Here is a 48,068-nt window from a genome sequence, read left to right as displayed (position 1 = left end):
GGGCGGGGCGGCGGGGAGTCCGGGTCATTGCAGGGCTTGATAACGCGCGGCCGGGGCAAAGGACACGGGCGACGGCGAAACGACCGCCCTACCGGGTGCGCGAGGGCCGCCGGCTGTCGGGATGCGTCCGCTCCGGAGAGTCGCGCCGCCACGGCCAGCGTCCCTCGATCTCGGTCTCGAGGGCGAAGCTGAGGAAGGTCCGGATGAGGACGACGACGGCCAGCAGGCCGACGCTCTCGAAGGTCAGGGGCGCGGTGACGGTGGCGATGATGTCGGCGCCGACGAGCAGCTCCAGTCCCAGCAGAATCCCGCGGCCAAGGTTGGCGCGCGCGCCGTCGTAGGCGTCGCTCCACGCCCTGGTCCGCAGACCCGTGCGGAAATAGATCACCGCCGCGAGCAGCACCGCGACGAGGATGATCACCACGCCGAGCATTTCGATGGCGACGGCGACGTGGTGGGCGAACTGCAGCAGCGCGCCGCCGCGCTCGATCGGCGAGGTGATGTCCAAGGCGACCTCCTGATCCACCATGTCCGGGGAGCCGGAATGGTTCCGCGAAGGCCGTGCTTGACCTGCATGGCCCCGGTCGCCAGCTTCCGCCTGCATCCGAGGAGCCCCAGATGACGCTTGCCCCCGCCCCGGTCCTGACCGGCCCCGCCGCTTCGGCCCTGGAGCTGATCGGCAAGACGCCGATGGTGGAGGTGACGCGCATCGACACCGGGCCGTGCCGGCTGTTCCTCAAGCTGGAGAGTCAGAACCCCGGCGGCTCCATCAAGGACCGCATCGCCCTGTCGATGATCGAGGCGGCGGAGCGCGAGGGCTTCCTGAAGCCGGGCGGGACCATCGTCGAGGCGACGGCGGGCAACACCGGCCTGGCGCTGACGCTGGTCGGCCAGGCCAAGGGGTACAAGGTGCTGCTGGTCATTCCCGACAAGATGTCCAAGGAAAAGATCCAGCATATCCGTGCAATGGGCGCGGATGTTCGTCTGACGCGTTCGGACGTCCCGCACGGGCATCCGGAGTACTACACCGACATGGCCGAGCGGCTGGCGCAGCAGATCCCCGGCGGTTTCTACGTCAACCAGTTCGCCAACGACGCCAATTCCGAGGCCCATTTCCGCAGCACCGGACCGGAGATCTGGGAGCAGATGGGCGGCGACATCGACGCCTTCGTCGCCGGCATCGGTTCGGGCGGCACCATCACGGGCATCGCCCGCTACCTGAAGTCGCAGGGCTCGAAGGCGGAGATCGTCCTCGCGGATCCGGTGGGGTCGACCCTCGCCGGCCTCGTGAACGAGGGCGTGCCGGGGCCGGAGGGCGGCTACACCGTCGAGGGCATCGGCCAGAACTTCGTGCCGGACACCGCGGACATGACGCTGATCGACCGGGCCTATTCGATCCCGGACGCGGAGGCGATCGCCACGGTGCGCGAACTGCTGCTGAAGGAAGGCGTTCTGGCCGGATCGTCGTCGGGCACCCTGATCGCGGCGGCGCTGCGCTGGTGCCGCGAGCAGACGGAGCCGAAGCGGGTGGTGACCTTCGTCTGCGACACGGGCGCCAAGTACCTGTCCAAGGTCTACAACGACGCCTGGCTGGCCGATCACGGCCTGACCGAGCGCGAGCTGCGCGGCGACCTGTCGGACCTGATCACGCGGAAATACGCCAGCGGCGACGTCGTCTCCGTCGGTCCCGACGACACCCTGGACACCGCCTTCAAGCGGATGAAGGGGGCGGACGTGTCCCAGCTGCCGGTGATGGAGAACGGGCGGCTGGTCGGCATCCTCGACGAGAGCGACATCGTCCACGTCATGGACACCGACGAAATCACGCGGGCGGAGCGCTTCTCGCAGCCGGTGCGCGCGGCGATGACGCGCGAGCTGGACACGGTGCAGGTCGGCGAGCCGCTGGACGCCCTGATCCCGCTGTTCGACCGCGACCGGGTGGCGATCGTGCTCGACGGGGAGACCTTCGTCGGCCTGATCACCCGCACCGACCTCATCAACCACCTGAGCCTGAACCGGTAGACCCATGGCCAATCTGAAGAACAGCCAGGGTTTCTCGACCCGCGCCATCCACGCCGGACAGCGGCCCGACCCGACCACCGGGGCGGTGATGACGCCGATCTACGCCACCTCGACCTACGCCCAGGAAAGCCCGGGCGTGAACAAGGGCTATGAGTACGCGCGCGGCAAGAACCCCACGCGGGAGGCGTTCGAGGCCTGCCTGGCCGATCTCGAGGGCGGGGTGCAGGGCTTCGCCTTCGCCTCGGGCATGGCGGCGACCGCGACGGCGCTGGAGCTGCTGGACGCCGGCTCGCACATCGTCACCGGCGACGACCTGTACGGCGGTTCGTGGCGTCTGTTCGAGCGGGTGCGGCGGCGCTCGATGGGGCTGGACTTCGCCTATGTCGACCTGAGCGACCTGGCCGCGGTCGAGGCGGCGATCACGCCGCAGACGCGGATGATCTGGGCCGAGACCCCGACCAATCCGCTGATGAAGCTGGCGGACATCGAAGGGCTGGCGCGGATCGCGAAGGCGCGCGGGCTGAAGCTGGTGGTCGACAACACCTTCGCCACGCCGTGGAGCCAGCAGCCGCTGTCGCTGGGCGCGGACATCGTCATGCACTCGGCGACCAAGTATCTCAACGGCCACTCGGACATCATCGGCGGTGCGCTGGTCACCGGCGATGCGGATATCGCGAAGGAGCTGAAGTTCCTTCAGAATTCCGTTGGCGGCGTGATGGGGCCGTTCGACGCCTTCCTCGCCAACCGCGGGCTGAAGACGCTGGGTCTCCGCATGAAGGCCCACAACGACAACGCCCTCGCGGTGGCGCGCTGGCTGGAGACCCGAGCGGGGATCGCGAAGGTCATCTATCCGGGGCTGATCAGCCATCCGCAGCATGATCTGGCGGCGCGGCAGATGAACGGCCGCTTCGGCGGCATGGTCACGGCGATCATCGACGGCGACCTGGCGCGCACCCGGCAGGTGCTGGAGCGGGTGCAGGTGTTCACCCTCGCCGAGTCGCTGGGCGGGGTGGAGAGCCTGGTCAACCACCCGGCCATCATGACCCACGCCTCGGTGCCGAAGGAGGTGCGCGAGGCGGGCGGCGTGACCGACAGCCTGATCCGGCTGTCGGTGGGGGTCGAGGATATCGACGACCTGATCGCCGATCTGGACCAGGCGCTGGCCTGAGCCCGCGCCCGGGGTCGGCGTCAGGCGGCGGCGGTCTTCGCCGGCAGGGCGGTCTGGTGGCCGGTGACCGGCACCACCTTCTTCTTCGCCGGCGCGCGCTTCTTCGGCGCGGCGACCGCCGGGGCGAGGGTCGCGCGGCGGGCGGTTTCGGCGTCGATGATCGGGATGATCTCGGCGGCGGCGGCGGACCGCACCGTGGAGGCGTCCTCCGACAGGCGCTCGGCGTTGGCGCGCAGGGCCTTGAGGTCGGCGTCGCTCATCGCGGGCACCATTTCGGCGAGGGGGGTCATGCTCGTCTCCGGGAGGGGGAGGGCGTCAGGGCCGGCGCACGAGGCGCCAGCCCTTCAGCTGGTTGAAGGCGATCTCGACGACGACCCGGTCCCCCACGAGGGGAACGTCGGACGCCCGGCCGAAGGACGGCAGGACCGTCACCACATGGCCGTTGTCGAGCCGCACCCGGCGCAGGCCGAGCGGCAGCAGGCTCACGATCTCGCCGTCGAAGGCGATGGCGCGGGAGCCGCCGGGCGGGAGCGGACCGGGATCGGGCACGAACTCAGTCGGCCGAGCGCAGCCGGCCCGCCGATTCCTTGCCCGAGCGGGCGTCGCGCTCGACTTCGTACGAGATCTTCTGGTTCTCGCTGAGCATGCCGAGATCGGACGTCTCGACGGCCGAGGCGTGGACGAACACGTCCTTGCCGCCGTCGTCAGGGGCGATGAAGCCATAGCCCTTGGTGGAATTGTACCATTTTACAGTGCCGGTAGCCATTTTCAGGACCTCCGCTTGAGTTGGCCGCCGGAAGAAGTCCGGAGCGGCCTGTCGGGTCTGAACGGATCGGCTTTGGACCTCGGTGCGCGATGCAAAGGGCAGCAGCGTTTCGCAGTGAGATCGACAGAGGGGAGATGGGGACGGCCGGGCCGGTCCGCAAGGGGCGCCCCGAAACGAAAACGGCGGCGGAGGCTTTCGCCCCCGCCGCCGCGGATCGTGGGTGCGCCGGCCCGGGGCCGGCGCCGGGCGTCAGCCCTCGACCTTGAGCTGGCCGGCCGATTCCTTGCCGGAACGGCGGTCGCGCTCGATCTCGTAGGAGACCTTCTGGTTCTCGTCCAGGCCGCGCAGGCCGGCGCCTTCGACGGCCGAGATGTGGACGAAGACGTCCTTGCCGCCGTCATCCGGCTGGATGAAGCCGTAGCCCTTGGTGGAGTTGAACCATTTCACGGTGCCGGTAGCCATTTTCAGACCTCCTTCTGGCGTTGGCCGCAGGGAACAGCCCCTGGCGGCCTGTCGGGTCTGAATGGGAGCGGCTGGACCTCGGGCGAAAGCAGAGGGGTGGCGTTTCGCAGAGAGATCGACATCCGCCTTGTGGACCGCCCGCGCGGCCAAAGCAAGGCGCGGCGTCAGTCGACCGGCTGGGGCGCCCCCGGCGGCACGTAGTGCTGCTGGCACAGCTTGCGCAGGTCCGCGGTCAGCGACGGCCCGTAGAGGGCGTCCTGGATGCGGTCGTAGCCCTCGGAAGAGAGCGCCTGCTTGATGTCGCCGACGGTGCGGCAGCGGCCTTCGCGCGCCAGTTCGTAGGCGCGCTCGAGGGTCGTGGGTCGAAGAGAGGACATTCGCCCAAGATAGGGCGGCGCGACGCCGATTGCGAGGTCAGAAGGCGAAGCTGACGCCGGCGACGAGGGCGTCCGCATACTGCTCGCCGGGGACGTCGGCGTCGGTCCCGTACCAGCGGAGGTCGGCCTCGAGGCTGCGGGTGACGGCGTAGCTTACGCCGATGTTGTAGCCGGTGTAGTCGACGCTGGTCTCCTGCTCGCGCCGGCCGATGGCGGCGGAGCCGGACAGGCGGTCGGTGAAGTCCCAGCCGACCTGGGCCTCGTACCAGGTCCAGGCGCGGCTCGAGCCGGCGCTGTCGGGCGAGTGCTGCAGGCGCAGCCGGCCGCTGGCCGGGCCGATCGAGCGGCGCAGGTCGGCGGTGAACTCCCAGGCGTCGGCGTCGGCGCCCGGCGCCGCGTCGACCAGCCACTTGTGCTCGACGTTCAGGTCGAGGTCGAAGCCGGCGACCTGCGGCCGCACGCCGGCGTTCACCGCCACCTCGAGCTCCGAGCCGGCGTTGTCGACCGTCTCGAACGAGGGGCCGGCGTAGAACAGGCCGCTGGCGCTCTCCCATTCCGCCTCGCCCCAGACGAAGGGCTCGCCGTCGGATTTCGAGATCGCCTTGGAGCGGTTGTCGGTGGCGGCGCCGAAGGCGAAGGCCCAACCGCCCCCGTCCTGGGCGGCGGCGGCCGGCGCGAACGCGAGCAGGGCGGTCGTCGCGGCGGCGACGGTCGTCAGGGTTCGGAGCATGTACGGCCTCTCGGGTGGGACGGACCCGCCCTAGAGGCGCTTTTTGTCGAATTCATCACAGGCTTGCGAATATTCGTCCCGCAGGCGGGCGACGAGGTCGGCCACCGGCACGACGTCGCGGATGGCGCCGGCGCCCTGGCCGGCGGACCAGACGGTCTTCCAGGCCTTCGCCTCCTCGCCCATGTCGAGCTTGTGTTCGGGCAGGGACTTCGGGTCGATGCCGTTCTCGACCAGCGACGGGGTCAGGAAGTTGGCCGGGATGCCCGAGACCGCCGGGGTGTAGGTGATGTCCGCCGAGCCGGCCTCGACGATCATGTCCTTGTAGTGGGGCTGGGCCGCGCTCTCGGTCGTGGCGATGAAGCGGGTGCCCATGTAGGCGAAGTCGGCGCCCATCATCAGGGCGGCGGCGACGTCGCGGCCGGTCGACAGGCAGCCCGACAGGATGAGGGTTCCGTCGAAGAAGCCGCGCACCTCCTCCACCAGGGCGAAGGGGTTGACCACCCCGGCGTGGCCGCCGGCGCCGTTGGCGACGAGGATCAGGCCGTCGACCCCGGCCTGGGCCGCCTTGCGGGCGTGGCGGACGTTGGCGATGTCGTGGAAGACCACGCCGCCGTAGCCGTGCACCGCCTCGACCACGTCGCGCACCGCGCCGAGCGAAGTGATGACCAGCGGCACCTGCTCCTCGACCGTCACCTGCATGTCGGCCAGCAGGCGCGGGTTGGTCGGATGGACGATGTGGTTGACCCCGAAGGCGGCGGCGTCGGGGTTCCGGCGCGCCTTGATCTCGCGGAGCCACTCCCGGTAGCCCTCGGTGGTGCGCTGGTTCAGCGACGGGAAGGTGCCGATGACGCCGGCGTTGCACGCCTCGACGACCAGGTCGGGCCCGGAAACGAGGAACATGGGCGCGGCGATCACCGGCAGCTTCAGTCCCGATTGCAGCGAAGCCGGAATGGCCATGGTCGTCTCCCCGCGTTGTCTTTCGCTACGGATAGCGGGGCGCCCCCGGGGAAGGCAAATGCCGCGCGGCCGCGGCCGCGACGCGAAACCTCGCCCGAGATATTTACCCGGGTAGAAACGTCGTCTATATCACCCGGGTGAAAAGGAGGGGCCGGATGACGTCCCGGGATCGGAAGGCCCTCATTGCGGCCTACAAGGAACGCAAGACCATCGCCGGCGTGTTCGCGGTGATCTGCACGGCGACAGGCGAGGCGTGGGTGGGGCAGAGCCGTCACATCGACACCGAGCAGAACGGCCTGTGGTTCGCGTTGCGGCGGGGCAGCTCGCCGTTCCGCAGCCTGCAGGCGGCGTGGAACAGGCATGAGGAGGCGGATTTCCGGTTCGAACAGCTGGACCGGCTGCCGGAGGACGCCTCCCTCCTGGCGCGGGACATGGAGTTGAAGGCGCGGGCGGCGCGGTGGATCGCCCGACTGGAAGCGCGCGCCCTCTAGCGGCGCCGGCGCCGCCCTTTGAAAACCACAGGGCATGGCGCTACTGGCTGCCATCCTTCCCGCCGGCATTCGGCAGCTTCGGGCTGACATCCCATGACCACCGACACCTCCGGCCTGCACCAGCTGGGCCAGATGACCCCCGCGCCGACCAGTCCGGAAACCGCCGTGCTGGAGCGGGTCCCGAACCCGCACGCGGACACGCTGTACCTGGCGCGCTTCACGGCGCCCGAGTTCACCAGCCTGTGCCCGGTGACGGGCCAGCCCGACTTCGCCCACATCGTCATCGACTATGCGCCGGGCGACTGGCTGGTCGAGTCCAAGAGCCTGAAGCTGTACCTGACCAGCTTCCGCAACCACGGCGCCTTCCACGAGGACTGCACCGTGGCCATCGGCAAGCGGCTGGTCGACCTGCTGCACCCCAAGTGGCTGCGCATCGGCGGCTACTGGTATCCGCGCGGCGGCATTCCGATCGACGTCTTCTGGCAGACCGGCCCGGCGCCCGAGGGGCTGTGGCTGCCGGACCAGGGCGTGCCGACGTACCGCGGGCGGGGGTAGGAGCTTCCCGCGCGGAAATTCCTCATGATCCGCTCATGAGAAGCGGCCGTCGGCGCAGCTAGCGTCGCCGCATGACCGACGCACGCCGCCTCCCCCTCGAAACCCGGGGCCGCCTTCTTCTGACCGAAGCCCAGGCGTGGGCGGACGGGGCGCGGTGGCGGGGCTATGTCTTCGAGCTCCTCTGGTTCGGACTGAAGCAGGGATGGGCCTGCCTGTTCGGCGGGGCCATGCTGGCGCTGATCGTCGCCACCTTCCTGTGGTGGCCGGAGGGAGCGCGGGTCTCGCGCTACGATTTCCTCGTAGTCGGGGCCGTGGCGATCCAGGCGGCGATGCTGGCCTTCCGGCTCGAGAGTTGGGAGGAGGCGCGGGTCATCTTCCTCTTCCACCTGGCCGGCACGGTGATGGAGCTGTTCAAGACCGCGCACGGCTCGTGGATCTATCCGGAGGAGAGCCTGCTCCGCATCGGCGCCGTGCCGCTGTTCTCGGGCTTCATGTATGCGGCCGTCGGCAGCTACATCGCGCGGGTGCAGCGCATCTTCCACATCCGGGTGACGCGCTATCCGCCCATTTGGACGACCTGGCTGCTGGCGGCGGCGATCTATGTGAACTTCTTCGCCCACCACTGGCTGCCGGATGTGCGGCTGGCGCTGTTCGCCCTTACGGCGCTGCTGTTCGGCCGCGGCTGGTTCCACTTCACGGCGGACCGGAGGCGGCGGGCCATGCCGCTGCTGGCAGGCTATTTCCTCGTCGCGCTGTTCATCTGGATCGCCGAGAACCTCGCCACCTTCGGCCGCGCCTGGGCCTACCCCGGACAGGCGGACGGCTGGCAGCCTGTCGGTCTGGAAAAGCTGGGGAGCTGGTTCCTGCTGATGATCGTGTCGGTCGTGCTGGTGTCGCTGGTGCACCGGCCCGAAGAGGAGGTTCTAGGGGATAGGGGCCAGGTGCTAGGGAGGGGTCTGCAGCGTCGCCGTTCCCCCCTGGAACCTAGCCCCTGGACCCAAGAACCTCATGACAGACGTCGTCATCCTCGGCGGGGGCCATAACGGCCTGGTCTGCGCCTTCTATCTCGCGCGGGCCGGGCTGAAGGTGACGGTGCTGGAGCGGCGGCACGTGGTCGGCGGGGCGGCGGTGACGGAGGAATTCCATCCCGGCTTCCGCAATTCCACGGCCAGCTACACCGTCAGCCTGCTCAATCCGAAGGTCATCGCCGACATGGCGCTGGCCCGGCACGGCCTGGCCGTGGTCGAGCGCCGGGTCTCCAACTTCCTGCCGCTGGAGGACGGCCGGCATCTGCTGGCGGGGGAGGGGCGCACCGCGGCGGAGGCGGCGAAATTCTCGGCCCGCGATGCGGAGCGGCTGCCGGAATACGAGCGGCGGCTGGAGGTGGTTGCGGCGATCCTGCGCGACTGGATCCTGAAGGCGCCGCCGAACATGGTGGAGGGCGGCTGGATGACCATGCTGCCGGAGCTGCTGAAGGGGGCGTCGCTGGGGCGGCAGGCGGCGGGGCTGGACGTGCAGGGCCGGCGCGACCTGCTGGACCTGTTCACCAAATCCGCCGGCGACTGGCTGGACGGCTGGTTCGAGAGCGACCCGATCAAGGCCCTGTTCGGCTTCGACAGCGTGGTGGGGAACTACGCCAGCCCGTACACGCCGGGCTCGGCCTATGTGCTGCTGCATCACGTGTTCGGCGAGGTGAACGGGCGGAAGGGGGTCTGGGGTCACGCCCTGGGCGGCATGGGGGCGATCACCCAGGCCATGGCCCGGGCCTGCGCCGAACAGGGGGTGGAGGTGCGGCTGGAGGCGCCCGTCGCCGAGGTGCTGACCGAGAAGGGCCGGGCGGTCGGGGCGGTGACGGAGGCGGGCGACGTCGTGCGGGCGCGGGCGGTGGTCTCGAACCTGCATCCGCGCCTGCTGTTCGAACGGCTGGTCGACGACGCCGTGGTCCCGGCCGACTTCCGCGAGCGGATCGGCAACCACCAGTCCGGCTCGGGGACGTTCCGGATGAACGTGGCCCTGTCGCAGCTGCCCGACTTCACCGCCCTGCCGGGGGCGGGGGACCACCTGACGGCCGGGATCATCATGGCCCCGTCGCTGGCCTATATGGACCGGGCCCACGCCGAGGCGCGGCTGAACGGCTGGTCGTCGCGGCCGATCGTGGAGATGCTGATCCCCTCGACCCTGGACGACAGCCTGGCTCCGCCGGGACAGCACGTCGCCAGCCTGTTCTGCCAGCATGTCGATCCGGCCCTGGGCGACGCGCACCGCGACACGGTGGCCGATCTGATGATCGACACGGTCGAGGCCCATGCGCCGGGGTTCAGGGCCTCGGTGCTGGGGCGGCTGGCGCTGGGGCCGCGCGATCTGGAGCGGCGCTTCGGCCTGGTCGGCGGCGACATCTTCCACGGGCGGCTGACCCTGGACCAGCTGTTCAGCGCCCGGCCGGTGCTGGGTTGCGCCGACTACCGGATGCCCGTGCCCGGCCTCTATCTGTGCGGCTCCGGCGCCCATCCCGGCGGCGGCGTCACCGGCGCCCCGGGGCACAATGCGGCGCGGGCGGTGATGAGGGATCTGGGGCGGTAGGCAGCAGGCAGCAGGCAGCAGGCGGGACCTTCGAGGCGGCGGCCGGTGACGACGGGGAGGAAGCTCCGTCGTCGATCCTGCTGCCTGCTGCCTGCCGCCTGTTGCCCTACCGCTTCAGACGTTCGCCTGACCCATCGCCTTCATCAGGGCGTCGCGGACGGCGGCCTCGGTGAAGGGCTTCTGGATGGTGGCGTGGCCGCGCCATTCGTCGGGCAGGCCGCCCTCGCCGTAGCCGGTGGAGAAGACGAAGGGCACGCCCGCGGCCTTCAGGGCGTCGGCCACCGGGAAGACCTGGCGGCCGGCCACGTTGACGTCGAGCAGGGCCGCGTCGAGGCGTTCGCCGTCGGTGGCGAAGCCCAGCCCGTCCTCGACCGTCGCGGCCGGTCCGACCGGGGTGCAGCCCATGTCCTCGAGGATCGTCTCCAGCAGCATGGCGACGAGGGACTCGTCCTCCACCACCAGGATGCGGCGTCCCGTCAGCGTCTCGCTCATTGTCGACTCCTCCCGTCCAGCGGGATCGAGAACTCCGCACTGAAACCGCTTTGTGCGTAGTCGAGTTCGACCACGCCCGCCAGATCATGATGCACGTTGCGTTCGATCAGCCGACTGCCGAATCCGCGGCGTTCCGGCGCCTGCACCGGCGGGCCGCCGACCTCGCGCCAGGCGAGGCGCAGGACCGGACTGGTCTGGTCGCTGACGCCCCAGTCGACCAGCACCCGGCCCTCGGGGACCGACAGGGCGCCGTACTTGGCCGCGTTGGTGGCCAGTTCGTGGAAGACCATGCCCAGCGACAGGGCGGCGGCGGGCTCGAGCGCCACCGGCGGGCCGACGAGGGAGATCCGGTGCGGCCCGTGGGCCTTGGTCTCGTGCTCCAGCACGTCGCGCAGGTCGGCGCCCTCCCAATGGCTGCGGGTGAGCAGGTCGTGGGTGTGCGACAGGGCGAGCAGGCGGGCCTGGAAGCTCTCGGCGAACCCCACGGGGTCGCGGTGCGTCCGCGCCGTCTGCATGGCGATCGACTGCACCGTCGCCAGGGTGTTCTTCACCCGGTGGTTCAGCTCGTCGATCATCAGCTTCTGGCGCTCGGTCGAGAGCACCGTCTCGGTGACGTCGTGGCCCTGCACGAAGATGCCGACGACGTTGCGGGAGTCGTCGCGGATCGGCTGGTAGATGAAATCCAGCCAGACGGTCTCCAGCGGCCCGTCCGGCGTGCGCTGGAGTTCGACCCGGCTGGCCCGCCCCTCGTGCGGCTCGCCAGTGGCGTAGACGGCGTCCAGCAGGCCGATGTAGGCCTGTCCCACCACCTCCGGCAGCGCCTCGCGGACCGGCTTGCCCGCCAGGTCGCGGTGGCCGATGAGCTGGGCGTAGGCCGGATTGTACATCTGGAAGACGTGGTCCGGTCCCGACAGCACGGCGACGAAGCCGGGGGCCTGCATGAACATTTCCAGCAGGCGGTTGCGCTCGGTCTCGAGCTCGCGATTGGCCTGCTGCACGTGCTCCGCCCGCTGCAGGACATTGCCGCTGAGGATGGAGTCGATGGCGCGTTTGCGGTCCGCCCCGGCGGCCCGCCGCCGGAGCTGCTCCAGCTCGGTGATGTCGGTGGTGTGCTGGAGGATGTAGATGATGCGGCCGGAGGCGTCGCGGATCGGGGTGTGGGTGGCCGACCAGAAGCGCTCCTGCAGCACCGTCTCGCCGTCGGGGCCGGCGGCGGGCATGGCGTAGCGGATCAGGGCGAGGTGGTCGCGCCGGCCCTCGCGCAGCACCCGCTCGAAGGAGGCGCGCAGCTGCCGCGCGTTGGCGCGGCCGTCCTCGGTCGGGCCGGAATCGAAGACCTCGAAGATCGGGCGGCCGAGCAGGTCCTCGCGGCGCGCGCCCACGGCGGCGAGATAGGCGGCGTTCATCCCGGCGTAGCGCAGGTCCGGGGTCAGCAGCATGTACGGGTTCGGCGACGCCTCGAAGGCGGCGGCCAGTTCGGCGTCCAGCGCCCCCGATTTCACCAGTTCTTTCAAGCGATGCCCCGCCGTACAGCCACGCTAACGCACAACGCCGCGTCGGGTTCGCGTGAAGATCGAATTGGCTCGCGCACGGAAGCGGTTATCCTCCCGGGATGTTCCTGACCAGTCTGTTCGTCGCCGCCCTGATGACCCTCACCCCCGCCGGCGCCGGAGAGGCGCAGTCCGTCGAAGCCCGGGTGGCCCAGGGGCCGGTGACCGGCGTGGCGGCGCAGGGCGTGGTCGCCTTCCGGGGCCTGCCCTACGCGGCGCCCCCGGTCGGCCCGCTGCGCTGGCGGCCGCCGCAGCCGCCGCAGGCGTGGACGGAGCCGCGGGACGCCTCGTCGTACGGGGCGATCTGCGTGCAGCCGCCGGCCAACGGCGACAACGGGGTCGGGCCGCTGCCGATGAGCGAGGACTGCCTGACGCTGAACGTCTGGACTCCGGTCGGACGGGAAGGCCCGCTGCCGGTGATGGTCTGGATCCACGGCGGCGGGCTGAACAACGGCTCGGGCACCGCAGCCCTGTACGACGGGACCCGCCTGGCCCGCCGCGGCGTGGTGGTGGTGACCCTGAACTACCGGCTGGGCCGGCTCGGCTTCTTCGACCATCCGGCGCTGGCCGCGGAGCGGGGGCCGGGGGAGCCGGCGGCCAACTGGGGGATGATGGACGTGGTGGCCGCCCTGCGCTGGGTGCAGGACAATGCGGCGGCCTTCGGCGGGGACCCCGGCAATGTGACGGTCTTCGGCGAGTCGGCGGGCGGCGCGCTGGTGACGCGGCTGATGATCTCGCCGGAGGCGCGGGGACTGTTTCACCGGGCGGTGGTGCAGTCGGGGCTCGGCCGGGAGGAGGGGACGCCGGTCGACGCGCCCCGCCGCGACGGGGGCCTGTCGATGCAGGCCCGGGGCGAGGCCTTCGCCGCGGACCTGGGCGCGACGACGGCGGACGCGCTGCGGGCCGTCCCGGCCGAGGCCTTCCTGCGCCCGGCGCCGAGTTTCTATGGCGGCGACGTGCTGGTGCGGGACGGCGTCTATGTGGCGGAGGACGTGGAGGCGGCGTTCGCGGCCGGCCGTGAGGCCGCCGTGCCCTTCATCATCGGCACGAACAGCGCCGAGTTCTGGTGGATCAAGCCGTCGGAGCTGAGCCCCTACGGCGCCATCGACGACGCCATGACGGCGGCGGAGCGGGCGGCCTTCCTGCGCGCCTACGGGGGGCAGGAGGGCTACGACGCCCAGGTGGTGAGCGATCTGGTCTTCAACGAGCCGGCGCGGCGTCTGGCGCGGCTGCATGCGCGCAACGGCCACCCGACGTGGCTGTACCGCTTCGACGTGGTCTCGGCCGCCATGCCCGAGCCGCACGCGGGAGCGACCCACGCCTCGGAGCGGCAGTACGTGTTCGACAACCTGGAGGCCTCGCCGTGGCCGACGGCGGAGATGGACCAGCGGCAGGCGGACCAGATGGCCGGGTACTGGACCACCTTCGCCTCGACGGGCGACCCGAACGGCGGGATGCGCCAGGCATGGCCGGAGTTCCGGGCCGAGCCGGACCGCCTGCTGGAATTCACCAACGACGGTCCGGTGGCGAAGGACGTCCCGTTCCGGGAGCGGCTGGACCTGATCGAGGCCTATTACGACCGGGTGCGCTGAGGCTCAGAGGGTCTCCAGCACCTCGCCGTGGGTCCGGATGACCTCGGCGTAGAGCAGGCCGGAGTCCTTGATGGTCCGCTCCTGGGTGGCGAAGTTCACGTGCACGATGCCGAAGCGCTTGGAATAGCCGAGCGACCATTCGAGATTGTCGAGCAGCGACCAGGCCATGTAGCCGCGCAGGTCGACGCCCTTGCCGATGGCGTCGTGCATCGCCTTCAGGTGGGTCTGCAGATAGTGGACGCGCATCGGGTCGGGGATGCGGCCGTCGATGGCGTGCGGCGGGTCGTACCAGGCCGAGCCGTTCTCGGTGACCATCAGCGGCAGCTTGCCGCCGGTCTGCTCGTGCAGCCAGACCAGGGTGTCGGTGAAGGCGGGGGGATAGACCTCCCAGCCGGTCTCGGTGTGGGCGTGCTGGACCTGCTTCACAGGGCGCGAGCGGGTCGGCCAGGCGTCGGGCGCGTTCTCCGGCACCGCCCGGGTGTACCAGTTCAGGCCCATCCAGTCGGTCGGCTCGGCGATGAGGTCGAAGTCCGCCTGGGGGAATTCGCGCCACGCCTTTCCGTAGACGTCCTTCAGCTCCTCGGGGTAGCCGCGGCCCATCAGCGGGTCGAGGAACCAGCGGTTCATCTGCGCCTCGGCGCGGCGGCGGGCGGCCTCGTCCTCGGGCCTGTCGGAGGCCGGGTATTTGGGCTCGATGTTGAGGACGATGCCGATCTGGCCCTCGCCCACCTCGCGGAAGCGGCGGACGGCGGCGCCGTGGGCGCGCAGCACGTTGTGGCCGGCGATCACCGCCTCGAAGGCCGAGCGGTGGCCGGGAGCCAGGGCGCCGTGGAGATAGCCGCCGTCGACGATGACCCACGGCTCGTTGATGGTGCCCCAGGTCTTCACCCGGCCCTTGAACTTCTCGAACATCACCTGGCCGTAGTCGGCGAACCAGTCGGCGATGTCGGGATTGAGCCAGCCGCCGCGGTCGTCGAGCGCCGCCGGCAGGTCCCAGTGGTAGAGGGTGCACAGGGGTTCGATGCCGGCCTCGAGCAGGCCGTCGACGAGGCGATCGTAGAAGTCGAGGCCCTTCGGGTTGATGGCGCCGCGGCCGTCGGGAATCACGCGGCTCCAGCTGACCGAGAATCGGTAGGCCTGAAGGTTCAGCCGCTTCATCAGCGCGATGTCCTCGCGCCAGCGGTTGTAATGGTCGCAGGCGACGTCGCCGGTGTCGCCATCCTTCATATTGCCGGGAGTGTGGCTGAACCGGTCCCAGATCGACTCCCCCGCGCCGTCGGCCATCGAGGAGCCCTCGATCTGGTAGGCGGCGGTGGCCGCCCCCCACAGAAAACCCTCAGGAAATCGATAACTGCGGGCGGCTTCTGAGGTCATGAGCGAAGGTCTCTGGACTGGAAATCGGGACAGGAGCGGCGGATCGGCGGGGTGGTCGGTACCTCTGTGGCGAGGCGATCACAACCGCGACGTTGGCCAAACTAGGGCACTTGCGGGGTCCATGACCAGTGTGTCATGTAATCGGTTACACGGATTTCACGGACGGACCCGCGGAAAGCAGGCCGGGACCGGGATCCCCAGGGAGCCGAATCGTTTGTCAAACGTCTGGACGCACTGGTGCGCCGCCGGGGAGCTGGCGTGAAGCCGGCCACTATCCGCGATGTCGCCCGCCGCGCGGAGGTTTCCGTCGCGTCGGTTTCGCGCGTCCTGACGGGCGCCGGCGCGGTGACCGAATCGACCCGGAAGCGGGTGCTGGAGGCCGTCGAGGCCCTGCAGTACGTGCCGCACTCGGGGGCGCGCAGCCTGTCGACCAGCCGGACCAGCACCGTCGGAGTGATCCTTCCGGACCTCTACGGCGAGTACTTCTCCGAACTGATCCGCGGCATGGACGTCGCCGCCCGGGCGCTGGGCTACCATCTGATCGTCTCGTCGTCGCATGACGACGCCGAGGAGGCCTCGGCCGCGATCCGCTCGATGCGCGGGCGGGTCGACGGGCTGATCGTGCTGTCGCCCCATCTCGGCGCCGCCAACCTGGCGGCCAGCCTGGCCGGGCGCCTGCCGGTGCTGCTGATGAACGGCGGCGCCGACGCCGGCCGACCCTCGATCGTCGTCGACAACCACGGCGGCGCGGTGGCCGCGGTCGAGCACCTGATCGCCACCGGCCGCCGCCGCATCGCCCACATCGCCGGCCCCGCCGGCAACCTGGAGGCCGAGGCCCGTCTCGCCGGCTATCTGGAGGCCATGGCCGCCGCGGGCCTGCCGACCACGGTGATCGACGGCGCCTTCACCAAGGCCTCGGGCCACGAGGCCGGCGCGCAGCTGGCGGCGATGACGCCGCCGCCGGACGCCGTCTTCGCGGCCAACGACAACATGGCCGTGGGGGCCATGCTGGCTCTGCAGGAGGCCGGTCTGCGCGTGCCCGAGGACACGGCCGTGGCCGGCTTCGACGACGTGCCGCTGGCCAGCCTCGTCCGCCCCGGCCTGACCACCCTGCGGATCAACATCGCCGAGATGGGCCGCAGCGCCCTCGAACGGCTGGTCCGCTTCATCCAATCCGCAGGCGCGGCCACCGCCGACGCCGCCTGCGAGGTCGTCCGACCCGAACTGGTCGTCCGGCCTTCCACAAATCCGGCGACCGACCACCCGACCCGGGCAAGCCGCGCCAGCGCGGCGGCCGCCGTTTCGCTTCCAGAGGGGGAGAACCCGTAATGACCCGTAAGTCCAAGCTCTATCTGGGGGCGGCCTCCGCCCTCGCCGTGGCGATCTCGCTCGGCGCCGCCGGCGGCGCCGCGGCGCAGGTCTCGACGTCGACCCTGCGCGGCACCGTCTACGAAGGCGCTGCGGCGGAGAACGGCGGCACGATCGTCGCCACCGAAGTGGCCACCGGCTACGTCACCCGCGGCCGCATCGCCGCCGACGGCGGCTACGTCCTGTCGGGCCTGCGCCCCGGCACCTACCGGATCACCGCGACGTCGGCCGACGGCCAGACCGCCGAGGACACCGTCACCATCGCCCTGGGCCAGGCTGCGACCCTCGATCTCGATGTGGCCTCGAATGTAACCGGTTCCGCCGCGGCCGACGCCGCCGAGCTGGGCGAGATCGTCGTCACCGGTCGTCGGCTGTTCGAGGTGCGCACCTCGGAGGTCGCCACCAACGTCAGCCAGCAGCAGATCAACGACCTGCCGCAGATCAGCCGCAACTTCCTGAACTTCGCCGCCCTCGCGCCGGGCGTGGTGGTGCAGGAAGGCGATACGGAACGCACGATCTCGGCGGGCGGCCAGCCGTCGCTGGCGATCAATGTGTTCATCGACGGCCAGAACCAGAAGGGCACCATCATCGACGGCGGCGTCGCCGGCCAGGACGACAGCCGCGGCAACCCCTTCCCCCAGGCCGCGATCCAGGAGTTCCGGGTCCTGACCCAGAACTTCAAGGCCGAGTATGAACAGGCCTCGTCGGCGATCATCACGTCGCTCAGCCGCTCGGGCACCAATGAGCTGACCGGCGACCTGTTCGTGCAGTGGCAGGACGGCGACTGGACCGCCCAGAACGTCTTCTCGGAGCGGCGCGGCGAGCCGAAGCCCCGCCTCGACCGCCTGCAGTACGGCGGCTCGGTCGGCGGACCGATCATCGAGGATCGTCTGCACTACTTCCTCGCCTACGAGCGCAAGGAGGAGACCCGTGACCGGAGCGTGTTCCTGAACCGCACCGAGTACACGCCCCTGTTCGACGACCTGCTGGGCACGTTCACGGCGCCGTTCGAGCAGGACATGTTCTTCGGCAAGCTGAGCTGGCAGATCGACGACCGGCAGCGGCTGGAGCTGAGCGGGACCTACCGGACCGAGTTCGACATTCGCGACTTCGGCAACGGCCCGACGTCGGCCGAGCGTGCGGTGACCGTGAACGGCGACACCAGGTCGCTGGTGCTGAGGCACCAGTACAATGGCAACAACTTCCTGAACGAAGCCTCGGTCGACTACTTCCGCTACACCTACAATCCCACGGCGGTGAACTTCGATCTTCCGGGCGCCCGCTATGTCGTGTACCGCGACAATGCGACGGGGACTCCGGGATTCCAGTTCAACTATAACAACATCGAGTCGACGGTCTTCACCCGCGGCGGCGGCCAGAACAACCAGGACATCGAGCAGGAAAGCTGGACGTTCAAGAACGACCTGACGTTCAACGACTTCGAGTGGAACGGGCGTCACACCTTCAAGATGGGTGTGAAGTACTCGATGCAGTCGTACTATGTCGCGAAGCAGTTCAACCGGAACCCGATCTTCACCTACGACATTGACGCGCGGCCGCAGGTGCTCGGCAGCTCCGCGATCCCGACACGGGTGGAGTTCGCCCTGCCGGTCGCTCCGACGGATGCGGATAACAACGTCTTCGGCATCTACTTCCAGGACGACTGGCAGGTCACCGACCAGCTTGAATTCAACCTCGGCATCCGCTGGGACTACGAGGATAACGCGGTCAACAACGACTACACCACGCCGGACGTCATCCAGCGCTTCATCACCGCCCTGCAGGCGCACCCGAACTATGTCTCGGACGTCGATCTGTCGCAGTACATCGCGGAAGACGGGCGCGACGCCTTCACGGGCGCGATCCAGCCGCGGATCGGGTTCAGCTACGACGTCTTCGCCGACGAGCAGACCGTGCTCTTCGGCGGCGCCGGGCGCTACTACGACCGGATCGGCTTCAACTTCGCCTTCTCGGAGCGCTTCGCGCCGTTCAACCGGACGAAGAACATCTACTTCTCGCCCTCCGGCGGCGCCTACGGCGGCCAGACCAACACGGTCGCCTGGGATCCGAGCTACGCGACCACGGCGGGCCTCGACGCCCTGCTCGCGGGAACGACCGGAACGGGCGAGGTCTTCCTCGTCCGCAACGACGCCGAAATGCCGCACACCGACCAGTTCAACCTGGGGATCCGGCAGAAGTTCGGAGACATCCAGACGGCGCTGACCTTCTCCTACGCCAAGACCGAGAACGAGTTCGGCTGGTACCGGCTGAACGTCAACAACGCCAACTCGGTGGTCGTCCCGCTGCCGAGCCTGATCGATCCGACGACCGGTCAGCAGTTCCCGTTCCGCAACGCCTTCTATTCGGACCACAACCGCGAGCGGGAATACCAGGCGATCTACCTGACGATCGACAAGCCCTTCACCGCCGACGACGGCTACGGCTTCAACGTCGCCTACACCTTTGCGGAAGCGACCCAGAACGGCAGCCGCGACCAGGGCCTGTCCAACTTCGACTTCGACTATCCGTCGATCGAGGCCACGCCGTGGTTCAACTCGCCGGGCACCGATCGCCACCGCGTCGTGCTGTCGGGCACCATGGCGCTGCCGTGGGACTTCCGCCTGTCGTCGCTGATCACCCTGGCCTCGGGCAAGCCGTTCACCGGCTTCAACCCCGGCAGCGGCGGCAAGCCGATGTGGTTCGAGTTCTATCCGGAGAAGCACAGCTTCATCATTCCGAACGCCTTCGCCTATCGTCAGGTCGACCTGCGTCTGACCAAGGAGTTCGAGGTGTTCGGCGGTGATGTGGTCGAGTTCACGGTCGACGCGATCAACGTGTTCAACTTCCGGAACTACAGCAGCTTCAACCAGACCTACCGGATCAACAACAACACGCCGGATGCGCCGCTGAACCCGACCTTCGGCGATCCGACGGCGCAGTACCTGCCGACCCGGAGCTTCCAGGTCGGTCTGCGCTACCGCTGGTGATCGGCTCCTGAGCCTGAAGGCCGCCCTCGCTTCGGCGGGGGCGGCCGCTTTTTTTCTTGGTGCGCGTTTGCAGTAGGGTGACCGCCATGGACCGCCGCAACTTCCTGATGGGCTCCACGATGGCGGGGGCGGCGCTGGCCGCCGCCGGGTGCGCCGCGCCGCTCGCCGGCGGCCCCGTCGCCGCCGTCCCGGTCGCCGCTGACATCGACGAGCTGCAACGCCGGACCTTCGACTGGTTCGTGCGCACCACCAACCGCGACAACGGGCTGACGCCGGACCGCTGGCCGAGCCGGTCGTTCGCCTCCATCGCCGCCGTCGGCTTCGCCCTGGCGTGCTGGCCGGTCGGGGTGGAGCGGGGCTGGATGACGCGGGAGGAGGCGCGCGAGCGCACCCTGATCACCCTGCGCTTCTTCCACGATGCGCCGCAGGGGCCGGAGGCGACCGGGACCGCAGGGTACAAGGGCTTCTTCTACCACTTCCTCGACATGGAGACCGGCCACCGCTTCGGGCGGACGGAGCTGTCCACGGTCGACACCGCCCTGCTGCTGGGCGGGATGCTGTTCGCCGCCCGGTGGTTCGACGGCGACCATCGCGACGAGGCCGAGATCCGGCGGCTGGCCCAGGCGATCTACGAGCGGGTCGAGTGGGACTGGACAGTGGTGCGGCCGAACCGGATCACCATGGGCTGGCATCCGGAGCGCGGCTTCATTCCGTCGGACTGGCACGTCTACAACGAGGGCATGCTGGTCCTGCTGCTGGCCATGGGCAGCCCGACCCACCCGGTACCGGCCGCGGTGTGGGACGAGTGGTGCAGCGTCTACGACCGCAGCTGGAGCGACGAATACGGGCCGGCGCACCTGCATTTCGCGCCGCTGTTCGGGCACCAGTACAGCCACATGTTCGTGGACTTCCGCGGCATCCGCGACGCCTTCATGCGCGGCAAGCAGGCGGAGATCCCGGGCTTCGACTACTTCCAGAACAGCGTGCGGGCGGTGGCGGCGCAGCGGGACTACGCGATCCGCAACCCGATGGGCTGGGCGGGCTATTCGGCGGACGTCTGGGGGCTGACCGCCTGCGACGGGCCGGGCGATTTCCGCGAGGTCGTCGACGGCCGCGAGCGGCAGTTCTTCAGCTATTCCGCCCGCGGGCCGGGCGAGCGCGACGACGGCACCCTGGCGCCGACGGCGGCGCTGGGCTCCATGCCCTTCGCCCCGGCCGAGGTGACCGCCTGCTTCCGGGCCATGAAGGCCCGCTACGGGACGGCGATCTACACCGAGTACGGCTTCCTCGACTCGTTCAACCCGACCCTGACCCGGCGGGAGGGCCCGCTTCAGCACGGGCGGATCGTGCCCGGGACCGGCTGGGTCGACGGCGACTATCTCGGCATCGACCAGGGGCCGATCGTGATCCAGATCGAGAACCACCGCTCGGACGCCGTCTGGCGGCGCATGCGCGGCGAACCGAACCTGGTGCGCGGGCTGAAGGCGGCCGGGTTCGACGGCGGCTGGCTGGACCGCGCATGACCCTCGCCCGGCCCGACCGGCGGACGGCGCTCGGCCTGATGGCCGGGGCGGCGGCGTCGGGGCTGGCCGGCTGCGGCGGACGCGATGACGGGACGGTCCGGCTGCGCTTCTGGGCGATGGGCAACGAGGCGACCCATGTGCCGCAGATCCTGCCCGAGTTCGAGCGGCGCAATCCGGGCGTCCGGGTCGAGGTCCAGGCCCTGCCGTGGACCGCGGCGCACCAGAAGCTGCTCACCGCCTACGCCGGCGACTCGCTGCCGGACGTCAGCCAGGTGGGCAACACCTGGGTGTCGGAGATGGAGGCGATCGGGGCGATCAGTCCCTTGCCGGCGTTCGCGTCCGACCTGCTGACCGACCAGTTCGACGCGGTGCTGGAGACCAACCGCATCGACGGGCGGCCGGTGGCGACGCCGTGGTACGTCGACACCCGGCTGATCTTCTACCGCACCGACCTGCTGGCCGAGGCGGGCTACGACTCCGTGCCGCCGACCTGGGCCGGCTGGAAGACGGCGATGCATGCGGTGAAGCGGGTCGTCGGGCCGGATCGTTATGCGGTGCTGCTGCCGCTCAACGAGTTCGAGCAACTGCTGACCTTCGGCCTGCAGGGGGACGCGCCCCTGCTGCGGGACGAGGCGACGCGGGGCAACTTCTCCAGCCCGTCCTTCATCGCCGCCCTGGCCTTCTACAAGAGCCTGTTCGACGAGGGCCTCGCCCCGGTGGCCTCGGCGGCGCAGATCTCGAACGTGTGGACGGAGTTCGACCGCGGCTGGTTCAGCTTCTACTTCTCGGGGCCGTGGACCATCGGCGACTTCCGCGCCCGCCTGAGCCCGGAGACGCAGTGGATGACCTCCGGCGTGCCGGGGCCGGAGGGGCCGGGCGCCTCGGCTCCCGGGGGCTCGTCGCTGGTGGTGTTCCGCTCCTCCCCGCGGCAGGAGGCGGCGTGGAAGCTGGTCCGCTACCTGTCGGAGCCGGCGGTGCAGGCGCGCTTCAACGCCATCACCGGCGACCTGCCGGCCCGGCGCAGCGCCTGGGAGACGCCGACCGTCGCCAACGATCCCTACATCGCCGCCTTCAAGGGCCAGCTGGCCCGCGCCGAGGCGGTGCCCAAGGCGCCGGAGTGGGAGCGCATCGTCACCGAGATGCAGATCGTCGCCGAGCGCATGGTGCGCGGGGAGTTCACCCCGGAACAGGCCGGGGCCGAGATCGACCGCCGCGCCGACCGTCTGCTCGAGAAGCGGCGCTGGATGATGGAGCGGGGACGGGCATGACCGACGTCCGTCTGAACATGGCCAAGGCGGAGGCCGAGCCGGCTCCGCCGCGGCGGGGGCGGGGGGCGGATTTCCGCGCCCGCGAGCGGGCCGCCTGGGGCTTTCTCGCCCCGGCCCTGGTGGCCATCGGCCTGTTCTTCTGCATCCCCGTGGCCGCCGCCCTGCTGCTGAGCCTGACCGACTTCGACATCTACGCCCTGGCCGACCTGTCGAACCTGCGTTTCGTGGGGCTGCAGAACTACGAGCGGCTGTTCGGCAACCCCCTGTTCTGGGGGGCGATGAAGAACACCGGCCTGTTCGCCCTGTTCGGGGTGCCGCTGTCGATCGCCGCCTCGCTGGCGGCGGCGGTGGCGCTGAACGCCCGGGCGGTGCGGTGGCGGCCGCTGTGGCGGGTGGTCTTCTTCGCCCCGTTCGTCACCACCCTGGTGGCCACGGCGGTGCTGTGGAACTACCTGCTGCACACCCGCTACGGGGTCATCAACTGGGCGATCACCTCGATCGGCCTGCCGGCGGTGGACTGGCTGGGCGATCCCTCGACCTCGATCCCGGCCATCCTGATGTTCGTGGTGTGGAAGATCTTCGGCTACAACATGCTGATCTTCCTCGCGGTCCTGCAGACGGTGCCGGACGACCTGTACGAGGCGGCGCGGATCGACGGGGCGGGGCCGTGGACGCAGTTCCGGCACGTCACCCTGCCGGCCATCGCGCCGACGGTGCTGCTGGTGTCGATCATCTCGGTGGCCAGCTTCTTCCAGCTGTTCGCCGAGCCCTATGTGATGACCCAGGGCGGGCCGGCCCAGTCGACGGTGACGGTGCTCTACTTCATGTACGAGGAGGGCTTCAAATGGTGGAACCTGGGCTCCGCCAGCGCCGTGGCCTTCATCCTGTTCCTGTGCATCCTCGCCGTGACGCTGGTGCAGCTGGCGGTGGCGAAGCGGGTGGGGGCCTACCAGTGAAGCCGCGCGTCCTCCTGCTCAACCTGGCGGTGGCCCTCGTGGCCCTCGTGGTGCTGTTCCCGCTGGCGTGGATGGTGTCGGTCAGCTTCATGTCGACGGGCGAGGCGGCCAACTTCCCGCCGCCGCTGCTGCCGTCGGAGTGGACGCTCGAGCACTACCGCGAGCTGTTCGTGAGCCAGGGCATGGGGCGCTACCTGTGGAACAGCTTCGCGCTGGCGACGCTGGCCACGGTCCTCGCCCTGCTGTTCACCGTGCCGGCCGGCTACGCCTTCGCCAAGCTGCGCTTCCGCGGGCGGGAGCGGCTGTTCCAGCTGCTGGTCGCGGCCCTGGTGGTGCCGGCCCAGATCGGCACCCTGCCGCTGTTCCTGATGCTGAAGGGCCTGGGGCTGGTGAACACCTGGGCCGGGGCGCTGGTGCCGTGGCTGGCCTCGATCTTCGGCCTGTTCCTCGTCCGCCAGTACGCCCTGTCCATACCGGACGAGATGCTGGAGGCGGCGCGGGTCGACGGCGCCTCGGAGGGGCAGATCTTCCGCCGCATCGTCCTGCCCAGCCTGCAGCCGATCGTGGTGACGCTGGCCCTGTTCGTCTTCCTCGGCAGCTGGAACGACTTCCTCTGGCCGCTGATCATTCTCACCGACCAGTCGAACTACACCCTGCCGGTGGCGCTGGCGGCCCTGTCGCGGGAGCATGTGCAGGACATCGAGATGATGATGGCCGGCGCGGTGATCACCGTCGCGCCGGTGCTGGTCCTCTTCCTCGCCCTGCAGCGCTACTACATCCGCGGCATGCTGGCGGGCAGCGTCAAGGGTTGACGCCGGCCGGAACGCTCCCGCCCGGCCCGTGTTCGTCCCGGAGGAAGAGGAGACACCGGGATGCGGACCCTGCTGATACTCGCCGCCGCGGGCGGCCTCGCCGGCGCGGCCGGCTGCGCGACGACCGACGGCTACGCCTCGGCCTGCGAACGGGACTATGCGGAGAACCGCGAACGGGCCACGGCGGCCGGAGCTCTGCTGGGCGGAGCGATCGGGGCGGCCGTGGCCGGGGACGACGACCGCGCGACCGGGGCGGCCATCGGCGCGGCGGCCGGCGCCCTGCTGGGGCGCGAGCTGTCGGCCGAGGAGGATCCCTGCGGCTACGGCTTCGGCGGCTACAACCGCGACGGCCGCTACGGGCGTGAACGGGTGCGCTACGGGGACTATCCCCGGCGCTGGTGACGGTCAGTCCCCGTAGCCGTCGTAGCGGTGGCCCTGGGCGAGGTTGCCGAACTTGGTGGTGTCGGCGTCGAAGCTCAGCTTGACGATGCCGATCGGGCCGTGGCGCTGTTTGCCGATGACGACCTCGGCCTGGTTGCGCAGCCGGTCCATGTCCTCCTGCCACTTGAGGTGCTCCTCGGTGCCCTCGCGCGGCTCGGCGCGGCCGAGATAGTAGCTCTCGCGGTAGACGAACATCACGCAGTCGGCGTCCTGCTCGATCGAGCCGGACTCGCGCAGGTCCGAGAGCTGCGGCCGCTTGTCCTCGCGTTGCTCGACCTGACGCGACAGCTGCGACAGGGCGATGATCGGCACCGACAGCTCCTTGGCCAGGGCCTTGAGGCCGCCGGTGATCTCCGACACCTCCTGCACCCGGTTCTTCTGGCTGTTCCCCTCGCCGGTGGTGACCAGCTGCAGGTAGTCGACGATGATCAGGTCGAGGCCGTGCTCCATCCGCTTCAGGCGGCGGGCGCGGGCGGCCAGCTTGGAGATCGACAGGCCGCCGGTGGCGTCGATGAACAGGGGGCTCTCGCCGATCTCGACCGCGGCGTCGCGGATGCGGCCGAAGTCCGCGGCGTCGATCTCGCCCTTGCGCAGCTTGTCGGAGGAGACGCCCGAGGCGTCGGCGAGGATACGCATGGCCAGCTGCTCGGCCGACATTTCCAGCGAGTAGAAGGCGACCACGCCGCCGGAGACGGTCTTGCGGCCCTCGGGCGTCGGCTCCCAGCGGTAGTTGCGGGCGACGTTGAAGGCGATGTTGGTGGCCAGGGCCGTCTTGCCCATCGACGGACGGCCGGCGAGGATCAGCAGGTCCGACGGGTGCAGGCCGCCCAGTTTCTGGTCGAGGTCGTCGAGGTGGGTCGCGAGACCCGCCAGCTTGCCGTCGCGCTGGTAGGCCTCGGCGGCCATCTGCACGGCGCCCGAGAGGGCGTGCGAGAAGCTGACGAAGCCGGAGGACGGCTTGCCGGTCTCGGCCAGGGTGTAGAGCTGCTGTTCCGCCTGTTCGATCTGGTCGATGGCCGGGGTTTCCGGGGCGGGAGCCTCGCGGATGATCTGGCCGCCGATGCGGATCAGGTCGCGGCGCAGGGCGAGGTCGTAGACCACCCGGGCGTAGTCGGGGGCGTTGGCCGCCGGCGGGGCGCGGTCGACGAGGTCGGCCAGGTAGCGCAGGCCGCCGAACTCCTGAAAGGCCGGATCCTGCTTGAACCGCTCCATCAGGATGGTGGGCTCGGCCAGCATGCCCTGGCGGATGTGGTCTTCGATGGCGTCGTAGAGCCGCTGGTGGAAGGGCTCGTAGAAATGGCTGCCGCGCAGGCGGTCGCTGAGCCGCTCGAACACGGCGTTGTCGAACATCAGGGAGCCGAGCAGCGCCTGTTCGGCCTCCAGGTTGTGGGGCAGCGACGGGATCGACGAGGGATCCGTCGGCGACGGGAAGGGCAGGGGGGCGAGCGCGTTCATCGGGGACATCTTCTATCCCTGCACGCGCCCTGCGACAGGGCCGGTCGCATGCTTGTCGGGGGACAGACGGCGGGCCGCTGTGGGCAGTCGCGAATTCCGCAGACGGATCAGTAAAGGCTCAGTTGCGGCAGGGGTGACGCTCGGCCATCCAGCGCCGGATCGCCTCGGTCACGGTCTGGTCGCGCCGGTCCGCCGGCAGAGACTCGAAGCGCGCCATCAGGTCTTGCGGCGTGATGCCCGTGCCGCGGGCCGGAATGCAATGGGCCGGAACACGTCCCGCCCGCTGGGCCGCCGCCTGTTCGGCCTTGATCCGGTTGACGGCGCCCGAGACCTCGTTGACCAGCCGTCGTCCGTCCGGCCGCAGCACCGCGCTGGCGTTGCGGGGCAGACGCTCGGCGATGACGAGGAACTCGCGCACGGTCATGGCGTGCGCGGCGCCGGCGGCGAGCGCCGTGTTTGCGACGAGGGCGAGGATGGCTGTCCGGATCATGGGGCTTTTCCGGCGCTCCAGTTAGGGCCGGATCGCCGGAAAGGCAACGCTTGTCAGCGCGGGCAGGGATAGCGCTCGACCATCCATTCGCGGATCGCCTGGTCGACGCTGATCGAGCGGCGGGCGGCGGGGATGGCGTTGAAGCGGCCGAGGATGTCGTCGGGCGACAGGGAGACGCGCTCGGGCATGCAGGTCGGCGGGGTGCGCCCGGCGGTGCGGGCGGCGACCTGCTCGCGGCGGACGGCGGCGAAGCCCCCCTTCACCTCGTTCATCAGGCGGCGCGTGTCGGACCGGAGCAGGGCGGTGGGGTTGCGCGGAATGCGCGCGGCGGCGGTGAGGAACTCCTGCACCGTCATGGCCTCGGCGGCGGTGGCGAACAGGGAGGCGGCGAGGCCGGCGGCCAGGGCGAGCGTCTTCATGGATCATTCCCCTCGAACGGCGTGAGGTGAACGCGGGATTGAGGCGGAACGACGGCCAGCGAAAAGGGCGCGCCCGATGCGGACGCGCCCTTCACGGACTTCAGCGATGTCGCCGGGATCAGGCTTCCTGACCCAGGTTCTCCTGCTGGCCGGCGCCGCCGGCGATGAGGTCCTGGGCGGCCTGTTCGGCCGCCTGGCGCTCGTCGTCGAACTGCGACCGGATGACGTCCTCGCCCTTGGCCTGACGCTCGGCCTCGTCGGCCGAGCGGGCGACGTTGACCTTGACCGTGGCGCGGACCTCGGCGTGCAGGCGGACCAGCACCTCGTGGACGCCCAGGGTCTTGATCGGGATGTGCAGGATGACCTGCGACTTCTCGATCCTGCCGCCTTCGGCCTGGATGGCCTCGGCGACGTCGCGGGCCGCGACCGAGCCGTACAGCTGGCCGGTTTCGCCGGCCTGGCGGATCAGCACATAGGTCTCGCCGTCGATCTTGTCGGCGACCTTCTGGGCCTCGGCCTTGTTCTTCTCGTTGCGCTGCTCGATGGCGGCGCGTTCGACTTCGAAGGCCTTGAGGTTGGCGGCGGTGGCCCGGCGGGCCTTGTCGCGCGGCAGAAGGAAGTTGCGGGCGAAGCCGTCCTTGACAGTGACGACGTCGCCGATGGCGCCGAGGTTCTCGACGCGTTCGAGCAGAACGACCTTCATCTTACTTCACCACGTAGGGCAGGAGGGCCAGGTAGCGGGCGCGCTTGATGGCCTTGGCCAGTTCGCGCTGCTTCTTCTGGGAGACGGCGGTGATGCGCGACGGGACGATCTTGCCGCGCTCGGAGATGTAGCGCTGCAGGAGCTTGACGTCCTTGTAGTCGATCTTCGGCGCGTTCGGGCCGGAGAACGGGCACACCTTGCGGCGGCGGAAGAACGGACGGCGGGCCGGGCCGGAGCCGGCCGGCGCGCCCGGGGTCGGGGCGGTGGTGTCGGTCATGATCCGGTTCCTCAGGCGGCTTCGGCGGCGTCGTCGCGCGGACCGCGCTCACGCTCGCGTTCACGTTCACGCTCGCGACGGGCGAGCAGGGGCGACAGTTCGAGGTCCAGTTCCTCGACCCGGACGGTCAGCCAGCGGAGCACGTCCTCGTTGATCGACAGCTGACGCTCGACCTCGGCCATGGCGGCCGGCGGGGCGTCGATGGCGAGCAGCGAATAGTGCGCCTTGCGGTTCTTCTTGACCCGGTAGGTCAGGTTGCGCAGACCCCAGTACTCGATCTTGGCGACGGCGCCGCCGTTCTCCTCGATCAGAGCCTTGATGGTGTCGTTCAGCGCTTCGGCCTGCTGCGCCGAGATATCCTGGCGCGTCATGACCGTGTGCTCGTAAAGAGCCATGCGGTGGTCTCCCGTGGGGGGCGTCGGCGCGGGCGGACCGGGCAGTCCGTTCCACGATGGTTCCCGAAGCGGCGGCCGGACCGGTTGTCCGCACCCTTTGGCGTTCCGCGCCGGGACCGAAGCCCTGGAAAGCGGGGGCGTATAGGGGAAAAGGGGACGCTCCGCAATCCGGCTTGTGCTCCTGTCCGGGGCGGGTTCCCTTGCTCACCGTCCGCGTACACGCCGGAAGCAGGGGCGTGTCGCGGCGGAAACTCATGGGTGCGCGGTGCTCGTTCTTGATTTCGACATCGAAGGCAGGGGCGGGGTGCAGTTCGAACTGCATCAGCCGCAGCTGGCGCCGGAAATGCCCGCCTGGGCGTGCCGGGTGACGTGGCGAGGACTCCTGAACGGAGAGACGCAGGTGTTCGGCGCGACCAGCCTGCAAAGCCTGGATCTGGCGACGGCGTTCATCGCGCGGGAGATGACCGCGGCCTTTCCCGGGGACCGGATTTCGCAGGCCGGCGCGCCCTGGTTCCCGCACTGAGGCGGCGGATTACTCCGGGCGCACGACCATGCAGGTGACGCGGCGCTCGGCCAGGGCGGCGCAGGCGGACTGGGCGGCGGCCTCGGTCATGCCGGTGAAGCGCGAGCGATACCAGCCGGAGGCGTTCTGGACCGAGCGCCCGGCGTTGGCGAACTGGCTGCGGAAGCGGCGGTTGACCTCGGTCAGCCAGTCGCGGGCCGCCGCCTCGTCGCGGAAGGCGCCGACCTGCACCATCCAGCCGCCGCCGGTCTCGCGCGGCGGGGTGCGGGCGGGGCGGCCGCCGGCCGGCGCGCCGTTGAGGGCGGCGGTCATGTCGGAGCCGGACGCGTCGGCGCGCAGCAGGGCGGCGACGGTGCGGCTCTCGGCCGGCGCCGGGGCCGGCGTGGCGGGCGCGGCGGGCAGGGAGGCGTAGGTCACCGGGGCGGAGCCCTCGTCCTCGTCACGCTCGAGCGAGGCGTACTGAACCGGCCCGCCGTTGTCGGAGCCGATCCCGAAGCCCCGCTCCTCGAAATAGGTCTGGGCGACGCGGATCAGCTGGCCATTGGCGCGGGCGCGCTCGACCTCGAAGCCGGTGTTCATCAGCTCGGCCACGTGGGCGTTGCGGCTGGCGGTGGTGCGGCCGCCGAGCACGATGGTGATCAGCCGCTTGCCGTCGCGGACCGCCGAGGCCGCGAGGTTGTAGCCCGAGGCGTTGGTGTAGCCGGTCTTCATGCCGTCGTAGCCGGCGCCGGTGCGCAGCAGGCCGTTGGTGTTGCGGTACTCGCGGCCCTGGTAGACCCAGTCGTGGAGGCCGAAATAGCGGTAGTACTGCGGGTAGTCGCGCATCACGGCCCGGGCGAGGATGGCGAGGTCGCGGGCGCTGGTCAGCTGGCGGGCGTCGGGCAGGCCGTTGGGGTTGACGTAGCGGGTCTGGGTCATGCCCAGCTGGCGCGCCTTGAGGGTCATCTGGGCGGCGAAGCGGGCCTCGGAGCCGCCGACGTGCTCGGCGATGGCCATGGCCATGTCGTTGGCGCTGCGCACCGCCGTGGCCTTCATGGCGTCGTCGAGGGTGATGGTCTGACCGGCGGCCAGGCCGAGCTTCGACGGGGGCTGGCTGGCGGCGCGGGCCGAGACGGTGATCACGTCGTCCAGCTTCACCCGGCCCTCCGACAGCGCCTCGAAGGTCAGGTAGAGGGTCATCACCTTGGTGATGGAGGCGGGATAGCGGCGGCTGTCGGCGTGGCGGGCGAACAGTACCTCGCCGGTCTCGGCGTCGACCACGATGGCCGCATAGCGCAGGTTGTCCGACGACTGGGCGACCAGCGGCGGGGAGGAGGGGACCATCGCCAGGGAGGCGACCAGCAGGACGGTCAGGAATCCGCGGCGGATCAGTGCGATCATCGGCAAAGCACAGGCCTCGTTACTGTGGCGCGACGGCGGCCCCCCGGCGCGACGCTGATCGGACGCTACCATGCCCCTCCGGGGTTTCATGAGGGTAAACAGGGCGTCAACGGATTTGTGAAGCCTTCGCCCGCGGCAGGCGATTGTGCACTGCACAATGCCCCCTTGACCTTTCTTCGCACTTGCACCATATGCCGCTTGTCGCCGCGGAAGCTTCCGCAGCGGAATACAATCACAGCGGCCAAGCCGCGACAGGTTCAGGAGAGACTTCCATGGCCGACAGCGCCGAAACCGTGAAGAAGACCGCCGAAACCGCCAAGGCCGCGACCGACAAGGTCCAGGCCCAGGCCGAGAAGATCCAGGCCGCGGGCGCCCAGGCGTTCCGCGAGGGCGTCGACAAGTCCGTCGCCGGCCTGGCCGAACTGAACGCCGAGGGCAAGAAGAACCTCGAGGCGCTGGTCGCCTCGGCCACCGCCGCCCAGAAGGGCGCTGAGGCCATCTCGGCCCAGACCCTGGCCTACAGCAAGAAGAGCTGGGAAGACGGCGTCGCCGCCGCCCAGTCGCTGGCCGCCGCCCGCTCGGTGCAGGAGCTCGTCGAGCTGCAGACCTCGTGGGCCAAGACCGCCGCCGAGACCTACCTGGCGGAAGTCACCCGCATGACCGACGTCTTCACCGCCTCGGTCAAGGACAGCTTCAAGCCGATCAACGAGCGCGTCACCGCCTCGGTCGAGAAGTTCCAGGCCGCCCGCTGAGGCGACCTGAAGTCCGCGTAGCGTACGGAAGGCCCCGGCGGAGACGCCGGGGCCTTTTTCGTCGTGCGACGGGCTTCGCCGGCGCCCACTCAAACGTGTGACTGGACGGACCTCGCAAAGCGTCCGACAGTTTCCTATCTGTCCATCACTCCCCCAACCGGACAACGAATGCCGCCGTCTCGTAAGGTCGGTGATCCCGCCGGAGGCCCCGGGGCCGCCACGATCACCGAAACAAAGCCGAAGCTTCAGAGGCCCTCGCTCTACCGGGTGCTGATCCTGAACGACGACTACACGCCGATGGAATTCGTCGTCTATGTGCTGGAGCGGTTCTTCGGAAAGAGCCGCGAGGACGCCACCCGCATCATGCTGCACGTGCACCAGCATGGCGTCGGAGTGTGCGGCGTCTTCACCTACGAGGTGGCCGAGACCAAGGTCGCCCAGGTGGTCGAGACGGCGCGGCGTCACCAGCACCCCCTGCAATGCACGATGGAAAAGGACTGAGAGGATCCATGCCCTCGTTTTCCCGTCCTCTCGAAGAGACCCTGCACCGCGCGGTGCACTACGCCAACGAGCGCCGGCACGAGTACGCCACGCTCGAGCACCTGCTGCTGGCGCTCGTCGACGACCCCGACGCGGCCAATGTGATGACCGCCTGCAACGTCGACCTGACGGCGCTGAAGACCGCCCTGACGCTGTACGTCGACACCGACCTGGCGGCGCTCGCCACCTCGGACGGCGACGACGCCAAGCCGACGGCCGGCTTCCAGCGGGTGATCCAGCGCGCCGTGATCCACGTCCAGTCCTCGGGCCGCGAGGAGGTCACCGGCGCCAATGTGCTGGTCGCCATCTTCAGCGAGCGCGAGAGCCACGCCGCCTACTTCCTGCAGGAGCAGGACATGACGCGGTATGACGCGGTGAACTTCATCGCCCACGGCATCGCCAAGAAGCCGGGGGCGGGCGAGACCCGTCCGGCCAAGGCCGCCGGCAGCCCCGAGGACGCCGAGGACGCCGCGGCGGCCAAGACCGGCGGCGAGGCGCTGGACGCCTACTGCGTCGACCTCAACGCCAAGGCCCGCGAGGGCAAGATCGACCCGCTGATCGGGCGGACCGCCGAGGTCGAGCGCTCGATCCAGATCCTGTGCCGGCGGACCAAGAACAACCCGCTGCTGGTCGGCGACCCCGGCGTCGGCAAGACCGCCATCGCCGAGGGCCTGGCGCGCAAGATCGTCAAGGGCGAGGTGCCGGACGTCCTGAAGAACGCCACCATCTACAGCCTCGACATGGGCGCGCTGCTGGCCGGCACCCGCTACCGCGGCGACTTCGAGGAGCGCCTCAAGCAGGTGGTCAAGGAGCTGGAGCAGCACGAGGACGCGGTGCTGTTCATCGACGAGATCCACACGGTGATCGGGGCCGGCGCCACCTCCGGCGGGGCGATGGACGCCTCGAACCTGCTGAAGCCCGCCCTGGCCTCCGGCGCGCTGCGCTGCATGGGCTCGACGACCTACAAGGAGTACCGCCAGCACTTCGAGAAGGACCGGGCCCTGGCGCGGCGCTTCCAGAAGATCGACGTCAACGAGCCGACCGTCGACGACACCATCCGCATCCTGAAGGGGCTCAAGACCTCGTACGAGGGGCACCACAAGCTGCGTTACACCGATGCGGCGATCCGCACGGCGGTGGAGCTGTCGGCGCGCTACATGACCGACCGCAAGCTGCCGGACAAGGCGATCGACGTGATCGACGAGGCCGGGGCGTCGCAGATGCTGCTGCCGGAGTCCAAGCGGAAGAAGGTCATCGGCCAGAAGGAGGTCGAGGCCGTGATCGCCCGCATGGCGCGGATCCCGCCGAAGTCGGTGTCCAAGTCCGACACCGAGTCGCTGCGCGAGCTGCAGGCCGACCTGAACCGCGTGGTGTTCGGCCAGGAGGCGGCGATCGAGCAGGTCTCGGCGGCGATGAAGCTGGCCCGGGCCGGCCTGCGCGACCCGCAGAAGCCGATCGGCGCCTTCCTGTTCTCGGGCCCGACCGGCGTCGGCAAGACCGAGGTGGCGCGCCAGCTGGCCTCGACCCTGGGCATCGAGATGCTGCGCTTCGACATGTCCGAGTACATGGAGCGGCACACCGTCTCGCGGCTGATCGGCGCGCCTCCGGGCTACGTCGGCCACGACCAGGGCGGGCTGCTGACCGACGCCGTCGACCAGCATCCGCACGCCGTGGTGCTGCTGGACGAGATCGAGAAGGCGCACCCGGACGTCTACAACATCCTGCTGCAGGTGATGGACAACGGCCAGCTGACCGACGCGGTCGGCAAGAAGGTCGATTTCCGGAACGTCATCCTGATCATGACCACCAACGCCGGCGCCGCCGACAATGCGCGGGCGGCCATCGGCTTCGGCCGCGGCAAGGTCGAGGGCGAGGACGACAAGGCCATCCAGCGCCTGTTCGCGCCGGAGTTCCGCAACCGGCTCGACGCCATCGTCGCCTTCAAGGCGCTGGACGCCGGGACCATCCGGTCGGTGGTGACCAAGTTCGTGCTGCAGCTGGAAGCCCAGCTGGCGGACCGCAACATCACCATCGAGCTGACCGACGAGGCGGCCGACTGGCTGGCCAAGAACGGCTTCGACGAGCTCTACGGGGCGCGGCCGCTGGCCCGGGTCATCCAGGAGCACATCAAGAAGCCGCTGGCCGACGACATCCTGTTCGGGCGTCTGACCCGCGGCGGGCATGTGAAGGTCGAGCTGAAGGACGGCAAGATCGTCTTCGACGTCACCGGCCCCGCCGGCGCGCCGGCGAAGGAGACCGCGGACCAAGCGGCGGGCTGACCGGCCCGCCCGCGACACAGGCCCCGGCGGCGACGCCGGGGCCTTTTTCGTATGCGGCGCGCCGTCTAGCGGCGGCGGCCCATGCCGCTGAGCAGGATGGCCAGGCCGGCGACGATGCCGGTGGTCAGCAGCGGCTTGCGGCGGGCGAAGTCGAGGCCGGTGCGGGCGTGGCCCTGGACGCCGGCCGGCGCCTTCTCCACCAGACCGTCGAGGCCGTCGAGGACCCGGCCGTAGGCCTGCTGGGCCTGGCCCTTGGCCTGCTTCAGCCGGCCCTCGATCTGCATCTTCGCGTCCCCGGCGAACTTGCCGGAGGCGGCCTGGACCTTGCCCTCCATCTCGTTGGCGACGCCGTCGATGCGCTGGTCGGTCATGGGAGTTCCCTTTCCTCGATGAGGTGAGCCTTTGGTCCTGCGGAAGCGCGGCCGGCGGGCGGCGGTTCCGGACGCGGCGATCGGGCGCATCGTCGCCCGCGCAGGCGCGCGGATCGGGTGGGCGAGCCGGGCCCGGGCGTCTAGACAGGAGCCGGACGCCCGCCGGAGACCCGCCATGCACGCCGCCCTCTCGCCCCTCGACGCCGCGGCCATCCTGATCGTCCTGTCCGCCGCCCTGGGGTGGTTCAACCACCGCTTCCTGAAGCTGCCCTCGACGGTGGCGCTGACCATGATGGGGGCGCTCGCCTCGGTGGTGGTGATCATCGCGGACCGGCTGCTGCCGCAGAGCGACCTGGGCGGGGTGGTCGGCGGCTTCCTCGAGGACATCGACTTCCACGAGACCCTGATGGAGGGGATGCTCTCCTTCCTGCTGTTCGCCGGGGCGCTGCACGTCGACCTCGACCAGCTGCGGCGGGGGCGGTGGCAGATCGCCCTGCTCAGCACCATCGGCGTGGTCGCCTCGACCGTGCTGGTGGGCGGCGGCTTCTGGCTGCTGACCGGGCTGATGGGCGTCGCCGTGCCGCTGGCCTGGTGTCTGGTGTTCGGGGCGCTGATCAGCCCGACCGACCCGGTGGCGGTGATGGGGGTGCTGAAGACCGCCCGGGTGCCGCCGACCCTGCAGGCGACGATCGCCGGCGAGAGCCTGTTCAACGACGGGGTCGGGGTGGTGATCTTCTCCATCCTGCTGGCCTCGGCCGCCGCCGGGACCGCCTTCTCCCTGCCGCACGCGCTGGAGCTGTTCGTGGTGGAGGCCCTGGGCGGGGCGGTGCTCGGCCTGGTCGTCGGCTGGATCGGCTACAGCGCCATGAAGGCCATCGACGACTATGCGGTCGAGGTGCTGGTCAGCCTGGCGGTGGTCATGGGCGGCTATTCGCTGGCCTCGGCCCTGCACATCAGCGGGCCGGTGGCCATGGCCGTGGCCGGGCTGCTGATCGGCAACAAGGGGGTGGCCGAGGCGATGAGCGACACCACCCGCGACTATCTGCTGAAGTTCTGGGCCCTGCTCGACGAGGTGCTGAACGCGGTGCTGTTCCTGCTCATCGGGCTGGAGGCGGTGGTGCTGGCGGAGCGACTGGGCCTGCTGGGGCTGGGTCTGCTGACCGTGCCGCTGGTGCTGGCGGCGCGGGCGGCCTCGGTGGGGCTGCCGCTGCTGGCGTGGCGGCGTCTGCTGCCGTTCGGCCTGGCCTTCCCGACCATGACCTGGGGCGGGCTGCGCGGCGGCATCTCCATCGCCCTCGCCCTGTCGCTGCCGCCGGGGCCGATGAAGGACGTGCTGCTGGCGGCGACCTATGTGGTGGTGCTGTTCTCGGTGCTGGTCCAGGGCGGCACGATCGGCGCGGTGGTGCGCCGCCACAGCCGCGTCGCCCCGCCGCCGCCGGAGATCGCCTGAGGGTTTCACCCGGGCGATATTGATCGCCCGGTTGGGTCCGGGTAAATCCGGAAGAACAGGGGCCCGACGGTCCCGTGAGTCCCGAATGCGCACCGTCGCCGGACCTCTGTCGCGCCCGGAGGAAAGCCTGCGCGCGCCCTGCGCCGGAAACGGTCGCAGGCGCGGCCGCTGAGGAGGTTTCCATGCCCATTCCCGCCGATCTGCCCGTCGTCGCCTTCGTCGGCGACCGCCGCATCGCCCGCGCGCCGCTCTCCCGCGCCCTGCCGGCGATCCACGCCGCCGCCGTCCGGGGCGGGGCGCCGGCGGTGTTCGAGCTGGTCAGCGGCCGGCCGGTGGATCTCGACCTGCGCAGCCTCCAGACGGCGCGCGCGGCCCTGGCCCCGCCGCCGGCGCCGGAGAAGCGCGGGCCGGGTCGGCCGAAGCTGGGCGTGGTCGCGCGCGAGGTGACCCTGCTGCCGCGCCACTGGGATTGGCTGGCGGCCCAGCCGGGCGGCGCCTCGGTGGCGCTGCGCAAGCTGGTCGAGGCGCAGATGAAGGCCGGGGAGGGGCCCGAGCGGGCGCGCCGGGCGAAGGAGGCCGCCTACCGTTTCATCACCGCCATGGCCGGGGACCGGCCGGGCTACGAGGAGGCGACGCGCATGCTGTTCGCCGGCGACTGGACGGCGTTCGACGCGGCGGTGGCGGGCTGGCCGGCGGATGTGCGGGAGACGGCGCGGGAGATGGCGGCGGGGGCGTGGCGGAACGGGGCTAGCATTCCGTGATACGCCCGGCTGTGGGCCCACCTGCTTGCCACGTATAACGTTATACGTTATAGAGAGAGGGGAATGATCCGAAGCTTCCGCGACCGCGAGACGGAGCGCTTCTGGGCCGGGATCGCCTCGCGGCGATTGCCGCCAGATATCCGGCGCGTGGCGCAACGGAAGCTGGAGCTGATCGAGGCGGCCTCGCGGCTGGACGACCTGAGACTCCCGCCGGGCAATCGGCTGGAGTCATTGTCCGGCGATCGGAAAGGTCAGCACTCTATCCGGATCAATCAGCAGTGGCGGATCTGCTTCCGCTGGATCGATGGAGGCGCTGAGGATGTCGAAATCTGCGACTACCACTGAGGTGGTGGTGGATCCGGTGACGCCAGGTGAGATTCTGCTGGAGGAGTTCATCCTCCCCGCCGGGCTGAGCCAGACCGCGCTCGCCAACGCCATCGGCGTATCGCCGCGGCGCATCAACGAGATCGTGCTGGGCAAGCGGGCGATCACCGCCGACACCGACCTGCGGCTGGCCCGCTACTGGGGCATGAGCGAAGGGTTCTTCCTGCGGCTCCAGAACAGCTACGATCTGCGCGTGCAGCGGTCGAAGATGGGTGCGGCGCTGGAGCTGATCAGGCCCAGGGCGGCCTGAATTCTACTCCCGTTCCGCAGGCGGGGCGGAACGGGCTGCGCCTCCGAAAAGAAGGGCGACCGTCGCCCGCGCAAGCCGGCGATTGCGTTCCGCACGAGCCGGATCGGGATCAGGTTCGAGTTCTGTGGGCCATGTCGCGCCTTCCGGCTTCGCGATGTGTTTGCAGAGGTTCAGCGCCATCTGCCTGCGAAGAACATCAAAGTTGCGGTCGTGGCGGTCGATATCGCCGTCGTCGTCGCGATCCTCATGGGTCGGCAGGGAGGTGTGCGTGCTCCAATGCGCCGGCTCCGGCTCCGGCGGCTCCAGGGTGTGCACTTCTGGCTGACCGTCGTCCCCGACGATCGTGACCTGCATGCTGCCGATGCGAGTTTCTTCGGCCTCCCGCCAGCCCGTGAAGACGGTGAAGGGCTCTACGTGGCCGTGGATCTCGGCCAATCCGCAACCGACCCGTCCATCGCCTCGCGCGGGATCTCTGAAGTCGACAGACAGCACCCGAGCGGCTGGCGCTTCCGAGACCAGCCGGGCCAGCAACTGCTCGTCCGTCGGCCTCGGCGGCCGATCCCCGGTACCCGCCTGCACAAGGGCGATCCCCGCGAGTATCGAGTGGAGCAGCATCACCCCACCTTCACCCGCGTCGCCGCTTCCGGCAGATCCTCGCCGAACGCGCGCTGGTAGAACTCCGCGATGGTCGGGCGCTCCAGCTCGTCGCACTTGTTGAGGAAGGTGAGGCGGAAGCCGAGGGCCACGTCGCCGCCGAAGATGATGGCGTTCTGGGCCCAGGTGATCACCGTCCGCGGCGACATCACCGTCGAGATGTCGCCGTTCATGAAGGCGTTGCGGGTCATGTCGGCGACGCGGACCATGGCCGCGATGCGGCGCTTGCCCTCGGCGTCGTTCCACTCGGGCACCTTGGCGGCCACGATCTCGGCCTCGACGTCGTGGTCGAGATAGTTGAGCGTGGTGACGATGTTCCAGCGGTCCATCTGACCCTGGTTGATCTGCTGGGTGCCGTGATAGAGGCCCGAGGTGTCGCCGAGGCCGATGGTGTTGGTGGTGGCGAACAGGCGGAAGAAGCGGTTCGGGCGGATCACCCGGTTCTGGTCGAGCAGGGTCAGGCGGCCCTGGGCCTCGAGCACCCGCTGGATCACGAACATCACATCGGGGCGGCCGGCGTCGTACTCGTCGAACACCAGGGCGATGGGGCGCTGCAGCGCCCAGGGCAGCATGCCCTCGCGGAACTCGGTGACCTGCTTGCCGTCCTTCAGGACGATGGCGTCCTTGCCGACAAGGTCGATGCGGCTGACGTGGCTGTCGAGGTTGACGCGCACCAGCGGCCAGTTGAGGCGGGCGGCGACCTGCTCGATGTGGGTCGACTTGCCGGTGCCGTGATAGCCTTGGACCATCACGCGGCGGTCGAAGGCGAAGCCGGCGCAGATGGCGAGCGTCGTCTGCGGATCGAAGCGGTAGGCGTCGTCGATGTCCGGCACATGGCTGTCGCGGGTGTCGAAGGCCGGCACCACCATGTCCGAGTCCACCCCGAACATCTCGCGCACGCTCACCTTGCGGTGCGGTTCGAGGGTCAGCAGCGGATCGGGGGAGGAGTCGAGGGGGGAGGTCATGGGGGCACACTTAAGAGGGCGGCCGCGCCCGGTCCAGCGCCAGCGGACGCCGGCTGGAAGAACGCCGCTTTACAGACGGCGGCCCCGGCCGTAATAACTGACGCGTCAGTCAGCAAGAGGGCCGGATGCTCCCGCCCGGCGAGCCGAAATTCCGTCGCCGACCCGCGGACCGCCCGGCCGAGATCCTCGCCGCCGCGCTGGAGGTGTTCGCCGCGCGCGGCTTCCAGGCGGCGCGGCTGGAGGAGGTGGCGAAGCGCGCCGGCGTCTCGAAGGGCGCGCTGTACCTGTATTTCGAAACCAAGGCCGACCTGTTCCGGGCGGTGGTGACGGACGCGATCTCGCCGAACATCGACCGGGTCAGGGCGGTGGCCGCCGCCGACCTGCCGCTGGAGCAGGTGGCGCGCCTGGCCCTGCCGATGCTGGCGCGGCAGGTGGTGAGCGACCGGCGCATCACCGGGGTGGTCAAGCTGGTCATCGCCGAGAGCCGCAACCATCCCGAGCTGGCGGCCATCTGGCGCGAGACCGTGGTCGAGCCGGGGGTGCAGCTGATCAGCGGGCTGATCGCGAAGGCGCAGGCCCGCGGCGAGGTGCGGGCCGGCGATCCGCGCCTGTTCGCCTTCGGCCTCATGGGGCCGATGGTGCTGTCGATGGTGTGGCGCGAGACCTTCGAGCCGGTCGGGGCCGAGCCCGTCGACGTGGTGGCGCTGGCGGAGCAGCATGTGGAAACGGTGCTGAAGGGGATGCGGCCATGAAGCGTCTGCGGCCGGTGCTGGCGATCGCCGGGGTGATCCTTGTCGGGCTGCTGGTCTGGGCGCTGGTCGCCCGGGACGGCGGGCCGCGGGTGCTGACCGGCTATATCGAGGGCGAGCGGGTCTATCTGGCCGCGCCCGTGTCGGGGGCCGTGGCCGAACTGTACGTGCGCGAGGGGGAAAGGGTCGCCGCGGGCGGCCGCACCTTCCTGATCGACCCGGCGGTGCAGCAGGCCCAGGCCGGGAGCGCGGCGGCGGCGGTGGGGGCGGCCGAGGCGCGGGTCGAGGACCTGCGCAAGGGGCAGCGCGCCGAGGAGCTGTCGGTGTTCGAGGCGGAGCTGCAGGCGGCGCTGGCGGCGGAGCGCCAGGCCGAGGCGGACTTCGCCCGGATCGAGCCGCTGGTGCGGCAGGGGATCTACGCCCCGGCGCGGCTGGACCAGGTGCGGGCGGCGCGCGATGCGGCGCGGGCGCAGACGGCGGCGGTGCGGCGGCGGCGCGAGGTGGCGACCCTGGGCGCCCGTCGCGACGCGGTGGCGGCGGCCGAGCGGCAGGCGGAGCAGGCGCAGGGCGGCCTGGCCGAGGCGCGGGCCCGGCTGGGCCAGCTGGCCCCGGCCGCGCCGGCGGCGGCGCGGGTCGAGGAGATCTTCTTCCGCCCCGGCGAGTGGGCGGCGGCCAACCAGCCGGTGCTGGCCCTGCTGCCGGACAACGAGGTCCGGCTGGTCTTCTTCGCGCCCGAGGCGGAGATGGCGCGCTACCGGCCGGGCCGGACGGTGCGCTTCACCTGTGACGGCTGCGCGGGCGAGGGGCGGGCGCGGATCGCCTGGGTCAGCCCGCGGCCGGAGTTCACCCCGCCGGTGCTGTACAGCCGCGGCAGCCGCGACCGGCTGGTCTACCGCATCGAGGCCCAGCCGGAGGGGGCGGCGACGCTGAACCCGGGCCTGCCGGTCGACGTGATCCCGCTGGCCGCGGAGGACTAGGTGGCCGCCGCGGACCCGGTCATCGACGTACGCGGGCTGAACAAGTCGTTCGGCCGCCTGCAGGCGGTGAAGGACTTCGGCATCGTGGTGGAGCGGGGCCGCATCTGCGGCTTTCTCGGCCCCAACGGGGCGGGGAAGACGACGACGCTGCGCATGCTGTGCGGCCTGCTGCGCCCGGACAGCGGCGAGGGGACCGTGCTGGGCTTCGACGTGCTGCGGCAGTCGCGGGAGATCAAGCGGCGGGTCGGCTACATGACCCAGAAGTTCTCGCTCTACGAGGACCTGTCGATCGAGCAGAACCTGACCTTCACCGCGCGGGTGCACGAGCTGGACCGCCGGCGCGAGCGGGTGCAGGGGGCGCTGGACCGGCTGGGCCTGACGGCGCGGCGCGCGCAGCTGGCGGAGACCCTGTCGGGCGGCTGGAAGCAGCGGCTGGCGCTGGCCGCCGCCACCCTGCACGGACCGGACCTGCTGCTGCTGGACGAGCCGACGGCGGGGGTCGACCCGGAGGCGCGGCGGACCTTCTGGGACGAGATCCACGCGCTCGCCGCCGACGGGATGACGGTGCTGGTCTCGACCCACTACATGGACGAGGCCGAGCGCTGTCACGAGATCGCCTATATCGCCGGCGGCCGGACGCTGGCGCGCGGCACGGCCGAGGCGGTCATCGCCGCCTCGGGGCTGGTGACCTTCCACGCCGAGGGGCCGGGCGCGGACCGGCTGGCCCGCGAGCTGAAGCAGGGCGCGGGCGTCGACATGGCGGCGGCGTTCGGGACGGTGCTGCACGTGTCCGGGCGCGACCGGGCGGCGCTGGAGGCGGCCATCGCCCCGTACCGGCGGCCGCCGCTGGTCTGGACCGAGACGCGGCCGACGCTGGAGGACGTGTTCATCCAGCTGATCCACGACCGGGCCGCGGCGAAGGCGGAGGCGGCCTGATGCTGTCGCTGACGCGCACCTGGGCGGTGATGGCCAAGGAGTTCGTGCAGCTGACGCGCGACCGGCTGACCTACGCCATGATCCTGATGCTGCCGATCGTGCAGTTGCTGCTGTTCGGCTACGCCATCAACGACGACCCGCGGAACCTGCCCACGGCGGTGCTGGTGCAGGACCAGGGCGGCTTCTCGCGCGCCGTCCTGACGGCGCTGGACAACAGCGGCTACTTCGCCGTCACGCGGGCGGTGCGCAGCACGGCGGAGCTGGACCAGGCCCTGGCCCGGGGCGAGGCGCAGTTCGCGGTGATCATTCCGGCCGACTTCACCCGCCGGGTGGTGCGCGGCGACCGGGCGCAGATCCTGGTGGAGGCCGACGCCTCCGACCCGTCCGCGACCTCGGGGGCGGTCGCCGCCCTCTCGCAGCTGCCGCAGCAGGCGCTGGCGCGGGAGCTGACGGGTCCGCTGGCCGGGCGGGCGCCGGGCGCGCCTCCGTTCGAGGTCGTGGTCCACCGCCGCTACAATCCGGAGGCGATCACCGCCTACAACATCGTGCCCGGCCTGCTGGGCGTGATCCTGTCGATGACGCTGGTGATGATGACCTCGCTGGGGATGGCGCGGGAGCGTGAGCGCGGGACCATGGAGAGTCTGCTGGCCACCCCCGTCCGGCCGGTCGAGGTCATGGTCGGCAAGCTGACGCCCTATGTGCTGGTGGGGCTGGTGCAGGCGACGGTGATCCTGGTGCTGGCGCGGGTGCTGTTCGCGGTGCCGATGAGCGGCGGCTGGCTGGCGCTCGGCGCCGGGCTGCTGCTGTTCATCGTCGGCTCGCTGGCGCTGGGCTTCCTCATCTCGACCCTGGCCCGGACCCAGCTGCAGGCGATGCAGATGAGCGTCTTCTACATGCTGCCGTCGATCCTGCTGTCCGGCTTCATGTTCCCCTTCCGCGGCATGCCGGACTGGGCGCAGGCGATCGGCACGGCGATCCCCGTCACCCACTTCCTGCGGGTGGTGCGGGGATCGCTGCTCAAGGGCGTCGGGCTGGAGAACGCCGGGCACAGCCTGCTGGCGCTGCTGCTCTTCGTGCTGGTGGTCGGGACGCTGGCGATGCTCCGGTACCGGACGACGCTGGACTAGGCCGCGCCGAGCCGCACGTCGACGTTGTTGCGGGTGGCGTTGGAGTAGGGGCAGACGGCGTGGGCCTTGCGGATCAGGTCGTCGATGACCGCCGGCTCCAGGCCGTGGTCGACGACCTGCAGCTCGATGTCGAGGTTGAAGCCCTCGCCGCGGGTGTTCCTGCCGAAGCCGACGGTGGAGCGGACCCTGGTGTCCGGCCCGACCGGCGTGCCCGCCTTGCCGGCGACGAGGCGCAGGGCGCCGAGGTAGCAGGCGGCGTAGCCGGCGGCGAACAGCTGCTCGGGGTTGGTCCCGTCGCCGCCCTTGCCGCCCATTTCGGTCGGGGTGGACAGGCGGACGTCGACCTTGCCGTCGTCGGTGGTGGCGCGGCCGTCTTCGCGGCCGCCGCCGCTGGCGACAGCGTGGGCGCGGTACAGGACTTCCATGGCGGATCTCCTTCGGTGGGGCCCCCTGAGGTAGGCGCCGCCGCCGGGGACGCTAGGCCAGCCCGGCCTTCTTGAGGGTCTTGTAGGCCTTGATCACCCGCTGGAGCTTGGCCTCGGCGCCCCGGTCGCCCTTGTTCAGGTCGGGGTGGAAGCGCTTGAGAAGCTCGTGGTAGCGGGCCTTGATGGCCTTCCTGTCGGTGCGGACGTCGAGGTCGAGGTCGGCGAGCGCGGCGCGCTCGAGGCGCCCGAGGCGCAGCTCGTCCTGGCCCTCCGGCGCCGCCTGTTCGCGGGTGCGGCGGCCGAACAGGCCGAAGCTGTCGCGCCAGTTGCCGGCGCCCTGGGTGTTGGCCGTGCCCATCTTGGCGGCGAAGGCGGCGGCCTCGCGGCTGAACTTGCCCGCCTTCATCTCCCAGGTCGGGCGGCCGCCGGTCATGGCCTCGTTCTCCTGCGCGGCGCGGATCTCGCCCTCGCTCATGCCGGCGTAGAAGTTCCAGCCCTTGTTGTATTCGGCCGCATGGCCCTGGCAGAAGTCGTAGAAGTCGTTCAGGCGCTCGCGCGACTTGGGCGCCCGGGCGGTCGCGGGGCGACGGCACTCCGGCCACTGGCAGGCCTTCTCGCCCGGCTTGAGGCCGAGCACGTCCGCCGCCGCCGCCTCCTCTTCGGGACGCGGGGGCTTGACCCGCATGTCCTTGAAGCGGGGCTTGTATTGAAAGGCGGACGACATCTCCCGAAGTGTAAGGGCGAATTGGTCCGCAACAAGGAGTCGGCGATGAGCGAAGGTCCGATCGCGCAGAAAATCCGGGAAAAACTGATCGCCGGCCTGTCGCCGGAGCGGATCGTCATCGAGGACGACAGCGCGCGGCACGCCGGTCACCATCACGAGGGCGGGATGGACGGGCGGTCCGGCGGCGAGAGTCACCTGAATCTGACGGTGGTGGCGGGGGCCTTCGAAGGGCAGGGGCGGGTGCAACGCCAGCGGGTGATCACCGGCCTGCTGCGGGAGGAACTGGCCGGGCCGGTGCATGCCCTGTCGATCCGCGCGCTCACTCCCGCCGAGGCCGGTTCCGCATAACGCCGTTCGTCGCACGGCCGTCATCGTTCATTTCGTCTTAGAACCTTGGACCTAGCGTTTCGCCGGGTTCAGGTTCGGGGGGCGCGCGCCATGGTGGAAGCGGACGGCATCGGCAAGGCCGCAGGCGATCCGGATGCCGGCGAAGCCGCCCAGGCGCTGCGGGCGATCCTGCAGACCCAGTATCTCCGTTATCTGATCATCACCAGCTGGGCCGTCGGCCTGCTCGCCACGGTCGGCATCAGCGCCGCCGCGCTATGGTTCGTCGGCACCCTGGCCGCCGGGGCGGTTCGCGGCGCGTTCGAGAAGCGCATCAGCCAGCGCGTCGGAACCGGCTGGGGTCTGGTGTTCCCCGCCGTGGCCACCGCCACCACCGCCGCCTGGGCGGCGGCGCCGTTGCTGGCGTGGTTCTCCGGCGCCGCCTTCGGGCCGGCCCTCGCGCTCGCCCTGCTGGTGTCCGGCTATGTGCTGGTGTTCGCCCAGCTGCGCAGCTCGCCGCGGCAGGCCATGCTCATCTCGTCGCCCTACGGCGTGGCCGCCCTGATCATCGCCGGCAGCCTGTGGGGCACGCCGCAGTTCTGGCAGTTCCTCGCCATCGTGCCGTTCACCGCCGCCGGCCTGTTCGTGCTGGTGATGATGACCATGCTGCGCGAGGAGCGCATCCGCGCCTTTCAGGAGCACCAGGCCCATCTGATCGAGGAGCTGGAGGCCGCCCGCGACCGCGCCAACGCCGCCTCCGACGCCAAGTCGAACTTCCTCGGGGTCATCTCCCACGAGCTGCGGACGCCGATGAACGGCGTGCTGGGCGCGGCGCAGCTGCTCAACGCCACGCGGCTCGAGGCCACCCAGCGCGAATACCTGTCGATCATCCGCAACTCGGGCGACAACCTGCTGTCGCTGCTCAACGACATCCTCGACATGACCAAGATCGAGGCCGGCAAGATGACCTTCGAGATCGTGGACGTGGACGTCGACGATCTGCACAAGCGGGTCACGGGCCCCTTCCAGGCCCAGGCCGAGGCGAAGGGCCTGACCTTCACGGCGCAGGTCGAGGGCGACGTCCCGGCGGTGGTGCGCGGCGACCCGCTGCGCGTCTGCCAGGTGATCCACAACCTGCTGTCGAACGCCGTCAAGTTCACGGACGCCGGCGAGATCGTCTACACGGTGCGCGGCGAGAGGGTCGGCGATCGCCGGGTGCGCTTCGACTTCTCGGTCCGGGACTCCGGCGCCGGCATCTCGGAAGAGGATCTCGAACGCCTGTTCCAGCCCTTCACCCAGGTGGACGCCTCGTCCACCCGGCGGTTCGGCGGCACCGGCCTGGGCCTGACCATCTCGCGGCGCATGGCCAACATCATGGGCGGCGACATCACCGTCGATTCCCGGCTGGGCGAAGGTTCGACCTTCACCTTCACGGTGGAGGCCGACGTGACCGAGTGGGCGCGCCAGGAGGAGGCCCGTCCGATCGTCGCCGAGCTCGACGGGGGCCAGTCCCTGAGCGTGCTGGTGGTCGAGGATCACCCGGTGAACCGCATGATCCTGGAAGCGTGGATGGCGTCCGCCGGGCACCGCTCGGCCACCGCCGAGAACGGGCAGATCGCCGTCGATGCGGCGGGCGAACGGCGCTTCGACCTGATCGTGATGGACGTCAACATGCCGGTGATGGACGGCCTGACCGCGACCCGCGCCATCCGCGCGGGGGAAGGCCCGAACCGGGAGACGCCGATCGTGGTGCTGTCCGCCTCGGCCCGGGTCGAGGACCACGAGGCCGGTCTGGAGGCGGGCGCCGACGCCTACCTCAACAAGCCGATCGACTTCGCCGCCCTGGCCGCCGTGATGAACCGCGTCGGCGCCGGCCGCGCGGCCGTCCGCGCCCTGGTGGACAACGGCGAGAGGCAAACGGCGGCGGCCTGAGCAAACACGTCCGAAAAGCGGCCCCCGGCTGAACCCCGGATGAGGCCGCCCGTTCAGGCGCGGCTCAACGGCGGGACTCCATAGTGCGGGCAAGTCGAAATCCTTCGGCCGCACCCGGAGACATCCCATGAAGAAGTTCGTCACCGCCGCCGTCGCCGCCACCCTCGCCCTCGGGTCCGTGGGCGTGGCCTCCGCCGCCGAGGCGCAATCGCGCGGCGATCGCTATGAGCAGCGCCACGATCGGCGCGAGTACCGTCAGGACCGCCGCGAGGATCGTCGTGAATGGCGGCAGGAGCGCCGCGAGGACCGCCGCGACGCCCGCCAGCAGCAACGGGCCTACGCCCGCTGGCAGCAGGCGCAGCGCCGGTACGCCGCTCCCCGCTACGTGGCGCCGCGCGGCCATGCCTACCGGCAGTGGTCGTACGGCCAGCGCATGCCCTACGCCTACCGCAGCAGCGGCTATGTCGTGAACGACTACGCCCGCTACGGTCTGGCCCGCCCGCCCCACGGCTACGAGTACGTGCGCAGCGGCAATGACGTGGTCCTCGCCGCCGTCGCCGGCGGCCTGATCACCGCGGTGATCGCCGGCCTGTTCAACTAGGACGGCCGCCCCGCACATCGAGGCGCCCCGGAAGGAGACTTCCGGGGCGCTTTCGCGTTTGGGGAAAGCTGTGCCTTGATGGGGTCCGATGCGCGCCTTCGCCGAACTGCTGGACCGTCTGGCCCTGACCGCCTCGCGCAACGCCCGGCTGGTGCTGTTGCGGGACTATCTCCGCGTCACCCCGGATCCGGACCGGGGCTGGGCGCTGGCCGCGCTCACCGGCGACCTCAACTTCGACGCGGCCAAGCCGGCGATGATCCGCAAGGCCGTGGAGGCGCGGGTCGATCCGGTGCTGTTCGGCTGGTCGCGCGACTACGTCGGCGACATGGCCGAGACGGTGGCGCTGATCTGGCCCCGGCAGGCGGAGGTCCGGCCGAACCGGGAGCCGGGGCTGGGCGAGGTGGTCGAGGCGCTGCGCACCGCCGGGCGCGGCGACGTCCCCCGCCTGCTGGAGGGCTGGCTCGACGCGCTGGAGCCGAAGGGCCGCTGGGCGCTGCTCAAGCTGATGACCGGGGCGCTGCGGGTCGGGGTGTCGGCGCGGCTGGCCAAGACGGCCGCGGCCATGATGCGGCCGGCGCTGGCCTCGGAACCGCCGGATCCCGAGGGCGGGGAGGGGCTCACGCCGCTGGAGCCGGTCGAGGCGTCGGAGATCGAGGAGCTGTGGCACGCGATCACCCCGCCGTACGCGGACCTGTTCGCCTGGCTGGAGGGGCGGGCCGCGCGCCCCAGCGCCGATGCGCCCGGCCGCTTCCGCCCGGTGATGCTGGCGGTGGCGCTGGACGAGGCCGTCGATCTGCCGCGCCTCGATCCCGCGGACTATGCGGCCGAGTGGAAGTGGGACGGCATCCGCGTGCAGGCGGTGCGGGAGGGCGGGGTCGAGCGGCTCTACTCGCGCACCGGCGAGGAGATCGCCCGCTCGTTTCCGGACGTGATGGCGGGGCTGTCCTTCGAAGGCGCCGTGGACGGCGAACTGGTGGTCTGGCGCGACGGGGCGGTGGCGCCGTTCGCCGACCTGCAGCAGCGCCTGAACCGCAAGACCGTCGATGCGAAGGTGATGGAGGTGCAGCCGGCGGCGATCGTCGCCTACGACCTGCTCGCGGAGGACGGCGAGGACCTGCGCCCGCTGCCGCTCGAGGCGCGGCGGGCGCGGCTGGAGGCGCTGGTCGCCCGCGGGGGACCGCGGCTGCACCTGTCGCCGGTGGTGCCCTGGGCCGACGGAAACGAGCTGGCGCGGCTGCGCGCCGATCCGCCGGTCGGGGCGGCGGCGGAAGGCCTGATGCTCAAGCGCCGGGACAGCCCCTATGTGGCCGGCCGGCCGAAGGGGCCGTGGTTCAAGTGGAAGCGCGACCCGCACGTCATCGACGCGGTGCTGATGTACGCCCAGCGCGGCAGCGGCAAGCGCTCCAGCTTCTATTCGGACTACACCTTCGGCGTCTGGACGGAGGGCGGGGCCCTGACCCCGGTGGGCAAGGCCTACTTCGGCTTCACCGACGAGGAGCTGAAGCAGCTCGACAAATTCGTGCGCGACCACACGGTGGAGCGCTTCGGGCCGGTGCGGTCGGTGCGCGCGGAACGGGACTTCGGCCTGGTGCTGGAGGTGGCGTTCGAGGGGCTGCAGCGCTCGGGCCGCCACAAGTCCGGCGTGGCCATGCGCTTTCCGCGGATCAGCCGCATCCGCTGGGACAAGCCGGCGCGGGAGGCGAACACCCTGGACGACGTGATGGACCTGCTGGACGCGATCGAGGGCGGGGGCG

At 70.4% G+C, this 48,068-nt stretch carries 53 protein-coding genes; 30 read left to right on the top strand and 23 right to left on the bottom strand.

The window, feature by feature from the left end; all coding sequences use genetic code 11:
* Positions 1 to 88 precede the first annotated feature (88 nt).
* The gene (locus H2038_RS11600; RefSeq protein ID WP_292113234.1) at positions 89 to 508 is read right to left on the bottom strand and encodes a DUF1622 domain-containing protein; all 420 of its coding nucleotides are present in this window, start codon (positions 506 to 508) and stop codon (positions 89 to 91) included.
* A 110-nt stretch (positions 509 to 618) separates the two neighbouring features.
* On the opposite strand from H2038_RS11600, the gene H2038_RS11595 reads away from it, so the two are divergent.
* Positions 619 to 2,022: a cystathionine beta-synthase gene (locus H2038_RS11595; RefSeq protein ID WP_292113231.1), complete on the top strand. Its 1,404-nt coding sequence runs from the start codon at positions 619 to 621 to the stop codon at positions 2,020 to 2,022.
* A gap of 4 nt (positions 2,023 to 2,026) precedes the next feature.
* Positions 2,027 to 3,190, top strand: a complete 1,164-nt coding sequence (locus H2038_RS11590; protein WP_292113229.1) for a cystathionine gamma-synthase — start codon at positions 2,027 to 2,029, stop codon at positions 3,188 to 3,190.
* A 20-nt stretch (positions 3,191 to 3,210) separates the two neighbouring features.
* Here H2038_RS11590 and H2038_RS11585 read toward each other — a convergent pair whose 3' ends face one another.
* The 7 genes from H2038_RS11585 to H2038_RS11555 all read right to left on the bottom strand — a co-directional run bounded on the left by H2038_RS11585 (position 3,211) and on the right by H2038_RS11555 (position 6,482).
* Positions 3,211 to 3,480 (bottom strand): hypothetical protein, encoded by a 270-nt coding sequence (locus H2038_RS11585; RefSeq protein ID WP_292113226.1) that lies wholly within the window; start codon positions 3,478 to 3,480, stop codon positions 3,211 to 3,213.
* A 25-nt stretch (positions 3,481 to 3,505) separates the two neighbouring features.
* Positions 3,506 to 3,739, bottom strand: a complete 234-nt coding sequence (locus H2038_RS11580) for a hypothetical protein (RefSeq protein ID WP_292113223.1) — start codon at positions 3,737 to 3,739, stop codon at positions 3,506 to 3,508.
* Between the two features lie 4 nt (positions 3,740 to 3,743).
* A complete protein-coding gene (locus tag H2038_RS11575; protein ID WP_292113220.1) occupies positions 3,744 to 3,956 on the bottom strand; it encodes a cold-shock protein in 213 nt (70 codons plus the stop codon).
* 249 nt (positions 3,957 to 4,205) lie between these two features.
* Positions 4,206 to 4,418, bottom strand: a complete 213-nt coding sequence (locus H2038_RS11570) for a cold-shock protein (protein WP_183205915.1) — start codon at positions 4,416 to 4,418, stop codon at positions 4,206 to 4,208.
* A 164-nt stretch (positions 4,419 to 4,582) separates the two neighbouring features.
* Positions 4,583 to 4,795 carry a hypothetical protein gene (locus tag H2038_RS11565; protein WP_292113213.1) on the bottom strand — a complete coding sequence of 71 codons (213 nt, stop codon included), beginning with the start codon at positions 4,793 to 4,795 and terminating at the stop codon, positions 4,583 to 4,585.
* Positions 4,796 to 4,832: 37 nt separating this feature from the next.
* Positions 4,833 to 5,525 carry a TorF family putative porin gene (locus H2038_RS11560; RefSeq protein ID WP_292113210.1) on the bottom strand — a complete coding sequence of 231 codons (693 nt, stop codon included), beginning with the start codon at positions 5,523 to 5,525 and terminating at the stop codon, positions 4,833 to 4,835.
* Between the two features lie 30 nt (positions 5,526 to 5,555).
* Positions 5,556 to 6,482, bottom strand: coding sequence for a nitronate monooxygenase family protein (locus H2038_RS11555; RefSeq protein WP_292113208.1), 927 nt, complete (start codon positions 6,480 to 6,482; stop codon positions 5,556 to 5,558).
* A 155-nt stretch (positions 6,483 to 6,637) separates the two neighbouring features.
* On the opposite strand from H2038_RS11555, the gene H2038_RS11550 reads away from it, so the two are divergent.
* The 4 genes from H2038_RS11550 to H2038_RS11535 all read left to right on the top strand — a co-directional run bounded on the left by H2038_RS11550 (position 6,638) and on the right by H2038_RS11535 (position 10,108).
* Positions 6,638 to 6,973 carry a GIY-YIG nuclease family protein gene (locus tag H2038_RS11550; RefSeq protein ID WP_292113206.1) on the top strand — a complete coding sequence of 112 codons (336 nt, stop codon included), beginning with the start codon at positions 6,638 to 6,640 and terminating at the stop codon, positions 6,971 to 6,973.
* A 93-nt stretch (positions 6,974 to 7,066) separates the two neighbouring features.
* Complete coding sequence (gene queF, locus H2038_RS11545) at positions 7,067 to 7,528, top strand: preQ(1) synthase (protein WP_092311870.1); 462 nt, start codon at positions 7,067 to 7,069, stop codon at positions 7,526 to 7,528.
* A gap of 71 nt (positions 7,529 to 7,599) precedes the next feature.
* On the top strand, positions 7,600 to 8,571 hold the full coding sequence (locus tag H2038_RS11540; RefSeq protein ID WP_292113202.1) for a DUF817 domain-containing protein: 972 nt from the start codon (positions 7,600 to 7,602) through the stop codon (positions 8,569 to 8,571).
* Positions 8,537 to 10,108, top strand: a complete 1,572-nt coding sequence (locus tag H2038_RS11535) for an NAD(P)/FAD-dependent oxidoreductase (protein ID WP_292113199.1) — start codon at positions 8,537 to 8,539, stop codon at positions 10,106 to 10,108. The genes H2038_RS11540 and H2038_RS11535 overlap by 35 nt, the downstream gene beginning before the upstream one ends.
* 114 nt (positions 10,109 to 10,222) lie before the next feature.
* Here H2038_RS11535 and H2038_RS11530 read toward each other — a convergent pair whose 3' ends face one another.
* Positions 10,223 to 10,600, bottom strand: a complete 378-nt coding sequence (locus H2038_RS11530) for a response regulator (protein ID WP_292113196.1) — start codon at positions 10,598 to 10,600, stop codon at positions 10,223 to 10,225.
* The gene (locus tag H2038_RS11525) at positions 10,597 to 12,114 is read right to left on the bottom strand and encodes a PAS domain-containing protein (protein WP_292113193.1); all 1,518 of its coding nucleotides are present in this window, start codon (positions 12,112 to 12,114) and stop codon (positions 10,597 to 10,599) included. Before H2038_RS11525 ends, H2038_RS11530 begins: the two co-directional genes overlap by 4 nt.
* A 98-nt stretch (positions 12,115 to 12,212) precedes the next feature.
* Between H2038_RS11525 and H2038_RS11520 the strand changes: the two genes are divergently transcribed.
* A complete protein-coding gene (locus H2038_RS11520) occupies positions 12,213 to 13,742 on the top strand; it encodes a carboxylesterase family protein (protein ID WP_292113190.1) in 1,530 nt (509 codons plus the stop codon).
* Between the two features lie 3 nt (positions 13,743 to 13,745).
* Here H2038_RS11520 and H2038_RS11515 read toward each other — a convergent pair whose 3' ends face one another.
* Positions 13,746 to 15,116 (bottom strand): GH1 family beta-glucosidase, encoded by a 1,371-nt coding sequence (locus H2038_RS11515; RefSeq protein ID WP_292113187.1) that lies wholly within the window; start codon positions 15,114 to 15,116, stop codon positions 13,746 to 13,748.
* Positions 15,117 to 15,353: 237 nt separating this feature from the next.
* On the opposite strand from H2038_RS11515, the gene H2038_RS11510 reads away from it, so the two are divergent.
* The 7 genes from H2038_RS11510 to H2038_RS11480 all read left to right on the top strand — a co-directional run bounded on the left by H2038_RS11510 (position 15,354) and on the right by H2038_RS11480 (position 24,432).
* Positions 15,354 to 16,445, top strand: a complete 1,092-nt coding sequence (locus tag H2038_RS11510; protein ID WP_366926499.1) for a LacI family DNA-binding transcriptional regulator — start codon at positions 15,354 to 15,356, stop codon at positions 16,443 to 16,445.
* Positions 16,445 to 19,471, top strand: a complete 3,027-nt coding sequence (locus H2038_RS11505) for a TonB-dependent receptor (RefSeq protein WP_292113181.1) — start codon at positions 16,445 to 16,447, stop codon at positions 19,469 to 19,471. Before H2038_RS11510 ends, H2038_RS11505 begins: the two co-directional genes overlap by 1 nt.
* 86 nt (positions 19,472 to 19,557) lie before the next feature.
* Complete coding sequence (locus H2038_RS11500; RefSeq protein ID WP_292113178.1) at positions 19,558 to 20,994, top strand: glucoamylase family protein; 1,437 nt, start codon at positions 19,558 to 19,560, stop codon at positions 20,992 to 20,994.
* On the top strand, positions 20,991 to 22,262 hold the full coding sequence (locus tag H2038_RS11495; protein ID WP_292113175.1) for a sugar ABC transporter substrate-binding protein: 1,272 nt from the start codon (positions 20,991 to 20,993) through the stop codon (positions 22,260 to 22,262). Before H2038_RS11500 ends, H2038_RS11495 begins: the two co-directional genes overlap by 4 nt.
* The gene (locus tag H2038_RS11490; protein WP_292113172.1) at positions 22,259 to 23,218 is read left to right on the top strand and encodes a carbohydrate ABC transporter permease; all 960 of its coding nucleotides are present in this window, start codon (positions 22,259 to 22,261) and stop codon (positions 23,216 to 23,218) included. Before H2038_RS11495 ends, H2038_RS11490 begins: the two co-directional genes overlap by 4 nt.
* The gene (locus H2038_RS11485; RefSeq protein ID WP_292113170.1) at positions 23,215 to 24,030 is read left to right on the top strand and encodes a carbohydrate ABC transporter permease; all 816 of its coding nucleotides are present in this window, start codon (positions 23,215 to 23,217) and stop codon (positions 24,028 to 24,030) included. Before H2038_RS11490 ends, H2038_RS11485 begins: the two co-directional genes overlap by 4 nt.
* A 60-nt stretch (positions 24,031 to 24,090) precedes the next feature.
* Positions 24,091 to 24,432: a glycine zipper 2TM domain-containing protein gene (locus H2038_RS11480; protein ID WP_292113168.1), complete on the top strand. Its 342-nt coding sequence runs from the start codon at positions 24,091 to 24,093 to the stop codon at positions 24,430 to 24,432.
* Positions 24,433 to 24,435: 3 nt separating this feature from the next.
* On the opposite strand, the gene H2038_RS11475 is transcribed toward H2038_RS11480, so the two are convergent.
* The 6 genes from H2038_RS11475 to rpsF form a co-directional block, all read right to left on the bottom strand.
* Positions 24,436 to 25,926, bottom strand: coding sequence for a replicative DNA helicase (locus H2038_RS11475; protein WP_292113166.1), 1,491 nt, complete (start codon positions 25,924 to 25,926; stop codon positions 24,436 to 24,438).
* A gap of 118 nt (positions 25,927 to 26,044) precedes the next feature.
* Positions 26,045 to 26,416, bottom strand: a complete 372-nt coding sequence (locus H2038_RS11470; RefSeq protein WP_292113163.1) for a hypothetical protein — start codon at positions 26,414 to 26,416, stop codon at positions 26,045 to 26,047.
* 53 nt (positions 26,417 to 26,469) lie between these two features.
* Complete coding sequence (locus H2038_RS11465; RefSeq protein WP_292113161.1) at positions 26,470 to 26,835, bottom strand: hypothetical protein; 366 nt, start codon at positions 26,833 to 26,835, stop codon at positions 26,470 to 26,472.
* A gap of 118 nt (positions 26,836 to 26,953) precedes the next feature.
* A complete protein-coding gene (gene rplI / locus H2038_RS11460) occupies positions 26,954 to 27,538 on the bottom strand; it encodes a 50S ribosomal protein L9 (protein WP_292113159.1) in 585 nt (194 codons plus the stop codon).
* A 1-nt stretch (position 27,539) separates the two neighbouring features.
* Complete coding sequence (gene rpsR / locus H2038_RS11455; RefSeq protein ID WP_092311918.1) at positions 27,540 to 27,815, bottom strand: 30S ribosomal protein S18; 276 nt, start codon at positions 27,813 to 27,815, stop codon at positions 27,540 to 27,542.
* 11 nt (positions 27,816 to 27,826) lie between these two features.
* A complete protein-coding gene (rpsF, locus tag H2038_RS11450; protein WP_292113153.1) occupies positions 27,827 to 28,210 on the bottom strand; it encodes a 30S ribosomal protein S6 in 384 nt (127 codons plus the stop codon).
* A 304-nt stretch (positions 28,211 to 28,514) separates the two neighbouring features.
* Between rpsF and H2038_RS11445 the strand changes: the two genes are divergently transcribed.
* Complete coding sequence (locus tag H2038_RS11445) at positions 28,515 to 28,733, top strand: hypothetical protein (RefSeq protein WP_292113150.1); 219 nt, start codon at positions 28,515 to 28,517, stop codon at positions 28,731 to 28,733.
* Between the two features lie 9 nt (positions 28,734 to 28,742).
* Here the strand turns inward: H2038_RS11445 and H2038_RS11440 are convergent, their stop codons facing one another.
* Complete coding sequence (locus H2038_RS11440) at positions 28,743 to 30,113, bottom strand: D-alanyl-D-alanine carboxypeptidase family protein (RefSeq protein WP_292113147.1); 1,371 nt, start codon at positions 30,111 to 30,113, stop codon at positions 28,743 to 28,745.
* A gap of 272 nt (positions 30,114 to 30,385) precedes the next feature.
* On the opposite strand from H2038_RS11440, the gene phaP reads away from it, so the two are divergent.
* From phaP to clpA, 3 genes are all read left to right on the top strand, one after another.
* Positions 30,386 to 30,865 carry a phasin family protein gene (gene phaP / locus H2038_RS11435; RefSeq protein WP_292113144.1) on the top strand — a complete coding sequence of 160 codons (480 nt, stop codon included), beginning with the start codon at positions 30,386 to 30,388 and terminating at the stop codon, positions 30,863 to 30,865.
* 168 nt (positions 30,866 to 31,033) lie between these two features.
* Complete coding sequence (gene clpS, locus H2038_RS11430; protein ID WP_292113140.1) at positions 31,034 to 31,366, top strand: ATP-dependent Clp protease adapter ClpS; 333 nt, start codon at positions 31,034 to 31,036, stop codon at positions 31,364 to 31,366.
* A gap of 8 nt (positions 31,367 to 31,374) precedes the next feature.
* Positions 31,375 to 33,684, top strand: coding sequence for an ATP-dependent Clp protease ATP-binding subunit ClpA (clpA, locus tag H2038_RS11425; protein WP_292113137.1), 2,310 nt, complete (start codon positions 31,375 to 31,377; stop codon positions 33,682 to 33,684).
* Positions 33,685 to 33,749: 65 nt separating this feature from the next.
* Here the strand turns inward: clpA and H2038_RS11420 are convergent, their stop codons facing one another.
* Positions 33,750 to 34,055, bottom strand: a complete 306-nt coding sequence (locus H2038_RS11420) for a CsbD family protein (protein WP_292113135.1) — start codon at positions 34,053 to 34,055, stop codon at positions 33,750 to 33,752.
* Between the two features lie 175 nt (positions 34,056 to 34,230).
* Between H2038_RS11420 and H2038_RS11415 the strand changes: the two genes are divergently transcribed.
* The 4 genes from H2038_RS11415 (at position 34,231) to H2038_RS11400 (ending at position 36,900) form a co-directional block, all read left to right on the top strand.
* Positions 34,231 to 35,505, top strand: a complete 1,275-nt coding sequence (locus H2038_RS11415; protein ID WP_292113132.1) for a sodium:proton antiporter — start codon at positions 34,231 to 34,233, stop codon at positions 35,503 to 35,505.
* A 182-nt stretch (positions 35,506 to 35,687) separates the two neighbouring features.
* A complete protein-coding gene (locus H2038_RS11410; protein WP_292113129.1) occupies positions 35,688 to 36,266 on the top strand; it encodes a DUF2239 family protein in 579 nt (192 codons plus the stop codon).
* Positions 36,267 to 36,329: 63 nt separating this feature from the next.
* Complete coding sequence (locus H2038_RS11405; protein WP_292113127.1) at positions 36,330 to 36,611, top strand: type II toxin-antitoxin system RelE/ParE family toxin; 282 nt, start codon at positions 36,330 to 36,332, stop codon at positions 36,609 to 36,611.
* A complete protein-coding gene (locus H2038_RS11400) occupies positions 36,586 to 36,900 on the top strand; it encodes a HigA family addiction module antitoxin (protein ID WP_292113123.1) in 315 nt (104 codons plus the stop codon). Before H2038_RS11405 ends, H2038_RS11400 begins: the two co-directional genes overlap by 26 nt.
* A 3-nt stretch (positions 36,901 to 36,903) precedes the next feature.
* Here H2038_RS11400 and H2038_RS11395 read toward each other — a convergent pair whose 3' ends face one another.
* Positions 36,904 to 37,515, bottom strand: a complete 612-nt coding sequence (locus tag H2038_RS11395) for a hypothetical protein (RefSeq protein ID WP_292113121.1) — start codon at positions 37,513 to 37,515, stop codon at positions 36,904 to 36,906.
* Positions 37,515 to 38,519: a cobaltochelatase subunit CobS gene (gene cobS / locus H2038_RS11390; protein WP_292113118.1), complete on the bottom strand. Its 1,005-nt coding sequence runs from the start codon at positions 38,517 to 38,519 to the stop codon at positions 37,515 to 37,517. Before cobS ends, H2038_RS11395 begins: the two co-directional genes overlap by 1 nt.
* A 125-nt stretch (positions 38,520 to 38,644) precedes the next feature.
* Here cobS and H2038_RS11385 point away from each other — a divergent pair, with 125 nt between their 5' ends.
* From H2038_RS11385 to H2038_RS11370, 4 genes are read left to right on the top strand one after another with little or no spacing between them, the layout of a single operon-like run.
* Positions 38,645 to 39,271, top strand: coding sequence for a TetR/AcrR family transcriptional regulator (locus H2038_RS11385; RefSeq protein WP_292113115.1), 627 nt, complete (start codon positions 38,645 to 38,647; stop codon positions 39,269 to 39,271).
* A complete protein-coding gene (locus H2038_RS11380; RefSeq protein ID WP_292113112.1) occupies positions 39,268 to 40,245 on the top strand; it encodes an HlyD family efflux transporter periplasmic adaptor subunit in 978 nt (325 codons plus the stop codon). The genes H2038_RS11385 and H2038_RS11380 overlap by 4 nt, the downstream gene beginning before the upstream one ends.
* The gene (locus tag H2038_RS11375; RefSeq protein ID WP_292113109.1) at positions 40,246 to 41,181 is read left to right on the top strand and encodes an ABC transporter ATP-binding protein; all 936 of its coding nucleotides are present in this window, start codon (positions 40,246 to 40,248) and stop codon (positions 41,179 to 41,181) included.
* Complete coding sequence (locus H2038_RS11370) at positions 41,181 to 42,308, top strand: ABC transporter permease (protein WP_292113106.1); 1,128 nt, start codon at positions 41,181 to 41,183, stop codon at positions 42,306 to 42,308. Before H2038_RS11375 ends, H2038_RS11370 begins: the two co-directional genes overlap by 1 nt.
* Here the strand turns inward: H2038_RS11370 and H2038_RS11365 are convergent.
* Both H2038_RS11365 and H2038_RS11360 read right to left on the bottom strand, forming a co-directional pair.
* A complete protein-coding gene (locus tag H2038_RS11365) occupies positions 42,305 to 42,733 on the bottom strand; it encodes an organic hydroperoxide resistance protein (RefSeq protein WP_292113103.1) in 429 nt (142 codons plus the stop codon). The genes H2038_RS11370 and H2038_RS11365 overlap by 4 nt on opposite strands.
* A 52-nt stretch (positions 42,734 to 42,785) precedes the next feature.
* Positions 42,786 to 43,457 (bottom strand): J domain-containing protein, encoded by a 672-nt coding sequence (locus H2038_RS11360; protein ID WP_292113100.1) that lies wholly within the window; start codon positions 43,455 to 43,457, stop codon positions 42,786 to 42,788.
* 45 nt (positions 43,458 to 43,502) lie between these two features.
* Here H2038_RS11360 and H2038_RS11355 point away from each other — a divergent pair, with 45 nt between their 5' ends.
* The 4 genes from H2038_RS11355 to H2038_RS11340 all read left to right on the top strand — a co-directional run.
* Positions 43,503 to 43,805, top strand: a complete 303-nt coding sequence (locus H2038_RS11355; protein WP_292113098.1) for a BolA family transcriptional regulator — start codon at positions 43,503 to 43,505, stop codon at positions 43,803 to 43,805.
* Positions 43,806 to 43,895: 90 nt separating this feature from the next.
* Entirely contained in the window at positions 43,896 to 45,713 is a 1,818-nt protein-coding gene (locus H2038_RS11350; RefSeq protein ID WP_292113096.1) for an ATP-binding protein, read from the top strand.
* 127 nt (positions 45,714 to 45,840) lie between these two features.
* Positions 45,841 to 46,314, top strand: coding sequence for an RcnB family protein (locus tag H2038_RS11345; protein WP_292113093.1), 474 nt, complete (start codon positions 45,841 to 45,843; stop codon positions 46,312 to 46,314).
* 88 nt (positions 46,315 to 46,402) lie between these two features.
* Positions 46,403 to 48,068, top strand: a 1,666-nt coding sequence (locus H2038_RS11340; protein ID WP_292113091.1) for a cisplatin damage response ATP-dependent DNA ligase, incomplete at its 3' end; no start/stop codon positions are given.

The organism is Brevundimonas sp. (genome assembly GCF_013912005.1).
GTDB lineage: Bacteria > Pseudomonadota > Alphaproteobacteria > Caulobacterales > Caulobacteraceae > Brevundimonas.
This window is presented reverse-complemented; position numbering and strand designations above follow the sequence as displayed.

Coding starts and splice junctions, on each gene's coding strand:
- H2038_RS11470 (WP_292113163.1), bottom strand. CDS start 26,416: ATGATCCGGACAGCCATCCTCGCCCTCGTCGCAAACACGGCGCTCGCC.
- H2038_RS11550 (WP_292113206.1), top strand. CDS start 6,638: ATGACGTCCCGGGATCGGAAGGCCCTCATTGCGGCCTACAAGGAACGC.
- H2038_RS11385 (WP_292113115.1), top strand. CDS start 38,645: ATGCTCCCGCCCGGCGAGCCGAAATTCCGTCGCCGACCCGCGGACCGC.
- H2038_RS11535 (WP_292113199.1), top strand. CDS start 8,537: ATGACAGACGTCGTCATCCTCGGCGGGGGCCATAACGGCCTGGTCTGC.
- H2038_RS11555 (WP_292113208.1), bottom strand. CDS start 6,482: ATGGCCATTCCGGCTTCGCTGCAATCGGGACTGAAGCTGCCGGTGATC.
- H2038_RS11360 (WP_292113100.1), bottom strand. CDS start 43,457: ATGTCGTCCGCCTTTCAATACAAGCCCCGCTTCAAGGACATGCGGGTC.
- H2038_RS11380 (WP_292113112.1), top strand. CDS start 39,268: ATGAAGCGTCTGCGGCCGGTGCTGGCGATCGCCGGGGTGATCCTTGTC.
- clpS (WP_292113140.1), top strand. CDS start 31,034: ATGCCGCCGTCTCGTAAGGTCGGTGATCCCGCCGGAGGCCCCGGGGCC.
- H2038_RS11405 (WP_292113127.1), top strand. CDS start 36,330: ATGATCCGAAGCTTCCGCGACCGCGAGACGGAGCGCTTCTGGGCCGGG.
- H2038_RS11345 (WP_292113093.1), top strand. CDS start 45,841: ATGAAGAAGTTCGTCACCGCCGCCGTCGCCGCCACCCTCGCCCTCGGG.
- H2038_RS11565 (WP_292113213.1), bottom strand. CDS start 4,795: ATGTCCTCTCTTCGACCCACGACCCTCGAGCGCGCCTACGAACTGGCG.
- rpsF (WP_292113153.1), bottom strand. CDS start 28,210: ATGGCTCTTTACGAGCACACGGTCATGACGCGCCAGGATATCTCGGCG.
- H2038_RS11370 (WP_292113106.1), top strand. CDS start 41,181: ATGCTGTCGCTGACGCGCACCTGGGCGGTGATGGCCAAGGAGTTCGTG.
- queF (WP_092311870.1), top strand. CDS start 7,067: ATGACCACCGACACCTCCGGCCTGCACCAGCTGGGCCAGATGACCCCC.
- H2038_RS11395 (WP_292113121.1), bottom strand. CDS start 37,515: ATGCTGCTCCACTCGATACTCGCGGGGATCGCCCTTGTGCAGGCGGGT.
- rpsR (WP_092311918.1), bottom strand. CDS start 27,815: ATGACCGACACCACCGCCCCGACCCCGGGCGCGCCGGCCGGCTCCGGC.
- H2038_RS11590 (WP_292113229.1), top strand. CDS start 2,027: ATGGCCAATCTGAAGAACAGCCAGGGTTTCTCGACCCGCGCCATCCAC.
- H2038_RS11595 (WP_292113231.1), top strand. CDS start 619: ATGACGCTTGCCCCCGCCCCGGTCCTGACCGGCCCCGCCGCTTCGGCC.
- H2038_RS11365 (WP_292113103.1), bottom strand. CDS start 42,733: ATGGAAGTCCTGTACCGCGCCCACGCTGTCGCCAGCGGCGGCGGCCGC.
- H2038_RS11500 (WP_292113178.1), top strand. CDS start 19,558: ATGGACCGCCGCAACTTCCTGATGGGCTCCACGATGGCGGGGGCGGCG.
- H2038_RS11350 (WP_292113096.1), top strand. CDS start 43,896: ATGGTGGAAGCGGACGGCATCGGCAAGGCCGCAGGCGATCCGGATGCC.
- H2038_RS11530 (WP_292113196.1), bottom strand. CDS start 10,600: ATGAGCGAGACGCTGACGGGACGCCGCATCCTGGTGGTGGAGGACGAG.
- H2038_RS11490 (WP_292113172.1), top strand. CDS start 22,259: ATGACCGACGTCCGTCTGAACATGGCCAAGGCGGAGGCCGAGCCGGCT.
- H2038_RS11440 (WP_292113147.1), bottom strand. CDS start 30,113: ATGATCGCACTGATCCGCCGCGGATTCCTGACCGTCCTGCTGGTCGCC.
- clpA (WP_292113137.1), top strand. CDS start 31,375: ATGCCCTCGTTTTCCCGTCCTCTCGAAGAGACCCTGCACCGCGCGGTG.
- H2038_RS11400 (WP_292113123.1), top strand. CDS start 36,586: ATGTCGAAATCTGCGACTACCACTGAGGTGGTGGTGGATCCGGTGACG.
- H2038_RS11475 (WP_292113166.1), bottom strand. CDS start 25,926: ATGAACGCGCTCGCCCCCCTGCCCTTCCCGTCGCCGACGGATCCCTCG.
- phaP (WP_292113144.1), top strand. CDS start 30,386: ATGGCCGACAGCGCCGAAACCGTGAAGAAGACCGCCGAAACCGCCAAG.
- H2038_RS11560 (WP_292113210.1), bottom strand. CDS start 5,525: ATGCTCCGAACCCTGACGACCGTCGCCGCCGCGACGACCGCCCTGCTC.
- H2038_RS11420 (WP_292113135.1), bottom strand. CDS start 34,055: ATGACCGACCAGCGCATCGACGGCGTCGCCAACGAGATGGAGGGCAAG.
- H2038_RS11410 (WP_292113129.1), top strand. CDS start 35,688: ATGCCCATTCCCGCCGATCTGCCCGTCGTCGCCTTCGTCGGCGACCGC.
- H2038_RS11355 (WP_292113098.1), top strand. CDS start 43,503: ATGAGCGAAGGTCCGATCGCGCAGAAAATCCGGGAAAAACTGATCGCC.
- H2038_RS11495 (WP_292113175.1), top strand. CDS start 20,991: ATGACCCTCGCCCGGCCCGACCGGCGGACGGCGCTCGGCCTGATGGCC.
- H2038_RS11480 (WP_292113168.1), top strand. CDS start 24,091: ATGCGGACCCTGCTGATACTCGCCGCCGCGGGCGGCCTCGCCGGCGCG.
- H2038_RS11570 (WP_183205915.1), bottom strand. CDS start 4,418: ATGGCTACCGGCACCGTGAAATGGTTCAACTCCACCAAGGGCTACGGC.
- H2038_RS11415 (WP_292113132.1), top strand. CDS start 34,231: ATGCACGCCGCCCTCTCGCCCCTCGACGCCGCGGCCATCCTGATCGTC.
- H2038_RS11540 (WP_292113202.1), top strand. CDS start 7,600: ATGACCGACGCACGCCGCCTCCCCCTCGAAACCCGGGGCCGCCTTCTT.
- H2038_RS11465 (WP_292113161.1), bottom strand. CDS start 26,835: ATGAAGACGCTCGCCCTGGCCGCCGGCCTCGCCGCCTCCCTGTTCGCC.
- H2038_RS11575 (WP_292113220.1), bottom strand. CDS start 3,956: ATGGCTACCGGCACTGTAAAATGGTACAATTCCACCAAGGGCTATGGC.
- H2038_RS11515 (WP_292113187.1), bottom strand. CDS start 15,116: ATGACCTCAGAAGCCGCCCGCAGTTATCGATTTCCTGAGGGTTTTCTG.
- H2038_RS11585 (WP_292113226.1), bottom strand. CDS start 3,480: ATGACCCCCCTCGCCGAAATGGTGCCCGCGATGAGCGACGCCGACCTC.
- H2038_RS11505 (WP_292113181.1), top strand. CDS start 16,445: ATGACCCGTAAGTCCAAGCTCTATCTGGGGGCGGCCTCCGCCCTCGCC.
- H2038_RS11520 (WP_292113190.1), top strand. CDS start 12,213: ATGTTCCTGACCAGTCTGTTCGTCGCCGCCCTGATGACCCTCACCCCC.
- cobS (WP_292113118.1), bottom strand. CDS start 38,519: ATGACCTCCCCCCTCGACTCCTCCCCCGATCCGCTGCTGACCCTCGAA.
- rplI (WP_292113159.1), bottom strand. CDS start 27,538: ATGAAGGTCGTTCTGCTCGAACGCGTCGAGAACCTCGGCGCCATCGGC.